Raw genomic sequence first — 54,843 nt, 5'->3', positions numbered from 1 at the left:
GGGGCAGCCACCTGTCGTCACGTTCGATGACGGTTCGATGACAATTGGGCGCCTCACGGAGCTTGTCTCGGCCGTCTCGCGGTGGCAATCGTCCCGAACCCGAGTGACGCTGAAAGGATCCGCGGTGCTTCCTGAATGGATCAGCCTTGATTGTGCGGCCCCGTCCGAACTCCACCGGCAGGCGGCGCTGGAACGCCAGGCGCAGTTGACCAAGCCGTTTGGCGCCCTTGGGCGATTGGAGCAGGTGGCGGTCGAACTGGCGGCGCTGCAGGCCCTGGAACGGCCGGGGGCCGACAGGGTCCCGGTGGTGCTGTTCGCAGGGGATCACGGCATCGCGGCGCAGGGCGTGTCGGCCTATCCGCCGGAAGTGACGGTGCAGATGCTGCACAACTTCGCGGCCGGTGGTGCGGCGATCTCGGTGCTGGCGCGCAGTCTGGGCTGCCCGCTTGAGGTGGTCGACGTCGGGACGCTGGCGCATGAGCCGGTGCCCGGCGTCGTCGTCGACAAGCCGCGGCGCGGCACCCGCGATTTCAGCACCGAGGCGGCGCTGACGCCGGAGGAGGTTGCGTTCGCGGCCGAAGCCGGACGGCGGGCGGTGGTGCGGCAGGCCGATCACGCGCCGCAACTCGTGATCTTCGGCGAGATGGGGATCGGTAATACAACGTCGGCGGCGGCGATCGCCGCCGCGCTGCTATCCTGCGCGTCCGCCGATATCGTCGGCAGCGGCACCGGGCTCGATGCCGACGGGCGGGCCAGGAAGGCGGCGGTGATCGACGATGCGCTGCGGCGACACGGGCTCACGGCTGGGACGGCGGTCGCGGACGTCCTGGCCGCGGTCGGCGGCTTCGAGATCATCGCGATGGCCGGGGCGATCGTCGCCGCCGCGCAGCGGCGCTGGCCGGTGCTGGTCGACGGCTTCATCGTCTCGGTCGCGGCGCTGGTTGCCGTCCGCCTCAATCCGTCCTGCCGTGCGTGGCTGCTGTTCTCGCATCGCTCGGCCGAACGCGGCCACGCCATTGTGCTCGACGCGCTCGGCGCGCGTCCTCTGATCGACCTCGATCTGCGGCTCGGCGAGGCCTCGGGCGCCGCCACTGCGCTGCCGATCATCAGGCTGGCCTGCGCGCTCCACGGGGGCATGGCGACCTTCGCGGAGGCCGCCGTCTCGGGAGCCAAGCCCTGATGCGGATCGATCTGCTGCGGCACGGGACGACGGGGCGGGACGGCCATCTCGACGGCCGTACCGACCCGCCGCTCAGCGACCTCGGCTGGGATCAATTCCGGCGGCAGACGCAGAGCCGGATCTGGCGCAGCGTTGTCAGCTCGCCGTTGGCGCGCGCACGTGCGGCGGCGGAGGACTATGCGCGACAGGCCGGCTGCGCGCTGGACATCGATGCGGACTGGAGCGAGCTCGATTTCGGGCACTGGGACGGGCGAAGCCGCCGTGACCTCGCCGCCGAGCCCGGGGGGAAAGGTTTGCTCGACGCCTTTCATGCTGATCCCACAGTCCGGGCACCGGGCGGTGAGAGCTGGGTCGATCTGCGAGCGCGTGTCACGCGCGCGACTGATCGCATTCTGGCAAAGTCCGGGCCTGCGCCGGTTCTGGTGGTGACGCATGGCGGCGCCGTGCGTGCCGCGCTGTCGCATCTGCTCGGCTGGCCGCTGCGCCAGCTATGGAGCCTGCGTATCTGTCCCGGCACGCGGATCACACTCGAAGCCGGGCAGGGCGATGATGGTGTAGCTTGGGGCGAAATCGTCGAGATCATTCAGCCATGACGCTTCGTGAATTCTGGATTGCATTGCAGTTCCTGACGCGGCTGCCGACCCCACGCGTCGCGGAGTCGCGACCGGACGATCTTGCGCGGGCGTCGGTCTGGTTTCCGGCCGCGGGACTGGTGATTGGCGCCTGTCTGGCGCTGATCGCCCGCCTTTTTCATGAGGCCGATCCGTGGATCGTCGCGCTGGCCGTGCTGGTCGCCTGGATCTGGATCACCGGCGCGCTGCATCTCGATGGGCTCGGCGACGTCGCTGATGCGTTCGGCGCCGCGCATGGCAAGCCTGAACGCTTCATCGCCGTGCTCGGCGATCCCCATGCCGGCAGCTTCGCCGTCGTCGCGATATCGCTTCAGATCGCCGCCAAGCTGGTGCTGATCGCCGAGCTGGCCACGGGCCCGACGGCCTGGGTGCTGCTGCTGATCCCGGCTTGGGCACGGCTGGGAACGCTGGTCTGCACCAAGACGCTGCTGTCGCTGAAGCCGGGGCTCGGCGCGAGCGTCGCGAACAGCGTCGGTTGGAATGTCATTATCGCGTGGGGCGGCGTGCTCGTGATCGCCGCGCTGGCCGGCGCGGTCCCGACGCTGCTCGCCATCGTGCTCCTGCCGGCGGTCGCATTCTATTGGCAATGGCGGCTCGGCGGCATCACTGGTGATTGCCATGGCGCCAGCATCGAGGTCACGGAAACGCTGCTGCTTGCCGCCTGCGTGCTCGGCTAGAAGGCGCCGCCGAGCGCCTGCGCCAGCCGCTGCCACTCGGACTCATCGCCCGGCAGGCCGAAGCGCAGCCAGTTCGGCTGAGCCGGAAAACGCCGGACGTGGATGCCGTGCCGGGCGAGCCGCTCGGCCAATGCGGCAGCATTCGCGTTCTCGACCAGCCTGAACAGGGGTGTTCCGCCAAGAGCCCTGGAACCGAGGCTGTGAATTTGGCAGCCGGACGCGGTCAGCATCGTATCGAGCCGTTGTCCGTCGGACACCAGCCTCACGCGTGCGTCCCGCAGCCATTGGTCGTCAGCCAGAGCAATCGAACCTATCGCAAGCGCAGGTCCAGACACGGCCCATGGACCCAGCGCACGGCGCAATTGATCGGCCAGGTCCTGGGAAGTTATGGCAAAGCCGAGCCTCAATCCTGCCAGGCCGTAAGCCTTTCCGAACGATCGCAACACCAGAGTGGCTGGTGGCAAGCTCGGAATCAGGCTCGCCTCCACGGGACAGAAATCAGCAAAAGCTTCGTCTACCACAAGCAGGCTGTTGCGACGCGCGAGCGTCACGCCGAGCAAGTGGAGCGTGGCGCGTGGCAGCAATCGTCCAGTGGGATTGTTCGGGTTGACCACAATGGCGACGTCTGCTTCCGCCAGCGCATCGACCTTGTCGACCAAACGCACTCGGTGACCGCAGCGGCGCCAGCAGAGCTCATGTTCTTCGTAGGTCGGCGCAAACACAGCGACCGAACTCGAAGCGCGCAGGCGCGGCAGAATCTGCAGCAGCGCTTGGGTGCCTGCGGCCGCAACAATCGATGCGGGTGTCTGCAGGCGGTACCGTGCAGCGGCAACGGACAGCAGCGCGTCCTCGTCGGGCTTGCTGGGCAACCGTGTCCAGCTCTCAGCCGGGACCGTCGGCACGGGGTAAGGGATCGGATTGATGCCGGTCGACAGATCGATCCACGGCAGCGGTGCGTCCGGGTAGAGACGGCTGACCGCAGCGAGATCGCCGCCGTGAAGGATCGCTTCCGGCTCATCCTTATGCGTGCTAGTCGCTCTGTCGTCCATCTCGTTCCTTTACATGCCTTTCCTTCAGCGGAGATCGATGTTCGTCTCTCTCGCGCTCACGGCGCTCCTCGTCGAGGCGGCCGTGGGCTATCCCCAGGTCCTGGTGCAGCGGATCGGTCATCCCGTGATGTGGGTGGGCGCGCTGATAGCATGGGGCGACCGCCGCTGGAACAGGGCAGCAGACGGCTTTGCCGCACGACGCGCGCGTGGCATTGGGCTCGTGTGCCTGCTCGTCGTGGGGCTGATGGCCACCGGCCTCGTTGCAACATGGGTCGTGCAGGCGCTGGTCGGCGAGCCGGTTGCCACCATCATCCTTGGTGTGGCGGCAAGCAGCCTGCTGGCCCAGCGCAGTCTCGATACGCATGTCGCCGCCGTCGCCGAAGGATTGGAGCAGCAGGGACTCGACGGCGGCCGCCGGGCCGTGGCGATGATCGTCGGCCGCGATCCCGAGCGGCTGGATGAAGCCGGCGTCGCGCGGGCTGCGGTCGAGAGCCTGGCTGAGAACTTCTCCGACGGTGTCGTGGCTCCGTTGTTCTGGCTCGTCATCGGCGGTCTTCCAGGCATCCTGATCTACAAGGCTCTCAACACCGCCGACAGCATGATCGGTCATCTCTCGGACCGTCACCGCGCGTTCGGCTGGGCGGCGGCGCGGCTCGATGATCTCGTCAACCTGCCGGCCTCGCGCCTGTCCGCGCTGTGGATCGCAGCCGCTGCGGTCTGCATCCCCAACGCTTCGGCTTCGGCCGCACTGCGAAACGTTGCACGCGATGCATCGAAGCATCGTTCGCCCAATGCCGGCTGGCCGGAAGCGGCGATGGCCGGTGCGCTTGGATTGCGCTTGGCAGGGCCGCGCGTCTATCACGGTCATCTCGTCACCGATGCCTGGATGGGAGACGGGCGCGCCGATCTCGACGCGTCCGACATCCGGCGTGCCCTGCGGCTGTATCGGCTGGCGTGTCTGGTTCAGGCGGCGGTCGTCGCAGGCCTCGTCCTGGTCAGGATCCTGTAGTCGCCACGGGGGGCGCGGGTTTGCTCGCCAATGCCAGGATACGGTCAACGTCGACGTAGCGCTCGAGATGCGCCGCGAATGCATCCAACGTCGTGTCCACATCGGTCTCATAGACGAGGCCGCTCGTCGTCGAGCCGAGGCCGCGCAGCCAGTGGCTACGCAGGCCGTCGTCGGCGAACAGGCCATGTACGTAGCAGCCGGCAACCAGGCCATCGGCCGTGATGGCACCATCGCGCCGGCCATCGGAGAAGGTCAGGAAGGGGCGCTGTGTCGCCAGTCCCTCGGTGCGGCCGATATGCATCTCGTAGCCGTGAAACGACAATTGACCGTCCATCAGCGTGCCCTGGACCTCGCGCAACGCCTTGTCGTCGGTCAGGGTCGTTTCGACGTCAAGCAGCCCAAGTCCCGTGACGGAACCAGATGCCCCCTCGTGTCCGTCGGGATCGCTGATCATGCGTCCGAGCATCTGATAGCCGCCGCAGATGCCGAGCACGCGGCCGCCGCGGCGCAGATGCGCGATGAGATCGATGTCCCAGCCGGCGTCACGCAGGGCGCTGAGATCGGCGATCGTCGCCTTCGAGCCCGGCAGGATCACGATGGATGCGTCGCCGGGAATCGGCGTGCCCGGCCGCAGGAACTGCAGATCGATTCCGTCCTCCAGCCGCAACGGATCGAACTCGTCGAAATTGGAGATGCGCGGATAGGCGAGGATGACGACCTTCGGCCTGCGTCCTTCCGATGATCCGCGTTCAGCCAGTCCGAGCGCATCCTCGGCGGGCAGGCGGCGCGCATCGGAAAAATGCGGAATGAGCCCGAGCGACGTCCAGCCCGTCCGCTGCGCGATCTCGTTGATGCCCGACGCGAATAACGCCGGATCGCCGCGGAACTTGTTGACGAGGAAACCCGCGATGCGTGCGGCATCCGCGGGCGCGATCACCGCCTGGGTGCCGACCAGGCTCGCAATGACGCCGCCGCGGTCGATGTCGCCGATCAGCACCACCGGAATCTGCACCGCCTGGGCAAAACCCATGTTGGCGATATCGCCGGCGCGCAGGTTGATCTCGGAGGCGGAGCCGGCGCCTTCGACCAGCACGATGTCGGCATCAGCAGCCAGATGGTGAAAGCTCTCGAGCACCGTATTCATCAATTGCGGCTTCATCGCCTGATAGGCCGATGCCTTGGCGTTGCCGATCACGCGGCCCTGCACCACGACCTGCGACCCGATCTCGCTCTGCGGCTTCAGCAGCACCGGGTTCATGTGCACCGTCATCGGCCGCCGCGCCGCGCGCGCCTGCAGCGCCTGGGCGCGGCCGATCTCGCCGCCATCCGTGGTGACGGCGGCGTTGTTCGACATGTTCTGCGGCTTGAACGGCGCCACTTTCAGGCCGCGCAAGGTCAGCGCACGCGCGAGCCCAGCGACGATCAGCGATTTGCCGACGTCGGAGCCGGTGCCCTGGAACATGATGGCGCGCGCGCTCATGAGCCTAGTACTCGATGCCTTCCTGCGCCTTCACGCCGGCCGCGAAATGATGCTTCACGAGGTTCATCTCGGTGACGAGATCGGCGGCCTCGATCAGCTCCGGCTTGGCGTTGCGGCCGGTGACGACGACGTGCAGATCGGGACGGCGCCCTGCGAGCGTGGCGACGACGTCGGCGATATCAAGATGATCGTAGCGCAGCGCGATGTTGAGCTCATCGAGAACGAGCAGCCGGATCGACGGATCCGCCATCAGCTCCTTTGCCTTGGCCCAGGCGCGCTCGGCCGCGGCGACGTCGCGCGCACGATCCTGGGTCTCCCACGTGAAGCCTTCCCCGAGCGTGTGCCACGACACCTGGTCGCCGAACGTCTCGATCGCCTTGCGCTCGCCGGTTTCCCACGCGCCCTTGCCGAACTGCACGATGCCGATGCGAAAGCCGCGGCCGATCGCGCGCAGCATCAGGCCCCACGCCGCCGTCGATTTGCCCTTGCCCTTGCCGGTGTGAACGATGAGCAGGCCCTTCTCCACGGTCTTGGAGGCGACCTCGGCATCCTGCACCGCCTTGCGGTTCTCCATCTTCGCCTTGTGGCGGGAATTGTCGGCGCTTTCGGTCACGGGCATGTTCTCCTTGTCACTTCAAAGTCAGCGGCAGTCCTGCCGCCATCAGGATCACGCGATCGGCCACGGCCGCGACGTCCTGGTTCAGTCGACCCTGGGCGTCGCGAAAGGCGCGGGCCAGCGCATTGTCCGGCACGATGCCCAGCCCGACTTCGTTGGACACGGCCACGATGGGGCCATTCGCGCTCCTGAGCGCATCGATCAGCTCGGCACATCTGGCCGGTACGTCCATGTCGGCGAGCATCACATTGCTGAGCCAGAGCGTCAGGCAATCGATCAGCATCGGCGTGCCCGAATCTCCATGTGCCCGGATGAGGCCGGCGAGATCATGTGTCGTTTCCAGCGTCTGCCATCCCTCAATGCGGCGCGCCTTGTGCTGGGCGATCCGGTCGGTCATTTCGGCGTCGAACGCCTGCGCGGTCGCAACATAGGTCCAAGGCGGCGGGTAGGCGGTGACGAGGGTCTCGGCATGGCGACTCTTGCCCGAGCGCGCGCCGCCGAGCACCAGCGTCAGGCGCGGCAGGACGGGGTGCGGCGGGGCAGGGACCATGGGGACGATTCCGATTGACGGGCTTTGACGCGACCCGTATCTAACAGATGACGGTTCTCCGAAAGGAGAGATTTAGGGAACACGGTGCGGGTTCTTGACCCAAGGCCGTGGCTGCCCCCGCAACTGTAATCGGCGAGTGTGAGGCCAAGACACCACTGGGAAACCGGGAAGGTGGCCTGATGCAGCGACCCGAGAGCCAGGAGACCTGCCGTCGACATTGCTGTTGGCCGACCCGTCGCGCGGGGAGTCGCGATGCTGGTTCTGATCCCGCCGGGATGGGCGGGATGCCGTCGGATGCAGCGCATCGTCCGGTCCTCTGGGGAGCCGGCAAGCGACGGAGACGGCCATGAAGTTGACCCGTACCACGACCTTTGCAGCCGCGAGCCTGTTGCTGCTCGCCGCCGATCCCGCCTTCGCGCATCACATGATGGGCGGCAAGCTGCCGCAGACGTTTGCGCAGGGGATGCTGTCCGGCCTCGGCCATCCCATCATCGGAATCGACCATCTGGCGGCGATCGTGGGCGCAGGCATCGTTGCAGCTCTTCTGGGCCGCGGCTTCGCGCCGGTGCTCGCCTTCACCACCGCGATGATCGCGGGCGTCGGCCTGCATGTGGCCAAGGCCAACATCCCCGCTGCCGAGCTGCTGGTCGGCCTGACCACCGCCGTGGTCGGGCTGGTGGTGGTGATGCGTGGGCGTTTCGGCGTGTTGCCGGTTGCCGGCCTGTTCGCCGTGACCGGCCTCGTCCACGGATATGCGCTGGGTGAATCGATCGTCGGCGCCGAGAACTCTCCGCTTGGAGCCTATCTCGCCGGGCTGCTCGTGATCCAGACCGTCATCGCGGCCGGTGCGTTCCTCGGCACTAGGCTGCTGTCGGCGAAGGCCAAGGCGGCTGCGCCGCTGGCGCTGCGGCTCGCGGGCGCTGCCATCGTGCTGGTGGGCGGCGTTGCCGCCGCAACGGCCGCCGGCGTGATCGGTTGATTGATGATCGCATCGGAGACTGGAGAGACGACGCTGTTCGTCTGCGTCACCTGCCGCACGCAGGCGCCTGAAGCTGCGCCGCCGGACGAGCCGCGGGCCGGTGCCCGTTTGCTCGCAGCCATCGAGACGGTGCCGGCCGCGCAGCGCGCCGGCGTCACCGTTGTCGGTGTCGAGTGCCTGTCGAACTGCAATCGTGCGTGCACGGTTGCGGTGACGGCGCCGGGCAAATGGACCTATGTGCTCGGCGCGCTCGATCCGGATCTGCATGCGCGGGATGTGCTGGCATTCGCGCAGCTGCATCAGCGCCATGATGCGGGCCTGCCGGCCTGGCGCGAGCGCCCGGAATACATCCGCAAGAACACCGTCGCGCGCGTGCCTGCGCTGTCGGCGCCACGCTGAAACCGAGAGATCGCATCGCCATGACGAAGTCGTTCGCCAAGACGCCTTGCACCATCGTCACCGGTTTTCTCGGCGCCGGCAAGACGACGCTGGTGCGCAATCTGATCGAGACCGCGAACGGCCGCCGGCTCGCCATCATCGTCAACGAGTTCGGCGACGTCGGCATCGACGGCGACATCCTGAAGGGCTGCGGCGTGCCGGACTGTCCGGAGGATCGCATCGTCGAGCTGTCGAACGGCTGTCTGTGCTGCACCGTCGCCGACGATTTCGTGCCCGCGCTCAGGAGCCTGCTGGATCAGAAGGAGCCGCCGGAGCATATCGTGATCGAGACCTCGGGGCTGGCGCTGCCGAAGCCGCTGGTGCAGGCCTTCAACTGGCCCGAGATCGCGACGCGTGTCACGGTCGACGGCGTCGTGGCGGTCGTCGACGGCCCGGCGGTGGTTGCGGGCCGCTTCGCCGACGATCCGGAAGCGCTCGCGGCGCAGCGCGCCACCGATGCCTCGCTCGATCACGACAACCCGCTGGAGGAGGTCTACGAGGACCAGCTGCTGTGCGCCGATCTCGTCGTGATGAACAAGAGCGATCTGATGAGCGAGGAGCAGCGCAAGGATGTCGCCGCCGAGATTGCCGCCAAGGTGCAGCGCGCCGTCAAGGTGATCGCGACCGAGCATGGCAGGCTGTCGGCGTCGGTGCTGCTCGGGCTCGGCGCCGCGGCGGAGGATGATCTCGCCGCCCGGCCGTCGCATCACGACAACGAGGCCGAGCATGATCACGACGATTTTGAGAGCTTCGTGCTCGACGTCCCGGCGCAGGCCTCGCCCGATGCGCTCGTCGACCGCATCGCGGCCGCCGTCGATGCGCATGATGTCTTGCGGGTGAAAGGGTTCGTGGAGGTTGCCGGCAAGCCGCTGCGCCTCCTCGTGCAGGCCGTGGGCAGCCGCATCCAGCATCAGTTCGAGCGCCCGTGGCGCTCGGGCGAATCGCGGCAGGGGCGGTTGGTGATCATCGGCGAGCGCGGCCTCGATGCCGCCGCCATCCAGAGCCTGATCACAGGGTAGGCGCCACCGATGCACCTGCTGGCGACAACGGGCGGGGATCTCGACGACCTCGAACAGGCCGTGGATCTTGCGCAGTCGCCGGCCGAGATCGTCGTGCTGTCGTTCTCGGACACCGACCTGTCGGCGTTGGCCGAAGCCTGGACCGCGACGTCGACCGAGCTGCCGAGCCTGCGCCTCGCCAGCCTGAAGCGGCTGAAGCATCCGATGTCGGTCGATCTCTACGTCGACCGCGTCGTGCTCGGCGCGCGCGCCGTCGTCGTGCGCTGTCTCGGCGGGCTCGACTATTGGCGCTACGGGCTGGAGCGCATCGCGTCGGCCTGCCGCAGCCGCAACATTCTGTTCGCGGCACTGCCGGGCGATGATCGCGCCGACGACCGGCTCGATGAGCTCTCGACCTTGCCGCAAGACGCGACGTCGCGGCTCTACGGCTATCTGCACGAGGGCGGCGTCGGCAATGCGCGCGAGGCGCTGCACTATCTCGCGAGCCTGCTTGGCGGTGACGCGCCGTTTGGCGAGCCGCTCGCGCTCGGCTCCATCGTCGGCTTCGCGCGCGACCGCGGCACGGTCGGCATCGATGACCTCTGCAGCCACGATGATGCGCGGCCGAGCGCGCTGATCGTGTTCTACCGTGCGAGTCTGCTCGCCGCCGATACGGCCGGGATTGCCGCGCTGATGCAGGTGATCGAAGCCGAAGGGCTGGCGGCCGTCGCGGTCGCGGTAACCAGCCTGAAGGATCCCAGCATCGGGGACGCGCTGGCGCGACTGGTCCGGCACCGGCATCCTGCGGTCATCTTGAACGCGACCGCGTTCTCGGCGCAGCGCGAGGACGGAACAACGGCGCTCGACCTCGCGGACGCGCCGGTTCTGCAGATCATCCAGGCGCAGAGCACCGAGGAGGCCTGGACCTCCTCGGCGCGTGGATTGTCGCCGACGGACCTTGCGATGAATGTCGTGCTGCCTGAGCTTGACGGCCGGCTGCTGGCGCGCCCGATTGCGTTCAAGGGCGAAGCGCCGGCGGACGAGCGTCTGCAGTTCGGCGCGATGCGCTATGTGCCTCAACAGGACCGCATCGCTTACGTCGCCCGGCTGGCGGCGCGATGGGCGCGCCTGCGGGCGCTGTCGGCCGACGAGCGGCGCGTGGCGCTGATGCTGTCCGATTATCCGTCGCGCGACGGCCGACGCGGCTATGCGGTCGGGCTCGACACCAGCGCAAGCGGGGCCGCGATCGCGCAGTTGCTGGCGGAGAGCGGGTACGACATCGGCCGCGCAGCGCCGATCGCCGACGACATCGAAGCGCTGCTGCGGGACGAGGCAGATGAGCTCGTCGTGCCGCTCGAAATCTATCGGTGCGCACTGGCGCTGCTGCCGGATGATCTGCAGCGCGTCTTGCACGACACCTGGGGAGAGGCGGACCTCGATCCGGCGTTCCGGGGCGGCGCGTTCCGTTTTCCGGTGCTGCGTGCGGGAAAACTCCTGATCCTGCTGCAGCCGGATCGTGGCAATCGCGCCGATCGCAAGTCCGGCTATCACGACACCAGCGTGCCGCCGCGGCACGCTTTCGTCGCGCTGTACGCGCATCTGCGAGAGGCCGAGCGGATCGATGCGCTGATTCATCTGGGCGCGCATGGCACGCTGGAATGGCTGCCTGGAAAGGCGCTGGCGCTGTCAAACGCGTGCTGGCCGGAGGCCGTACTGGGCCCGCTGCCGGTGATCTATCCCTTCATCGTCAACAACCCCGGCGAAGCGATGCAGGCCAAGCGGCGGTTGTCGGCGCTGACGCTCGGGCACTTGACGCCGCCGCTGTCGCAGGCCGGTCTGCACGGACCGTTGCTGGAGCTGGAGGGCCTTGTCGAGGAATATGCCGAGGCCGACGGTCTCGACAAGCGGCGCCTGAAGCTGCTCGAGGAGGAGATCGTCGCGCGGGCTTGGCAGAGCGGCCTGGCCGCCGATTGCGGGCTCGACCGTGCCATGGCCGGACGCGAGGCGATCGCGCAGCTCGATGCGCAGCTCTGCGACATCAAGGAGCTCGCGGTGCGCGACCGCCTGCATGTGTTCGGCGAGGCGCCCGACACGGCCGCGACCGGCCTGCTGGCCGATGCGATCATGGCGGCCGTGGGGCCGGCGGCCGCGGCGGTCGATCGCGTCGACATCGCGGCCCGGATCGCTGCGAGCGCTGCGGCCGAGCGCACCGCGTTGCTCGCTGCGCTCGATGGCCGGCGCGTCGCCGCCGGTCCGGCCGGCGCGCCGAGCCGCGGCCGTCTCGACGTGCTGCCGACCGGCCGCAATCTGACCGCGATCGACCCGCGCGCGATTCCGACCCGCACTGCGGCTCTGGTCGGCCAACGTGCCGCCGACGAGGTGATCCGGCGCTATCTGCAGGACCATGGCGACTACCCGCGCGCGCTCATGCTCGATCTCTGGGCGTCCGCATCGCTGCGCACGGGCGGAGACGACCTGGCACAGGCCTTGGCTTATCTCGGCGTGCGGCCGCGCTGGGATCTCAATTCCAATCGCGTCACGGGTGTCGACGTGCTGCCGTTGGCGATGCTCGACCGCCCGCGCATCGACGCGACGCTGCGGATCTCGGGGCTGTTTCGCGACCTGTTCGAAGCGCAGATCGCGCTGTTCGATCTCGCCGTGCAGAAGGTGGCAGCGCTCGACGAGGGCGATACCGACAATCCGCTGGCCGCGGCCCGGCGGCGCGGCGAGAGCCTGACACGCGTGTTCGGCGGAGCGCCCGGCAGCTACGGCGCCGTTGCCGCCGATCTCGCGCTCGGGATGGACTGGACGAGCCGGTCGCAGCTCGGCGAGGCGTATCTCGAGAGCACCGCTTACAGTTTCGGCGGAGCGCATGACGGCGTGTCGGCCTCCGACACGTTTCGCGCCCGCGTCCGCAGCGCCGATGCCCTCGTGCATCCGCAGGACGATCGTGAGCGCGACCTGCTCGATGGCGAGGAGGTCGCCGATTTCGCCGGTGGATTTGCTGCCGCCGCAGCGTCGCTCGGCGCGTCGCCCGCGCTGCTGCATCTCGACACCAGCCGTCCAGAGGCGCCGACGGCGCGGAGCTTCAGTGAGGAGATTGCCCGCGTGGTCCGCGGCCGTCTCGCCAATCCGCGGTGGATCAACGGAATGCTCGCTCACGGCTATCGCGGCGTGGCCGAGATCGCGCAGGGCGTCGACGCGCTCTATGCCTTTGCGGCCACCTCCGATGCCGTCGCCGAGCACCTGTTCGATCTGGCGCATGGCGCGCTGCTGCGCGACGAGGCCGTGCTGGACGGCATGGTCGCGCGCAATCCTGCGGCTGTCGCTGCGATCGTCTCGCGGTTCGAGGATGCGCTGCGCCGGCAGCTCTGGGTGCCGCGCCGCAATGCGGTCGCTGACGAGATCGTGCAGGCTCGCGCGCGCCTCACGCAAAAGGAGAGCGTGTCGTGAGCGCCGCGGTCGAGATCAAGGGCTGGTGTCCGGGCGCGCGGCGTCCGATGCCGAGCGGCGACGGGTTGATCGTTCGCGTCCGGCCGCATGGCGGCGCGCTGCCGGTGTCGACGCTGCGCGAGCTTGCCGAGGCCGCGCGGCGTTACGGCAACGGCGAGATCGACCTCACGCGCCGCGCCAATCTGCAGATACGTGGCGTATCGTCCGAGACGCTCGTGCCGCTGTGGGAGCTGATGGCATCGCTCGGGCTGCTCGATGACAGCGCCGAGCGCGAAGCCATCCGCAACATCGTCGTCAATCCGCTGGCGGGACACGACCCGGCCGAACGGGCCGACATGCGACCCGTCGCGGCCGAGCTGGAGACGTTGCTGGCCTCGGATCAGACGCTCCATGCGCTGCCGCCCAAGTTCGGCTTTGCGCTGGACGGCGGCGGCCGGCTGCCGCTGACGGAGCTCGCCGCGGATGTTCGTCTCGTCGCCTGTGGCGGCACTCGGGGGAGGCGTGTCGCCGTCGGCATTGCGGGTTCCGATGATCCCGTGTGGCTCGGAACGACAGCCGTGATCGACGCGGCATCGACGGCCGTTCACCTCGCGCGGCTGGTGCTGCAACTTAGCCCCACGCGCCGCTCCGCGACGTTGCCGCCGTCCGCGATCGCCGCGGTCAGCGCAGAGCTGAACCTTGACGTTTCCGACATCGCGCCACCGTCAGCCGCCATGGGGCAGCGACATTGCGGCGTCATTGCTCTCACGGATCAAACCTGCGCCGTCGGTCTCGGCGTGCCGTTCGGCCGCATCGATAGCGACGCGCTGGCGCGGCTTACGGCCGTGCTCGCGGCACATGATGTCGCCGAGGTCCGCCTGTCACCATGGCGCGCGCTATATGTCGTCGCGGGCGCCGTGAGTGCAGGGCAATTGGTGGCGGACGCAGCCCGGCTCGGCCTGGTCGTCGACGACGCCGATCCACTGATGCGCATCGACGCCTGCTCGGGCGCCGGCTGCTGTCCGTCCACGGAATTGGCGACGCGGCAGCATGCCCGCATGATCGCCGATGCGATGGCCCGGACGGGATTCAACGGCACGCTGCACGTCTCCGGCTGCGCCAAGGGCTGTGCACGGTCGGCGGCTGCCGACATCGTGCTGGTCGGCGAGGCCAAAGGTTATCACATCGTCCGCCACGGCACGGTGAAGAGCGAGCCCTGCGGCATGCTCGATCCCGCCGAGATCGACGTCGACGGGTTGTTCGAAACGAAAGAAAAGGCCGATGTCTGAGCTCCGCGACTACATCAAGGACGGCGCGGAGATCTACCGCCGCTCGTTCGCGACCATCCGCGCCGAGGCCGACCTGTCGCGCTTCCAGGGACTGGAAGAGAAGATCGCCGTGCGCATCGTCCATGCCTGCGGCATGGTCGAGATCACCTCCGACATCGCGATGTCCGAACATTTCGCCGCGGAGGCGCGGGCGGCGCTCGATGGCGGCGCGCCGATCCTGTGCGATGCCAAGATGGTGGCGCAGGGGATCACGCGGGCGAGGCTGCCGGCGAGGAACGAGATCATCTGCACGCTCGAGGCGCCCGAGGTGCCGGCACTTGCCGCGCAGCTCGGCACCACCCGATCCGCCGCGGCGCTGGAGCTGTGGCGGCCGCATCTCGGCGGCGCACTGGTGGCGATCGGCAATGCGCCGACATCGCTGTTTCATCTGCTCGACATGCTCGATCAGGGCGCGCCGCGACCGGCCGCGGTGATCGGAACGGCGGTTGGGTTCGTTGGAGCGCGGGAGTCCAAGGAGGCGCTCGCGGCCGATGGCCGGGTGCCGTATCTGATCGTGAAGGGCCGCAAGGGCGGCAGCGCGATGGCGGTCGCCGCGGTGAATGCGATCGCGAGCGACGTCGAATGAGCCTGCTGGACACCATCGCGGGCTCGGCCAATGCGGGCACGCTGTACGGCATCGGCGTCGGTCCGGGCGACGTTCGTTATCTGACCTTGCGCGCCGCGGGCCTGGTCCGGTCCGTCGATGTGGTGGCGTTCTTTGCCAAGCGCGGCATGGAAGGCAACGCGCGGCGGATCGTGGCGCCCTTGATGGAAGCCGGCCGCCACGAGCTGCGGCTCGAATATCCGGTCACGGAGGAACTGCCCGTCGCCGACCCGTCCTATCAGTCAGAGATCGCCGATTTCTATCGGCGCGCGTCGGACAGCATCACCGCGCATCTGGCGGCGGGGCGATCGGTCGGTCTGCTGTCGGAAGGCGATCCGTTCTTCTACGGCTCGTTCATGCATATGTGGCGGCGACTGGAGCACGATCATCCGGTCGAGGTGGTGCCGGGCGTCACCGGCATGTCCGGCTGCTGGACAAAGGCCAATGTTCCGATCACCTGGGGCGACGACGTCCTCTCGGTGCTGCCGGGCACGTTGGGCGAGGACGTCCTGCATGATCGGCTGACGCGTTGCGAGGCTGCCGTGATCATGAAGGTCGGGCGCAACCTCGCCAAGGTGAAGCGCGCGATCATCAGCGCCGGATTGCTCGATCGCGCGCTCTATGTCGAGCGCGGCACGATGGAGGCGCAGCGCGTCGCGCCGCTGGCCGAGGTGGAGCTGGACCGCGGTCCCTATTTCTCGATGATCCTGATCCCCGGGCAGGGGCGACGGCTATGACGGGCACGCTGACCATCGTGGGCGTCGGCCCGGGGCGGGCCGAATTGATCACGCCCGCCGCCGCGGCCGCCATCGCAAGCGCGACCGATCTGATCGGCTATGGACCGTATCTCGACAGGGTGACCTCGACGAGTCCGGGCCAGATCCGGCATGCCAGCGACAATCGCGTCGAGCTCGACCGTGCGCGCCACGCACTGGCGCTCGCACGCGACGGCAAGCAGGTCGTGGTGGTGTCGGGCGGTGATCCCGGCGTGTTCGCGATGGCCGCGGCGGTGTTCGAGGCGGTCGAGGCGGGACCGCCGGCTTGGCGCGACCTCGACATCCGCGTCGAGCCTGGCGTCACCGCCATGCTGGCGGCCGCGGCTGAGGTCGGGGCGCCGCTCGGCGGCGACTTCTGCGCGATCTCGCTGTCCGACAATCTCAAGAGCTGGACGACCATTCGTCGTCGCCTCGAGGCGGCCGCCGCGGCCGATTTCGTCGTTGCGCTCTATAATCCGCTGTCCAAGGCGCGGCCTCATCAGCTGGGCGAGGCGTTCGCGCTGCTGCGCCAGATCAAGCCGGCTTCGACCGTCGTCGTCATGGTCAGGGCCGCGGGCAGTGGTGATGTCGGACGGATCATCACCACCTTGGGCGAGGTCGATCCCGACAAGGCGGACATGCGCACGCTTGTGCTGATCGGATCGAGCGCCACGCGCCTGATCGCGCGCGATGGAAAGTTGCCCTACGTCTATACGCTGCGCCGTGAGGTCGAGGGCGGCGCATGAGTCAATTGTGCTTCCAGCCACTGCAACGCGGCTCGCGCCCCTTCCAGCGCGACGCCGTGCGGCTTGTCGGGTCGAGCGATCATCACCACGGGAATTGCGAGCCGCCGCGCGGCTGCGATCTTCGGATAGGTCGCCGCGCCTCCGGAGTTCTTCGACACCACGATGGCGATGCGCTCTCGGGTCAGAAAGGCTTGCTCTGTCGGCTCGTCGAATGGCCCCCGATCGTGGACAAAGCGAATGTCGGGCGGCAGCGCGACGTCGCCAGGCGGGTCGATGGTCCGCGCGACATAATGATGCTGCGGGGCTGCTGCGAAGGCTGCGAGCTCCAGGCGGCCAAGACTGAGGAACACGCGCGCCGGATCCGTTCCGAGCGCGGAAGCCGCGTCGTCGGCACTGCCGACCTCGATCCAGCGGTCGCCGGCCTGGCGTTGCCAGGCCACGCGCCGGATCGACGCCAGCGGCACCGACAGCGCATGGCAGCCTGCAACCGCATGGCGCGAGATCTGGTCGGCGTAGGGATGCGTGGCATCGATGACGGCGTCGATCGCATGATCCCGCAGCCAGGCTTCCAGTCCGGCGATGCCGCCGAAGCCGCCGATGCGCGTCGGCAGCGGCTGCGGTCTGGGCGCGGCGGTGCGGCCGGCGAGCGACAGCGTCGCTGCGAACCGGTCGTCGCCGGCGAGCAGCCGCGCCAGCTCCGAAGCCTCGGTCGTCCCGCCAAGAATGAGAATACGCATGCGGGGCAGTGTCCATGGTGAACTCGGCCGCAACTTGCAACGCGCAGCGCTGGCTGTCCATCGTCGGTATTGGCGAGGATGGTGTTGGCGGTCTCTCGACGTCCGCACGACGTCTCATCGCGCAGGCGGCGCTCGTGGTCGGAGGCGCGCGCCATCTCGAGCTTGCCGCGCCGTTGATCGCGGGGGAACGGCTGGCTTGGCCCAGCCCGTTGAAGCTCGCGTTCGATCAGATCGCGGCGCGACGGGGAGAGCCCGTCGTCGTTCTCGCAAGCGGCGATCCTTTCAACTACGGCGTCGGCAAGCAGCTGATGCAGCGTTTCGCGCCCGCCGAGATGTTGTGCGTCCCGCAGCCCTCGGCCTTCAGCCTCGCGGCGGCACGGCTCGGCTGGCCGCTGCAGGACGTGGCGCAGGTGACGCTGCACGGCCGCCCGCTGGAAGGGATCATCCGCCATCTTGCGCCGGGGGCGCGCATTCTGGCGCTGGCCTGGGATGGATCCACTGCCGCAAGGCTCGCCGCGCTGCTGACCTCGCGCCGCATGGGACGTTCGCGCCTGACGGTGCTGGAAGCGATCGGCGGCCCACACGAGCGGGTGCGAGGCGCGCCAGCTGACGCGTTCGATCTCTCCGATATCCATCCGCTGACGACGATCGCGATCGAGGTCGACGCGGAGGTTGATGCGCCCGTGATCCCGCTGACCGCCGGTCTTGCCGATGACCTGTTCGAGCATGACGGCCAGTTGACCAAGCGTGACGTTCGCGCCGTGACGTTGTCGGCCTTGGCGCCGCGTCCAGGCGAACTGCTGTGGGACGTCGGGCTGGGCTCGGGCGCGGTGGCGATCGAGTGGCTGCTTCGTCATGGTTCGTTGCGCGCGATCGGCATCGAGGCGCGGCAGGACCGGGCCGACCGGGCGATGCGCAACGCGCTGGCGCTCGGCACTCCCGAGCTGAAGCTGGTGATCGGACGCGCGCCGGCGATGCTGGCGGATCTCGAAGCGCCCGATGCGGTCTTCATCGGCGGCGGCATTTCTGAAGCGGGTGTGTTCGAAGCGGTCTGGTCGCGGCTGAAGCGTGGCGGCCGCCTCGTCGCCAACGTGGTGTCGCTCGAAGGCGAGGCGCGGCTGAGCGCGTTGTTCGGCCAGCATGGCGGTGAACTGATCCGCATCGCGGTTTCGCGCATCGAGCCGGTCGGCCGCATGCATGGTTGGCGGCAGGCCATGCCGATCACGCAGTGGCGGGTGACGAAACCATGATCGCGCTCGGGATCGGTTGCCGCCGCGCCGCCAGCGTCGCAGACATCGAGGCGGTCATCGCACAGGCGCTCTCGTTGGCGCGCCTCGCCCCGGCAGACGTGGCGGTGCTCGCCACGGCGGCGGACAAGGTCAGCGAGCCTGGCGTGGTGTCCGCCGCGCAGCGGCTCGGCCGTCCGCTCGTCGGAGTCGATCTTGCTGACATGACGGCTGTCGCCGATCGCGCGATCACGCGAAGCGATCGCGTCAGGCGCCTGAAGGGTGTACCTTCGGTTGCCGAGACGGCGGCGCTCGCTGCCGCCGGCGCGAATGCCCGGCTGGTCCTGGCGCGCGTCGCAAACGCCGTAGCGACCTGCGCGCTGGCGGAGGGCGAGGCGGCCATCGATGCGGAGCGTGCGCCATGACGGTGCACTTCATCGGCGCCGGTCCCGGCGCCCCGGACCTGATCACCTTGCGCGGCCGTGACCTGATCGCGCGCTGTCCGGTATGTCTCTATGCGGGCTCGCTGGTCCCTCGAGCGCTGCTCGATCATTGCCCGCCCGGCGCACGTATCGTCGACACGGCACCGATGTCGCTCGACGAGATCGTGGCCGAGATCGAGCGCGCCACGCTCGCGGGCGACGACGTGGCGCGGCTGCATTCCGGCGATCTCTCGATCTGGAGCGCGCTCGGCGAGCAATTGCGGCGCCTGGATGCATTGCGGATTCCCTACACGATCACACCCGGTGTGCCGTCGTTCGCGGCGGCGGCGGCCGCGCTTGGTCGCGAATTGACCTTGCCGGGATTAGCCCAATCGGTGGTGCTCACGCGGACCTCCGGCCGCGCGTCGGCCATGCCGGACACGGAGCAGCTTTCGCTGTTCGCGCAGTCGCGCGCCACGCTCGCCATCCATCTCTCGATCCACGTTCTCGACAAGGTCGTCGAGGAGCTGCGGCCGCATTACGGTGACGACTGTCCGGTCGCGATCGTCTATCGCGCGAGCTGGCCGGACCAGCTGGTCCTGACCGGCACGCTGGCGACCATCGTCGGCCAGGCCGCGGCTTCCGCCGTGGAGCGGACCGCGCTGATCCTGGTGGGCCGCGCACTCGCAACCGAGGATTTTCGCAACAGCGCGCTGTACGATGCCGACTATCAGCGGCGCTTCCGCGGGAGAGGGGAGTGAGCCGGTCCATGACTTTGTCCGACCAGCCGGCCGTCGCGGTCGAACACGGCGATGTCGAGGGCCATGTCGTTGTCGCCCAGCGCACGCCGCGCCGTCGTCCAGGCGGCGAGCGCGACCACCTCTCCGGCAGGAAACCCGACCCGCTGGGACTCCTGCAGCACCTGCAGCGCGGTGTTGGCCGTGCGTGCGCTCGTGACCAGCGTGGCCGGCGCACCCGCGTCATGCAGCGTGTTCGCCAGCCAGCCGAGATCGACCTCGCCGGCGCGCGAATGCAGGTCGAGCAGGCCCTGGCCGAGCTTGGTCATCTTGGCGAAGCCGCCGGCCACGGTGACGCGAGCGACCGGATGCCGTCGCAGATATTTCAGCATGCCGCCGGCGAAATCGCCCATGTCGATCAGCGCCGTCTCCGGCAGGCCATGGAGCCGCTGCACGGCCTTCTCGGAGGTGCTTCCCGTCGCGCCGGCGATGTGCGGCAGGCCGGCCGCGCGCGCGACGTCGATGCCGCGATAGATGGAGTGGATCCAGGCTGCACAGCTGAACGGCACCACGATCCCCGTGGTGCCGAGGATCGACAGGCCGCCGACGATGCCAAGCCGCGGGTTGAGCGTCTTTCTGGCGAGCTCCTCGCCGCCGGGAATGGAGATCTCGACGGCCACGTCGCCTGTCGCACCGAGCTTTGCCGAGGCTTCGCCAATCGCCGCCGTGATCATCTCGCGCGGCACCGGATTGATCGCAGGCTCTCCCGGCGGCAGCGGCAATCCCGGTCGTGTCACGGTGCCGACGCCGGGGCCGGCGCGGAACGTTACGCCGGAATTGTCTGCACCGCGCCGCAAGGTTGCTCTGACCAGCGCACCATGCGTGACGTCAGGATCGTCGCCGGCGTCCTTGACCACGCCCGCGGTGGCCTTGATGCCGTCGGCCTCGTGCATCGCGATCGCAAAGCCGACGCGACGTCCGCCAGGCAGGACGATCTCGACCATGGCAGGACAGTTGCCCGTGATCAGCAGCTCGTAGGCGGCGCGCGCTGCGGCCGTGGCGCAGCTGCCGGTCGTCCAGCCACGCTTCAGCGGTCGGTTCGGCGGATCCGCGATGTCCATCATGTCGGTTCGCATAGCACATTTTGCCATGCCTCGGCGGCGTTACGGCCATGAGCACGGCGGCGCCCAGCGGAATCATCATCGCCGCGCCGCGTTCGGGCGCCGGCAAGACGACCGCCACGCTCGGGCTGTTGCGTGCGCTCAGCCGGCGCGGCACGCGCGTGCAACCCTTTAAATGCGGCCCCGACTATATCGATCTCGCCTATCACACGGCTGCGGCAAAGCGGACGAGCTACAATCTCGACAGCTGGGCGATGTCCGCGCCGCAGCTGCTCGGGCTTGCCTGCGGCGTCGCCGCCGACGCCGATATCGCCATCGTCGAGGGCGTCATGGGCCTGTTCGATGGCGCGTCGCATCCCGGGCGCGCGGGCAGGGGCTCGGCTGCGGATCTTGCAGCCCTGACCGGCTGGCCGGTCGTGCTCGTTCTCGATGTCAGCGGGCAGACCGAGACGGCCGCCGCCGTCGCGCTCGGCTGCGCGCGTTTTCGCGACGATGTCCACGTGGCCGGGGTGATCCTCAATCGGGTCGCGAGCGAGCGGCACCGGGCGCTCATCGAGCCGGCGTTTGCGACCGTCGGAATCGAGGTGCTCGGCGCGCTGGCGCGGGACGCGCAACTGACCTTGCCCGAACGCCATCTCGGGCTGGTCCAGGCCCAGGAGATCACGGCCATCGAGGCCCATCTCGAGCGTCTTGCGGCAAGCGTGTCCGGGTCGGTCGATCTCGACGCGGTGCTTGCTCTCGCAAATCCGATTCGGGCGCCTGGCCTCGCCGCGCAGAGCTCCAGCCTCGGCATCAAACCGCCCGGACAGCGCATCGCGCTCGCATCAGATGCGGCCTTCTCGTTCAGCTATCCGCATCTGCTGCGGCACTGGCGCGCTCAGGGCGCGGAGACCATCCCGTTCTCGCCGTTGAACGACGAGGCTCCTGATCCAGCAGCCGACGCGGTGTGGCTGCCAGGCGGCTATCCCGAATTGCATGCGGGACGGCTGGCCTCGGCGCGGTCGTTCCTCGACGCGTTGCGCGCGATGGCCTCGCGCGGCGTGCCAATCCACGGCGAGTGCGGCGGCTACATGACGCTAGGCGCGGGACTCGAAGATGCCCATGGTGTCCGGCATGCGATGGCTGGGCTGCTTTCACTGGAAACGTCGTTCGCGCGACGCCGCCTGCATCTCGGCTATCGTCAAGCGACGCTCTTGGTCGACTGCAGCCTCGGCCCGAGAGGGGCCGTCGTTCACGGCCACGAATTCCATTATGCAACCATCCTGAGCGAGGCAGACGATCCGCTGATCGCGTGCCGCGATGCCTCGGGCGGCGTCATCGCCGAGCGCGGCGCCCGGCGCGGGTCGATGACCGGATCGTTCCTGCACGTCCTGAGCGGGGAGGGCGCATGAGCGAGCCAGGCCGAAGCCCTCCGCAGTTCGACGCGACATTCCGGCAGCGCTTTGCCGAGCTGGTGCGCTGGCGTCGCGACGTCCGCCGTTTCCGCGCCGATCCGGTCTCCCTTGAGCTGATCGAGCAGTTGCTCGCTCTCGCGTCCTACGCGCCGTCCGTCGGCTTCTGCCAGCCTTGGCGGTTCGTGCTCGTCGAGAGCGCCGAACGCCGCGCGACGGTGATCGAGAACTTCCAGCATGCGAACCAGGCGGCGCTCGCCGGCTATGATGGTGAGCGGCGCGCGCTCTATGCAAGCCTCAAGCTGGAAGGCTTGACGCAGGCGCCGGTCCATCTCGCCGTCTGTGCCGACGAAGGCGCTGCCACCGGGCATCGTCTCGGCCGCGCCACGATGCCGGAAACGCTCCGCTACTCGGTGGTCGCAGCGATCCAGACGTTCTGGCTGGCGGCGCGCGCGGACGGTCTCGGCGTTGGCTGGGTGTCGATCCTGAACCCGGAGGCTGTCTGTCGCGCGCTCGAATTGCCGTCGGACTGGAGCCTGATTGCGTATCTCTGCGTCGGCTGGCCGCAGGAGGAGCATGACGATCCCGAGCTGGAACGTCACGGCTGGGAAACGCGGCTCGACCAGACCGTGATCAAGCCGCTCAAGCGTTAGGTCACGACGCGAGCGCCAACGCCGGCGCGTCAACCGTCATCGGCTCGCCGACGGCGGCCTCGGCGCGCATGAGCTGAAACCGTGTGCCGTGCAGGTTGACGGTCAGTGGAATGCCGCGGAAATCGTCGTGAAAGGCGTGGATGCGGCGCGCCATCTCGGATCGATCGATGTCGGCGGGCATGTCGCATAGGGCGGCGTACATCTGCCTCGTGCTCTTGGTGCCGCTCCAACCGGTGCCGAGCGCCGGCAGCGGGCCGGCCTGGCAGGCGAGGTCGCGCGACATCCGCCAGAACAGATAGGCGAGCCGCACGAACGCCATCTGCTCCAGGCCGCGGACATCCACGCCTTGGGGGATGTCGAACGGCTCGACACCGACGATCGCGCCGCAGTCGACCCGGGTCTCCATCGCGTGGGCCGTCGCGCCGAAGCGCTTCGTACCGTCGTACATTGCGAAATGGGCCGGCGCCCAGCCGGGATAATCCGGTGGGCCCGGATGAAAATTGTAGGCGCCGTAACCGAGCGCCTGAAGGATGGCGGCAGGCACGACGACGCCGGTCGTGAACGCAAGCAGGCGGGATCTGCCGAGCACGTCGCGTTCGATGGCTTCGAGGTCCTGCAGGCTGACCGCGCAGCGGAATGCGAGGGCAGCGTTGTGCGCCCGCAGGAGCTCGGACAACGCGAGCTGCTGGTCACGGCTGCCGGTGAGAAGAATGATGGTGTCGAACATGATTTGTCCTGGCTGGCGTCAGTGGCGATGGGCGTTGAAGCTGGCGGGCCGGCGCATGGCTTCCGAGGCAGCGGTGGCGGCGAACAGATCGGCCGGCAGCTCCTGACCGGGGACGATCTCGAGTACCATGTTGTCGGCCAGCAAAGCGGCCCGCCGCGCCATGCGAACCTCCGGCGCCCACGAGCACAGCGAAAGCTCGAGGCGGCCAAAGCCGCCGCAATCGGCGACGAAGGCGCTCGTCAGCCGCTCGATGCTGTCGGCCGTTGCGCGCGCGCTGCTACCTTCGACATCGCGCAGGATGACCGTGACGCCCCGGCCAGATTTTACTTTCGAGCGCACCACGAGCAGCGACTCCAGCGCGCCGACGCGCCCCGCCCGCCGCGGCGAGCGTGCCACTTCGGCGAAGTCCGGGTCGGGGCCGAGATCAGCGTTTGTCGGCTTCAGATTGTGGACGATCGTCGCGTTGCCGACTCCGGCTTCCCCTGCAACGGCATGGTAGCTGCGGGGAAGCCAGACCGTATCGAGTGCGATCTGGGACGTCACCGCACTCCAGGCCTGGTCGATCAGATAGCCGTCCCAGACATCGGGATATGACGAGGCAATCTCGCGCCAGGTCGTCAGCATGGTCTCGGCCGCCTTGGAGCGGCCGAAATAGAGAGTGCGCGGCGACATCTCCCAGCCGTTCCACTTATGGACGGCGAAGTCGCAGCCGGCCAGATGAGGAAGGCCCGGGGCGGCTTGAAACATCACGTCCGCCTCGACGTACAACAGCGGCTCGCGGTGCCGCTGCCACATCCGCGCGACGAAGTCGGCCTTGTCGGCAGCGCTCAGGCGTTCGCCGGGGCGGCAATCGATCGCCTCGATGTCGAATGGGAGCCCGAGCCGCTGCAGCGAGCGTCTGAGATGATAGACGTGCAAGTCGCCGACCGTCGTCGGATGGCAGGACACGACACGCATCGTAGTTGCGGGTGCCGTCTCCGGAGCAGGCCAGTCGCGGCCGCCCCACCACAATTCATGCGGACCGTCGGCCGAGGTGCCGACGGTGCCGAACGCCGTCAACTTGGATTTCAGGAAATCGAACGCGGGGTTTTCGCCGAAAGGGATCGCCACGGCATCGTGCGAGGTCAGCGTGCCGTACAGCAGCTCCGCACCCGCGCCGGTTGGCGGATCGAGCAGGACGATCGTGCGGCCGCGGCCAGGCGATGGACGTTCGTCGCAGTGAACCAGCGGCCCGAATGTCCGCGACAGCCACTGCAGACGAAGACCTTGCTGCTGACCGAGCCTGACGCCTCGAGCGCGCAAGGCTTGCGTCGGGTCGTCGTCGATGGCTTTCGGGTCTTGTCGCATCATGCCGGGTCCTCCTGCACAATCAAACGGACCACGTCGGCCAATCAGGCGCGTCGATCACGCATGCGCCGGCGTCGGTCACTTGCGATGATGCGAGCAGGACGAAGCTCTCGACACGGAAAACGCGAACTTCGTTTCGCAATGTTGCCGGCGCGCCGCGCGAAGCCCGCACAGATGAATCAACATCGTGGATGCGTAAGAAGACGTACGGGCATTCGCTTTCGATCTGATAGCGCTTGGTCGACGCCGAAGTACGAAATCGGGCATTAAAAAGCAGTCGCGGGCGCGGATCGCGCGCTTCGCGCTGAGATATCGAACGCGACGATACTCACGAAAGTCGACGTCGATCGAAACATTGAGCAACATTCGGTGACGCTACAGAAATCGATTGACACCTACGCGTGCGTCGTCGGCGCGCGACGCATCACGTCGATCGCTTCATTTGTCGTTCCATCAGCAACTACAACGTACGAGCACGACAGATCAGGCGCGCCTTGTCGCAAAAATCGTCACGAGATTCAAAAATCGCGTCTGCGGAAACTGACAGAGTCGAAAAATGCGATAATTTCGTCGAGGTGATTCGGAAAAAATTGCCGGGCGAGATGATCGTTTCGCAAGAACTCCGGATCTTGATCGACCGCAGATTTGGTGTGCGCGGTCCGCATCCAGGGATGCTGTTAGTAAGCGTTGCAGCCCGCGTTTTCTGCTGAACTCGTCTTCCGGAATGAACCCGCGCCATGCCGAACATCGGCCTCTCCTTCTCAATGATCGTCGAGCGCTCGATCCGCGTGCGGCAGAATTTGCCTGTCCCTAGGCAAAACATTCCATCTAACTACCTGAAAAATCACGAAGAATCTTCGCCTGCTTCTCTCGATCACAGCGTTCAACGATCGGAAGCCGTCTGCGAATACCGCATTCGGCATTGCGGGTTGGAGATGCGGAAATGAGCTACGCGCTGGACGTCTGGGCCCCGGCCGATGGCGTATCTTCGAAGGAGCCGGGGTCCCCGGACGTCGCGGTGGTGCTGCCGTCGAGCGAGTCGGTCAGCACCGTTCCAGACTCTGCGCCGCCGGGCGAGACCATGGTCTTCGACGAGGACAAGGATCTGCTCGACCGGCTGGCCACCGGAGAGGAGCTCGCATTTCGCCTTCTCGTCGAGCGCCACATCGACCGCGCCTATGCGATTGCGTTGCGCATCGTCGGCAATGCCGCCGACGCCGAGGACGTCGTTCAGGATACGATGCTGAAGGTCTGGACTCATCGCGGGCGGTGGCAGCACGGCCGTGCCAAATTCTCGACCTGGCTCTATCGCGTCGTCAGCAACCGCTGCATCGACATCCGCCGCAAGCCGCGGACCGAGAATGTCGATGTGGTGCCCGAGGTTGCGGACGGCAAGCCGGATGCCGTGAGCGTCATCGAGCGTGCGGAGCTCAGCGACCTCCTGGAAGGAGCGATGCAGCGGCTTCCGGAGCAGCAACGGATCGCCGTGATCCTGTCGTATCACGAGAACATGAGCAACGGCGAAATCGCCGAGGTGATGGACACGACAGTGGCCGCCGTGGAGTCGCTGTTGAAGCGGGGTCGCCAGCATCTGCGCGACATGCTGCGGCGTCACGAGCGCGACATTCGCGGCGCCTTCACCGATTGCTAACCATAAAATTCCCGGCGCGGGAGAATTCCCGCCTGATTCCCGCAGGCGCTTCCGTTTGATCGGTCAGACGGGGCCGATCCGCACCGTCAGTCCTTCCACGATGCGGCGTGCTTTGCCGATCACTCAGGAGTCCTCACCGTGCCCGCAATTTCCACCAACATCGCCGCCAACTCCGCCGTCCGCTACTTGAACATCAACTCCAACCAGGAGACGAGCTCGCTCTCCAAGCTGTCGAGCGGTTCGCGCATCACGTCGGCCTCGGACGACGCGGCCGGTCTCGCCATTTCCACGCGCATCTCCTCGGACATCACCACGCTGCAGCAGGCCGCGACCAACGCCGCCCAGGCGACGTCGATCCTGCAGACCGCGGATGGCGGCGCGTCGAACATCAGCGACATCCTGGCGCGCATGAAGTCGCTGGCCTCCGAGTCCGCATCGGGCACCACGGTCGGAACCAGCCGCACCTACATCCAGTCGGAATTCTCGCAGCTCATCAGCGAAATCTCGTCGATCGCGACCGGAACGCGCTACAGCGGTCAGAGCCTGCTCGACGGCACCAGCACGTTCTCGTCGGGCGTCTCGGTTCTGGTCGGATCGTCCGCGTCCGACACCATCAACATCACGCTGTCGGATCTCACCGCGAGCACGCTCGGCGTCTCGTCGCTCGACGTCAGCACCCAGACCGGCGCGACCGCAGCCTTGACCACTCTCGACACCGCGATCGACACCGTGTCGAAGGCGCGTGCCGACATCGGCGCGCAGGAGTCGCGCTTCAACTTCTCGGCCGATTCGATCTCGACGCAGACGCAGAACCTGCAATCGGCCAATTCCGCCATCAAGGACGTCGACATCGCCTCGGAGCAGGCGAAGCTGTCGTCGGCGCAGGTGAAGACCCAGGCCGCGGTATCGGCGGAAGCCGCCGCCAACCAGATCCCGCAGTACCTCCTGAAGCTGCTGGGCTGAGCCGTGATCTGCCGGGCCGGCGCCTCGCCGGTCCGGCTTTTTCCTCGGAGGACGACGACGGATGACGGTGAGCAGCGCAACCTCGAGCACGAGCAGCACGACATCGTCTTCTTCATCATCGACGAGTTCGAGCAGCTCGCTCACGACGTCGGGAACGAGCACCACGAGCACGATCGACTGGACCGCGCTGATCGAGTCCGCCGTCAATGCCAAGCTCACCCAGGCGACCCAGATCTCGACCAAGATCACCGCCAATGAAGCCAAGATCACGGCGTACCAGACGCTGCAGACCGCACTGAAGACACTGTCATCGGGATTGTCGTCGCTGGCGACATCGATGGTGAACTCGCTTGCGACCAACGCCTTCGCCACGCGGGCCGCTACCATCAGTGCGACCGGCGACGTCAGCGCCTCATCGGCGCTGTCGATGTCGGTGAGCAATGGAGCCGCGACCGGCAGCCACACGCTGACGATCGGCCAGGTCGCCACGGCGCACAAGGTGACGGGCACGACGCAGTCGAGCCAGACCGCGGCCCTCGGCTATTCCGGCACGTTCTCGCTCGGCCTGTCCGGAGGCAGCACGGCCGACATCACCATCACCAGCGGCATGTCGCTGCAGGATGTCGTCGACGCGATCAACGCGCAGACCTCCGCGACCGATGTCGAGGCGTCGATCGTCCAGGTATCGAGCGGGTCCTATCAACTGGTGCTGACGGGGACCCAGGATGCCGCCGACATCACCTATGCAAGCTCGTCCGGGGACGACATCCTCAACAAGCTCGGGGTGACCGACAGCTCGGGAGCCTTCGCGACGGTGCTGCAGACGGCCCAGGCCGCGGAGTTCACGCTCGATGGGATCAGCCTGACCCGCAACACAAACGACATCACCGACGTGCTCAGCGGCGTCACGTTCGATCTGCTGCAGGCGACACCCTCCGGAACGACGCTGACCGTCACCATCGGCGCCGATACGAGCCAGATCTCGTCGGCGCTGCAGACCTTCGTCACCGACTACAATGCGTTCCGCGATGCCGTGATTGCGCAGCAGACCACCAACTCCGACGGAACCGCCTCATCCAGCTCGGTGCTGTTCGGCGACGGCACCATGCGCGACATCATGAACTCGCTTCAGGCCGTGCTCGGAACGTCCGTCGGCGGGCTGACGATGGCGGACCTTGGTCTCTCGTTCAACGAAAAGAACGAACTCGAACTCGATACGGGCACGCTGTCGACGATCCTGAGCACCAATTTGAGCGGTGTGACGACGTTGTTGTCGGCGCAGACCAAGACCTCGTCGAGCCAGCTCAGCGTCGTCAATACCGGGTCGTCGCCGCAGTCGTTCACCCTGGATCTGACGGTGGATGCCTCGGGGAATCTCTCGGCCGCATCCGTCGGTGGCGACAGTTCGCTGTTCACGGTCAGCGGCAACACGATCGTGGGCAATTCCGGGACGATCTATGCCGGCATGGCTTTCACCTATACCGGCTCGACCTCGCAATCGATCACGGTGACCTCGACCCAGGGGCTTGCAACCCAGATCTACCAGATCGCCAAGACCGCATCGTCCAGCACCGGCTCGTTGCAGACTTTGATCGACAATCTGACGTCCCAGGACGAGACGATGCAGGCCAAGGTCAACGACATCAAGAGCTCGGCTGCGACGTTCCAGACCCAGCTCACGGCGCAATACGCCAAGTACCAGGCCGCGATCGAGAGCGCCAACAATACGCTGACCTATCTGAAAGCCCTCCTCAATTCGAGTTCGAGTAACTGATGACCCAGAGTTCGATGGCGCAATTTGCAAGTCAGGCCTACCGCGGCACGGCCGTCGCGGTTCCGCCGCTGCGGGCCGTGATCATGCTGCTCAACGGCGCGGTCACCTGCCTGCAGAAATCCGTGCAAGCGCAGGAGGTGCGTCGCTTCGAGGAGGGGCATGCCCACCTGACCCGGGCAACGGCGATCCTGCGCGGGTTGAGCTTGCACCTCGATTCCACGCGCGGCGGACCGGTCGCCGACCAGTTGTTCGGAACCTACAACGCCCTGATCGTGGCCGCGCTGCGGGCCTATGGTCGACCTCACATGCGCGAGAATTTCCAGCGGATCACCGAAAGCCTGCTGGAACTGCGGCAGGCGTGGGAGGCTGTCGATGTGGCGGCCCGGGGAAAGCGAGCGGCTGCTGATTCGGCCAACCGTCGGTAGATCTCGCCGAATCGGGCACTCGCCGCGCTGCGGAAATCTTGAGAAATCGATCAGAAATGGGCTGCATTGTCTCCCGTTTCGGTATCCAGTGCGGCCTCGCGTGCATACGACTCCCGAAAAGTACGGAGTTTCCAGAGCTTGGTTGCGGTCGATCGTCACAATTGCCGATATCAATTTCGTTCGCGGGCTGAATGCTTTATGACCAAGCTGGAAGCGCTGGATTGGGCGGACGATGGACGTCAGGGAATTCGAGGATCTGATCGGCAGGCTGGGTGAGGACCTCTCGCGCTGGCCGGCGGAGCAGCGTCAATCCGCTGCTGATCTGCTTGCGTCCTCCCCCGAAGCCGATCGATTGCTATCCGAGGCACGTCTCGTTCGTGAGGCGCTGTCGTCGCCGCCGGTTCGTGCACCCGCCGGCCTGACGTCGCGTATCCTTGCTGCGGCCCATCGCCTGGCCCAAGAGGAAGCGGCAACCCCGCCGGCTGACGCCCATCAGCCCGGCTGAGCCTTAGCCAGGACCGCGCTTGCGCGGCTGCGCTTCGGCCGGTCGGACCTCGCCGCTGGAACCGCAACACCATCGCAACTGTCATCTCGCTCAGTTTCTTGAGCTCGCTTGCGCGCGAATCGAGGGCGCCCGAGTGCGACGACGGCGAGCCGTGGCGCCGATGCAGATCGGGGCCTCGCACCAGGCGATTTTTGCCGCCTCTGCGCAACAGCGCGGCGGCAAATTCTGCCGTCGGATCAACTAATTCGATCGACTAATTGTGCGCCTGGAATCGGCGCTCTGGCCGTTTGATCAGCAAACGCCTTCACGACCGCGTGGTCGTGCTGTGTCCCGCCGCCGCTCGCGGCGCGAGCCGGAGTTCTGCCATGACCGTCACCGCCGCGAGTTCGTCGACCGCGACCACCTCATCGACATCATCGTCCAGCGACACATCGCGTACGACGCTCAGCTCGACCGACTTTCTTCAGCTGCTGGTGAGCGAACTGCAGAACCAGGATCCGCTCAACGCGACCAGCGTGACCGACTTCATCAACCAGATGACGTCCTACGCCAATTTCACCTCGCAGCAGTCGCTCAACAGCAGCATGACCTCGCTGGCCGGCTCGTTCTCGAGCCTGGTGACGCTGAATTCGGTGAACTACATCGGCCACACCGTCGAGGCCAAGAGTGACACTGCCGTCCTCTCGAACGGCTCGGCGACGTTCGGCTATTCGCTGTCGTCAGCAGCGTCAAACGTTTCGATCTCGATCAAGGATTCCTCCGGAAGCACGGTCTGGACAGGCACCGGGACCGGCAACAAGGGCGCCAATTCGATCACCTGGGACGGCACCGATTCCAGCGGCAATCAGCTCAGCAATGGCGGCCAGTACACGATCTCCGTGACGGCGACGGACTCCGCGGGCACCTCGGTCCTCAACTACACGACGGTCATCGGGACCGTAACCGGCATCGACACCTCGACCAGCACGCCGTCGCTCACCGTCGGCGGCGTTCCTGTCAGCGCCAGCAACATCATCGGCGTCACCTCCTGACCGCATTACCCGGAGTACAATCATGAGTCTTTCTGGAGCCCTGTCATCGGCGATCTCGGCGCTCAACGCGCAGAGCTCGTCGCTCGCCATGATCAGCGACAACATCTCCAACGCCGATACGACCGGATACAAGACCACGTCCGGCCTGTTCGAGCAGCTGGTGACGGCATCGAGCAGCTCGAAAGCCTATTCCTCGGGGGGCGTCTCGGTCTCCGGCCGTGCCAACATCACGCAGCAGGGGCTGCTGGCCGCCACCACCAACGCGACCGACGTCGCCATCCAGGGCTCGGGCTTCTTCGTCGCGACCAACTCGACTTCGGCCGGAGGCGAGACCTTCTACACGCGCAACGGCGCGTTCACGACCGACAATGCCGGCTATCTCGAGAACGACGGCTACTATCTCGAAGGCTGGCGCACAGATGCGAGCGGCAACGTGGTCGGCAACGGCCTCGAGCCGGTCAATACCAAGGTGGCGCTGACGAATGGTGGGGCGACGACCAAGACGTCGCTTGCGGCCAACCTGCCGGCCGATGCTGCGAGCGGAGACACCTTCAGCAGCTCGATGACGGTGTACGATTCGCTTGGCCAGTCGCATACGCTCAATGTGACCTGGACCAAGTCGGCGACGGCGAACGAATGGACTGCCGATGTCGCGCCTGCCACGGCGTCGGACGGCACCGTGACGAGCGGCACCTATACGATCGATTTCAACTCTGACGGCTCGCTGAGCACGGTCTCCTCGACCAATCTCGGCATCACCTGGAACAACGGCGCCGCGGCGAGCTCGATCACGCTCAGCTTCGGCACCACCGGCGGCGGCACCGACGGTCTGACCCAATTGTCGTCCGGCAGCACGACGCCGAGCGTCTCCAATTTCAGCGCCAATTCCGACGGCATCTCGTTCGGAACGCTGAGCAGCATTTCGGTCGGCAAGAACGGTCTTGTCGAGGCGACCTATTCCAACGGCCAGACGGTTCCGATCTACAAGATCGCGGTGGCGACCTTCGCCGATCCCAATGGCCTCGTGGCGCATAGCAGCGGCATGTACACGTCGACGGCGACATCGGGCAACGCGACCCTGCAGGCATCCGGCGAGAATGGTGCAGGGACCATTTACGGTAGCGAGCTGGAGTCGAGCACGACCGATACCACGGGCCAGTTCAGCAGCATGATCTCGGCTCAGCAGGCCTATTCGGCGGCGTCGCAGGTGATCTCGGCCGTCAACAAGATGTACGACACCCTGATCTCGTCGATGAGGTGATCATGGTCGACCTCAAGAGGGAGCGGCTCGGCGAGGGCGAGGTTCTGCTGAAGAAGCTGCGGCGGCTGAGACTGCGCGCCGCGACCGCCGGCAAGGACGACCGCGTGCAACTGTTGGCCTTGATCGACGATATCGAAACGGTCCGACGAAAGCTGCTTCGCGAATGTGCGCTGCTCGACGAGGAACTCAAGGTCGCCACCGTGAGGGTGACGGCGCTGAATACCTATGCCCGCGTCGCGCAGATCAGTCGCCGACCGCAGCGTGAACAGTAAGAGGGGAGCGACAGGATGAAACACGCAATTCAGGCCGATCGACGGCCCGCAAGCGAGGACGAGGTGCGGACCTTGATCGCGCTGATCGACGAACTCATCGCGGTGGTGTCGGAGGAGAATGTGGAGCTCGCCAAGGGATTGCCGGCCTCGCGCTCGAAGCAGCTCGACGACAAGAACCGGTTGGCCGGGTTGTTCGAGCAGCGGGTGGCCGAATGCGCCAGGCAGACGGCAAGCCTCGACGTCCGCGACCGCGTCCTGCGCGAGCAGCTCATGGAGCACATCCTCAACCTGCGTGGCGCGATGGATGAGAACCTCGTGCGGCTGCGGGCCGCGATCGAAGCCAGCAATCGTCGCATCGAGGCGGTCATGCAGGCGATCCGCGAGCAAATCGCAAATGCCTCCCCCTATGGAGCCGGTGGACGTCGTACCGCGCGTGCGACATCGTGCGGAACCAATGTGAGGGCGTGATGGCCAGCCAGCAGCGGGAGTAGGGCAATGTCGCTCGACATAGCACGGTTGGTCGCCTTCAGCGGCATCTCGGCCACGGAGCTGCAGATCAGCGTGGCGTCGTCGAACATCTCGAACGCCGACACGAAGGGGTATACGCAGAAGACGGCCAACCAGGTCACGAACGTGACCGGGGGAGTTGGAACCGGCGTTTCCATTACCGGCATTTCAAGCAATGTCGACAAGCTGCTGCTGAAATCCCTGATCGGAGCCAACTCCGAGCTCGGCGCGGCCGACACCACGAACAATTACCTGACGCAACTCCAGCAGTTGTTCGGCAGCGCGTCCACGTCCGGCACCTCGACGACGGGAACGTCGCTGGCAAACTCGCTGGCCTCGCTGGAGTCCGCTTTGTCGTCGCTGGCGAGCTCGCCCAGCAGCGTGTCGCTGCAATCGGCCGTGGTCAGCGCGCTGGACGATTTCGCCAGCCAGCTGCGCAGCACGTCGAGCGGCGTGCAGACGCTGCGCGCCAATGCCGACAAGGACATCGCGTCGTCGGTCCAGAGCGTCAACGACGACCTGCAGCAGGTCGCCGATCTCAACGTCGAGATCCGGAAGATGGCGGCGTCCGGCCAATCGACCGCGGATCTCGAGGACGAGCGCAACGCGGCGCTGCAGGACCTGTCGTCCTACATGAACGTCAGCTACTACACGGCGTCGAACGGCGATCTTCAGGTCTATACCTCGTCGGGGCGGGCTCTGGTCGACAGCTCGGCGCACACACTGAGCTATACGGCCTCGGCGAATGTCTCGGCGGCGTCGAGCTATGCGTCCGGCGACTTCAGCGGCATCACGGTCGACGGCGTCGACGTCACGTCCCAGATCACGTCGGGCAAGATCGGCTCGCTGGTCACGTTGCGGGACGAAACCCTGCCGGCCGCGCAGACCCAGCTCGATCAACTGGCCTCGCAGCTGAAATCGGCGCTGAATTCGATCACTGATAGCGCGTCGGCCGTTCCACCTCCGACTACCCTGACCGGATCGGCGAGCGTCAGCAGCACGACGGCCCTGGCGGCATCCGGAACGGTCCGCATCGCCGTGGCTGACCAGAGCGGCAATCTCGTTTCGTATCAGGATCTCGACCTGTCGTCCTATGCGACGGTGGGCGATCTGGTCACGGCGCTCAACGGCATCTCCGGCGTCTCCGCCTCGATCGATTCCAGCGGGCACCTGTCGATCAGCGCCACGTCGTCGTCGAACGGCATCGCGATCAACGACATGACCAGCGCGATCGGCGGCAGCGGCTTCGCCGGCTATTTCGGCATGAATGACCTCGTCACCGGCACGAGCGCGGCCAATTTTGCCGTCAACAGTAGCATCCTGAGCGGCGCTGCCGGTCTTCCGACCGGCACGCTCGACGGCTCCGCGACCCTGACGACCGGCAGCCAGGTGCTGACGGCCGGCTCGGCGACGGTCATCAACGCGCTCATCGACAAACTGACCGGCTCGACCAGCTTCGCCTCGGCCGGCGGCCTGAGCGCAACGAGCGGTTCGTTTGCCGACTATGCCGCGGCGATCGTCGCCAATGTGGCCAGCAAGGCGTCGCAGGCCGCGACGGCCTACACCGCGAAATCGACGGCCCAGTCGAGCTATGCGAGCTCGCTGTCCTCGCAGTCGGGCGTCAACCTCGACGAGGAGACGGCGCGGCTGAGCTCGCTGCAGAACAAATACGCTGCCGCCTCGCAGCTGATCTCCGTGATCAACAGCATGTTCTCGTCATTGCTCACTGCCGTGCAGTCGACCTAGTCCGGAGCGCCTATCATGACGATGCGGATTGCGACATTCTCGAACTCCGACCAGATGATCGCGAGCGCGCTGCGGACGCAGGCGACCATGGCCAACCTCCAGGTGCAGGAGGCCTCGGGGCTGAAGACCGAGTATCTCGCCGGTTATGGCGCCGACACCCAGCACGTCGTCAATCTGCAGGTGTCGGTCACGCGGGCGCAGTCCTATATCGATGCCGCGACCCTGGCCGACAGCAAGGTGCAGGTGATGTATTCCGCCGTGGGACAGGTGTCGGACATCGTCAGTCAGCTGCGCACGGCGCTGAGTGCTGCGAGCTCCGGCAGCAGCACGGGAACCACGTCCGCGATCAGCAGCGCGCAGCAGTTGCTGCAGCAGATGGCGGGCATCCTGAACACCCAGTATGACGGGCAGTATCTGTTCGGCGGCGGACGAACCGCGACGGCGGCGGTCGACACGTCGAGCTTCGCCTCCGGCACGGGATCGCTGACAACGACGGATAGCAGCTACTATCGGGGCGACGGCGAGCTGGCCTCGGTCCGGGTTTCCGACGGGCAGTCGGTCACCTATGGCGTCACCGCCGACAACCCGGCGTTCGAGGAGGTCATGCGGGTCCTGAAGTTCGTCGCCAACAGCTCGACCCTCTCCGGAACCGACGTCACCTCCGCATTGACGCTTGCCGATCAGGCGGTGGACGACGTCGCGACGGTGCAGGCCAAGCTCTCCGACGCGGCGTCCCGGATCGAGAGCGCGAAGTCGCAGCAGACCGATTACAAGAGCTATGCCGAGAGCCTGGCGACCGACCTGACCAGCGTCGACGTCGCTGCGGTCACCGCCCAGCTCTCGACATATCAGGCCCAGCTCACCGCGAGCTATACCGCCATCTCCAAGATCCAGAGCCTGAACCTCGCCAGTTACCTGCGCTGAGACAGCAGCACTGATTGCGGTCGGCGGGATGGGCATGGGCGGATCAAGGAAAACGCGAAAGCTCAGCAGCTCCATCTGCGGGAAGAGGATGATCAGGACGCCGAGCTGCCGAGGAATTTCGCACTGGAGTCGTCTGCGCCTTCGTCGCCACGGTCATGGGTCTCGCGCAGATCTGGTGGGTGATGGCGCTCGGCGCAATGAGGCGTTGGCAGCATTTGCCGTGGCGCGATCATGACGAGTCCGTCATCCGCGCGGCGGAGGTTGCGCATTGACGTGCCGGTGCGTCGGGCGAGCCCCACGCACCGGCGAACTCACGTCACCAGCGATGATGGGTGCGGATCACGCCATGGCCGTGGCGGTGTCCGAAATGACGGCCGCCGTGCCAGCCATGATGATGGCCCCAACCCGGACCGCGGTAATAGCCGTAGCTGTGCCGCCACGGCCGCGGGCCATAGGAATAGCCGTAGCTGCGATAGACCGGGCGCGGCGCGTAGCTGTAGCCATAGCCGCCGTAATAGGGGCGGTAGGCCGGGTAGTAGCCGCCATAGCCATAGGGGTAGGCGGCGTAGCGATACCCGCCGTAATAGGGATAGGGCGCGTAGCCGCCATAATAGGAGGGCGCGGCGATCGCTGATCCGATCACGGCCCCCGCCAGCAGCCCCGCGCCGATCGCGGCACCGCCGCCCCAGCCGCCATGCCAGCCGCCGTAGCGGACCTGGACGGCATGCGCGCTTTCGGCGCCCGGTTTGGCGGCTGCTGACAGCGACGTCAGCGGCGCAGCCGAGACCGAGTGCAGCGTGGACAGAGAAAGTGCGCCGGCGATGGCGAGCGTCGCGGCGGCTTTGAAGGTGACCATCCTGGTGTCTCCCGTTGATTCTGGGTCATGCTCAACCGGAACAGACGATCTTCGTTGCAGTCGTCGCGACGGACGTTTTGTCGCGCGCCATTGGTCCAGGTGGCGGTCGATGCCGGAGACCGGCATCGACCCTGGTGTCGTTACGGGCAGGAATGGCGCAGGCCGTCATTGCCGAGATAGGTGCCGGAGCCCGGGTCGTAGGACTGGAAGCGCTGGGCGCAATAGGCCTGGGCATTGGCGGCCTCGGCGCGGCTGTTGGCGATCGCGCCACCGATGATCGCGCCGGCCGCCAGACCGCCCAGGGCCGCGGCACCCGCACCGTAGCCGTGCCCGCCATAGCGATGGCCGTAATAGCCGTGGTGATGACCGTAGCCGCCGCGCCAGTGGCGATACTGCACCTGCTGCAGCTCGGTCGCGTTCTGCGTGGCGGCGGCCGGCGCCGGATGGTTCGGCAGCAACGGCGCGGCGGCGAGCGGCGATGCGGTCGCGAGCGTCATCGTTCCGATGGTGGCGACCGTGAAAAGTTTGCGCAGATCCATCTGCGTGCTCCTTTCTGTTCGTTATGCGGAGGGCAACGGCTCGCCGCCGTCCTCCGTTCCGCGCCGCGACGGAGCATGTCGGCGGCACGAGGTCGCATCCCAGAGGGGAACCGTGACCGCAAGCTACTCGATCAGCGCATCGAGCAGCGCATCCGGACATTCTGTCATCATCGTATGCCCCGCGCCGGGCAGCACGATGGTGCGCGATTGCGCGATCGCAGCCGCCAGCGCCTTGCCGGCTTTCAGCGGCGTCATCATGTCCTTCTCGCCGAGGATCAGCCGCGCCGGCACCTTGATCTTGGCCGCCGCCGCCAGCGCATCCTGATAGGCGTTGCAGGCGGAGAGATCGTTGAACAGCACGCCTGGCGCGCAGCGCTCCAGGGTCGCCTGCGCGCCGCCATGCATCCACAGCCCCGGCGCGCGGCTGCCGCCGAGCTCGGCGGCAAAACCGAGGCCCCAGATCGAGACCATGTCGATGGCGGCGTGATCATTGGCTTCGGCGGCGTTCAGGAGGTCAGGCCCGACTGTCATCGTGGCCGCGGTGCCGATCAGGCTCAGCGCCGACACGCGATCGGGATGGCGGGCCGCGGCATCGAGCGCGATCAGCGAGCCCATCGAGTGGCCGATCAGGTGCGCAGGCTTGGCGTGCACCGCCTGCAAGAGCGCGACGATCCAGTCGGCCATCGCAGCAATGGTCGGCAGCGCCGGGCCGGCCGAGCGGCCGTGGCCCGGCAGGTCGGGCGCCAGCACGGCAAAGCCGTGATGGGCGAACCAGCGGCTGTGCAGCGCCCAGACCGAATGATCGAAGCCGGCGCCATGGATGAAGACGACGGCGGGCAAGGACGAATCGAACTCGCGGCCGCCCGTGGCGGCGAAGACCTCATGATCTCCGATCGACAGCTGCATGGCTCACACCTTCTGCGAGGCGCGCAGCGCCTGTCCGAGATCGTCGATGATGTCGCCGGCCGCCTCGATGCCGACGGAGAGCCGGATCAGCTCCTCGCCGATCCCTGCCGCGGCGAGCTGGGCTGCGTCCATCTGCTGATGCGTGGTCGAGGCGGGATGGATCACCAGCGTCTTGGCGTCGCCGACATTGGCGAGATGGCTGATCAGCTTCAGGCTCTCGATGAACTTGCGTCCTGCGGGACGTCCGCCCTTGATGCCGAACGAGATGATCGAGCCGGCGCCGCGCGGCAACAGCGCCTTGGCGAGCGCATGGTCCGGATGCGTCTCCAGCGAGGGATGCAGCACCCAGTCGACGGCCTTGTTGGCCGTCAGCGCCGCCAGCACCGCGGCGGTGTTGGCAACATGCCGCTCCATGCGCAGATGCAAGGTCTCGACGCCCTGAAGCAGGTGGAACGCGTTGGTCGGCGACAGGCAGGCGCCGAAATCGCGCAGGCCCTCGGTGCGCGCGCGCATGATGAAGGCGGCTGCGCCGAACTGCTCGTCGAAGACGATGCCGTGATAGCCGGCATAGGGCTCGGTGAGCTGCGGGAACTTGGCCGAGGCGCGCCAGTCGAACCGGCCGCCATCGATGATCGCGCCGCCGATCGCGATGCCATGGCCGCCGAGCCATTTGGTGGCGGAGTGCATCACGATGTCGGCGCCTTGGGTGATCGGCTGGCTGAGAAAGGGCGTCGCGAAGGTGTTGTCGATCAGGAGCGGCACGCCGGACGCGTGCGCGATCGCCGAGACCTTGGGAATGTCCAGTACCTCGAGGCCGGGGTTGCCCAATGTCTCGCCGATCAGCAGCCGCGTGTTCGGCTTGATCGCGGCGCGGAAACCGTCGTGATCCCTGGGCTTGACGAAGCTCGTGGTGATGCCGAAGCGCGGCAGCGTGTGGGCGAGCAGATTGATGGTGCCGCCATAGAGCGAGGAGGAGGCGACGATGTGATCGCCCGCATTCAAGAGCGTGGCAATGGCGAGATGCAGCGCCGCCTGGCCGCTCGCGGTGCAGACGGCGCCGACGCCGCCCTCGAGCGCGGCAAGCCGCTCCTCGAGCACGGCCGTGGTCGGGTTGGAGATGCGGGTATAGATGTGGCCGGCGCGCTCGAGATTGAACAGCGCCGCGGCGTGCTCGGTGTCGTCGAACACGTAGGACGTGGTCTGGTAGATCGGCACTGCGCGGGCGCCGGTTGCGGGATCCGGGTGCTGGCCCGCGTGCAGGCTCAGGGTCTCGAAGGCGGGCGGTTTCGGCGGCGGCATGCGGATCAACTCTCCTCAAGCAGAACGCGTCTTCTGCCACAGATTTCGCCGTCCGTCAGGGGCGGCGCGGCACGCCGCCCCTGACGCATCGATCAGCCGGCGAAGCGCTGCGGGAAAAGGCCAGCCGAGGCGATCTCGGCGATGGAGAGACGTGCGCTCGGCTTCTCGCGCTCCTTGAGCATGGCCGGCAGCTTGTCGCCATCGCCCTTGCGGCCGACCGCGATCGCGATCTCCACGGCGAAACCGTCGGGGACGCCGAGCGCCGTCTGCGCGGCGGCGACGTCGAACCCGCTCATGCCGTGGGTGACCCAGCCGGACACCGCCGCCTGGTTGGCGAAATTGGCCCAGGCCGCGCCGGCATCGAAGGAATGCGTCCGCGTCGGTGCCGGCTCGGTCTTGCCCGCCGGGATGAAGGTCTTCTTCGACAGCACGTAGACGATCGCCGCGGCATGCTGCGCCCAGCCGCGATTGAACTCGACCAGCGGCGCCAGGAAGGTGTCGAACTCGGCCGAGCCGCGCAGCGCGTAGAGGAAGCGCCAGGGCTGCGAGTTGTAGGAGGAGGGGGCCCAGCGCGCCGCCTCGATGAAGGTCAGGAGCTCCGTTTCGGGCAGCGCCTCGTCGCTGAAGCCGCGCGGCGACCAGCGATCGACGAAGATGCGATGCGCCGGATGCTCGGTGATGCGATCGGTCGGCGGGGGAAGATGGGCAGTCACGGTGGTCTCCTTCGTTCAGGCCCGTCGTCGGGCCTCGTGCCGCGCCTCGCTGCGGAGCACAATCCTCGGCCCCTGTGTGGCTCACGGCGCCTTGGGAGTCCAGATCGCCAACGCAGATGTGTCCACCTTGACCGGCAGCACGCGCTCGGCAAGGAAAGCGTCCGCGATCTTCTGCTGCTCCGAGAGGCCGGCCGCGGTGACCGCGCCGACCTGGTAGGAGCGGTGGCTGTTGGCCTCCTCGACGGTGGCGGCATCGATGCCCCAGAGCGCCGCGAGCTGGCCGGCCGCGGCGGCCGGATTGGCCTTCACCCATTTGCCGGTCTCGACCAGCTTGCCATAGATGACGTCGAGCGCGTCGCCATGCTTGGCAGCGTAGTCGGCAGCGGCGAGATAATAGCGCTTGTAGCTGGCAAGCCCGTCGCTACCGTCGGCGAGCACGCGCGCCCCGGACTGGCGGATGGTGCTGGTCAGGAACGGATCCCACGCCACCCAGGCGTCCACATTGTTGCTGACGAAAGCGGTGCGGCCGTCGGCGGGTGGCAGATAGGCCGGGGTGATGTCCTTGAAGGTCAGACCAGCCTTGGCGAGCGCCGACAGCAGCAAATAGTGGCTCCCCGCGCCCTTGGTCACCGCGATCTTCTTGCCTTTCAGATCGGCCAGCGTCCTGGTCGGCGATGCCGTCGCCACGAGGATCGCCTGCGCCGACGGCGAGGCGGCTTCCTCCGCGACATAGGCGAGCTTCGCGCCCGCGGCCTGCGCAAACACCGGGACGGTGTCGGCAACATCGGCGCCGAAATCGATGCTGCCGATGTTGATCGCTTCCAGCAGCGGCAGGCCGCTGGAGAATTCGTGCCAGGACACCTTGATGCCGAGCGGCGCCAGCACCTTCTCCAGCTCGCCATTGCTCTTGAGGAGAGCAATCAGGGTCGAGGACTTCTGATAGCCGATGCGCAGCGTCTCGGCGGCGTCGGCTTGCGGCGTGGCGAACGCGCCGAGCACGGCGAGCGCCATCACCAGGACGCCGCGGCGGGCGAGATGCGAGGATCGCGCGCGGCGCAGTCCGCTGAAGGACGGGGTCATTCGGAAATCTCCCAAACAGGCGATGGCGTGCACTTGTCCCGGATCATTCGCAGGATCGGGAGTGTTGCGCAATTTTGCAGATCGGTTCGGATGGAGAGGAAAGTTCTTCATGTGGCCGCGTCGCGAGAAGTTTGTTTTCTTGGCGCGTGAGAGACCCGGTGGACAGCCGCTCGCATCCTCGCGGCGCGCATGGCGTCCGAGATGTGTCTGCCGTTCGTCCCTCTTTCGATGAGAGGGCACAGGGAAGGCCGGGCGTCGACTGACACCCATGGCCCGCGTGCAAAAAGGAAGCACGCGGCGGTTACCACAGGATCAGCCGGACATCCGGCCTTCCCTGCGCAATGGGCTTACGGCTTATACGCGATCTCCCCGGTGCGCCGGGCTTTCTGGCCACCGTCATCCGCTAGACACGCAAGCATCTTCGCGAACTTGATACTAGCGTCGGAGTATCAGGACCACGCGATTTCGCCGTCCGGCTCCCCTCGTTCGTCCGCGCGCTTGACGCACGCTGCGACGAGAACCGGCCATCGCATCCCGCACCAACGTTTCGTGACGTTCGCGAAGCGCCCCTCTCGATCGGGCGGGATGGCGCTATTCAATCATGAATTCTGAAAAAAAGAAACAAGAATATTTTTCGTCGCGGGACTGGACAGGGCAAATCAGCCTGAGAATGCGGGCGAATTCCACTTCGTCGCGCACGCGCGAGGAGAAGCCATCGGCTCGTCACGCAAGCCCTGGGGCTTCGGCATATCACAATCAGCTTGTGCCCCTCTGCCGCGACGTCATGGCAGGGCCTCGGCCCGGCCATGACGTCTTAGCGACTCTCCGCAGAGGTCTGGGCGGGCATGTCCGATCGAACTGCCTTGCATCTGCCGGCCGAAATGAAGCGCGGGGGCTCATGAGCGGATTTGGCCGAAGCCCGCATACTTGCGCGGTGCAGCAAGCCAGCAGCCATGGGGGGCAGGAGCCGCGGAGCGGGCACGTTCGGGAGGACAGCCCGTGACTAAGGCAGACCTCTGCGATCGAGTCGGCGGCGTCCGCATTCAGCGCGTCGCGGACATCCCAGGCGTAGACCGGAAGGTCGGAGATGGGCCAATGGATTAAACCGCTCGCGCGGTAGGGCACGCCGGCCGCCCGAATGTGCCGCGCCGTCAATCATGCGGCCGGCGTCCGAAACCCTTCACAGAAGCGGAAGTGCCGGCCATTGTAGTGCTTGTTAATTACGGTGCGCGCCGACGGCACCAATGATGCCAATAAACAGGCCGAAAAAAATGGAAACCACCACCATCAGAGCATTCACTAAGGCTGCTCCAAGTTCTGGCCCTGAAACACGAAGTAGCAGGACGACAAGAAGCCCCACACCTCCCACGCAGAGTACTGGCAAAACCGCGCGCCGCCGCGCGGCGAGCCGCTTGGATGGGCTCGCCAGCTCATAGTCCCGGAACAGGTTCCAGGCCCAACGAGATGATATCTGGGCACTAACGATTATAATGATTAGACAGACAATGAGTAAGTACATTGAACGTTGTCCTTGGCGCCAGCCGTTGCCAAGCGAAGGTCGGGGGACGGCCAGTAGCGTATATTGATTGCGTCGACCTTAAGGATACATTGAACATCAGCCGTATCAGAGCCATTCAAAGCCAGAATCTCACGCTGAGAAAAGCTGACTGATCACGCCCGGCGGTGAACTGGGAACAGTCCCATCATAGGTCCGCTCTGGGTCAAAGCGACCTCCGGCCCTCCGGCGGCTTACTTCCGGTTGAAACCAGAATGCGGACTTCACGACCACCGACCGTGAGATCCGCGACGGACTAACAGCAGACATCCAGTGCGCTGGTTTCACGTTGACTTAGTCGCCACAAACGCCACGGCAAACTTGCACCACAGCGGGACGTCGCTGGCGAACTTCGAAGAAGTCATCGAAATAGACGAGGCCCAGATCGATGAGCCTCCGCGTCAGAGTTGCGAGTGCCTCTGGACCGAAGCTTGGACCAAAAGAGAGTAGCTCCTCATCAGCACCGCGCGGCTTATCCGTCTCAAGGGCATTAAGTACGGCCTGATACGATACGCCCCTTTCGGTCAAGGCGCGCCGACGGATGACGATCCCGTATTCAGCAGTGACGGCAACGAAATTCATTCTCACTCCGTTGGTCGTGAGATATCTCCGAGCCTCACATTTACCGAACCATGCGACGTCTTCAATGGGTCAATTCGCGACTTGATTGGACGCCTCATCGTGTCCGGAATTCGCCCTTAACCGACAATCACGGACTCTGATGAGAGGTCCGTCGTTGGCTGCGGACCCCCGACCTGCGGCGCTGCATCAAGTCGGCGGCGATCTGGGATACGACGGCATCAAGTCAACGGAGCGTCGCGGCGCCCCGTGGCCGTGCAGAGGTTCCCAGTTTGCGTGGGAGAGGCGTGGATGCGCGGGACAAGCCCGCCCATGGCGGGAACACCCCGAGAGGCCGCTTGACCGGAGACACGCCGGCTCTAGGACTACCCGGCCTTACGCCTGTGAGGCTTGTTCGCGGTGGAGAGGTACGCACAGAACATGTCGGCCATCGCATCGGCATAGGCCGATATCTCGGCCCGGCTGCGCGGTGTCTCCGAGAAGCGCTTGCCGACCTGGCCGAGCGTCGTCTTGATCAGATCGGCGGCCCGCGCGCGCTCGGCCTCTCCGGCACCAGGCAGCACCTCGCGCATGAAGGCGAGCATGGCGCGGCGGCCACTGGCCCTGGCCTGGCGTGCCTCGGGCGCGTCGCGATAGAGCGGGGCGGCGTCGTAGAGTGCGCCGCGCACGGCGGCCTCGTCGCACTCCGATTGCAGGAACGCGTGAACGAGGGCGCGCAATCGCGTCAGAGGCGGACGGCGGGTGTCCTCCAGAATGCCGTGCAGCAGTTTCGTCGTCTGCTGCCACTCGTCGCTCTGCAGCCTGAACAGGATCGCCGCCTTGTTCGGGAAGTACTGATAGAGCGAGCCGACGCTGACGCCAGCCTTCTCGGCGACACGGGCCGTGGTGAAACGTTGCGCGCCTTCCTTGGTCAAAACCTGAACAGCCGCCTGCAGAATGGCCGCGACGAGGTCGGCCGAGCGTGCCTGTTGCGGCAGTTTTCGCGGGGAAATCGGGGCTTTTCGAGCCGGGGCCATGGAGCGTTCCGAAATGCGATTAGCGAATGCGAATGATTATTCGTATTCTGACTTCGACGCAAACGACACGCATCGAGAATACGGAGAATATCGATGATCACCCTGACCACCCAGCCGGTGGCGCCGCTGCTGGATCGCCTGCTTGCCGAGGCCACGTTGCTGCGGCCGGAGACGAGCCCGATCTTCGCCGGCATGGCCGAACGGGGCGCGCAGCTGATGCGCAGCAGGTCCGGCCATGTCGAGCTCTACACGCAGCTCAAGGACTTTCCGTTGCCCGTGTCGCGCGACACCGGCATGCTGCTCTACATGCTGGCGCGCGGCGTCGGTGCGCGATCGATCGTCGAATTCGGCACCTCGTTCGGCATCTCGACGCTGTTCCTCGCCGCGGCGCTGCGTGACAATGGCGGCGGCCGGCTGATCACCACGGAGTTCGAGCCGTCCAAGGTCGCCCGTGCCCGTGCCAACCTCGCGGAGGGCGGGCTGGCCGATCTGGTCGAGATCCGCCAGGGCGACGCTCTGCAGACGCTAAGCGGTGATCTCCCGGACGCGATCGACCTGGTTCTGCTCGACGGCGCCAAGCCGCTGTATGGCGATATCCTGGCGCTGCTCGAGAGCCGGCTCAGCGCCGGCGCGTTCATCGTCGCTGACAATGCCGACCACAGCCCCGACTACCTCGCCTACGTCCGTTCGCCTGATAACGGCTATCTGTCGGTGCCGTTCGGCGACGAAGTCGAATTGTCGATGCGGATCGGGTGAGCCGGCGGCGGCGAACGGCGATGCCCGCCACCCTCATAGGCGAATGGGGCTGGAGTTGACGTTTGGCCGACGATTGTTCACGAGGAGAGCTTCGTCATCTGAGCAACCGTCCTCATGCCCCGCATCCTCCTGATCAATCCCAACAGCTCGGCCACGACCACCGCGATGATGGTCTCGATCGCGGCCGCCTGCTGCGCCGGCCGGGCCGAGGTGGTCGGCGCGACCGCGACGCGGGCGCCGGCCATGATCGTGGATGCCGAGGCGCTGGCCGCATCGGCGGCGGAAGTGGTCGATATCGGCCGCGCGCATCGCGATGCTTGCGACGGCATCATCGTCGCGGCGTTCGGCGATCCCGGCGCCGCGGAGCTTGGCAGCCAGTGCTCGCTGCCGGTGGCGGGCATCGGCGAGGCGTCGATGCGCGAGGCCGCAGAGGGCGGGCGGCGCTTCGGCGTTGCCACGGTGACGCCTGCGCTGGTCGCGAGCATCGCGGGCCTTGCAGACAGGCTGAACCTGTCCGCGCAGTTCACCGGGACGCGTCTGACGCACGGCGACCCGGCCGCGCTCGCCGTCGATCCGGCGCGGCTTGCTGCCGCCCTGGCTGACGCCACGCGCGCCTGTATTGCCGAGGACGGCGCCGAGGCCGTGATCATCGGCGGCGGGCCGCTGGCGCAGGCCGCCGATCAGTTGCAGCGGCAATTCGCCGTGCCGATCATCAAGCCGATCGAGGCGGCGGTGGCCGTGTTGCTGTCGCGTCTGTCGGGCTGAGTGCCAGCAGCATTACGGCCGGTAGCCCGCCGCGGGATGCGGGGCCGCGAGCCGGGCACGGCCGAACAGCTTTTCGCGCAGCGTCCCCGGCTGGTAGGCCTTCTTGTAGCGGCCGCGTCTGGTCAGCTCCGGCACCAGCATGTCGGCGACATCGGCAAAACTCTCCGGTGATAACGCAAAGGCGAGGTTGAGGCCGTCGACCCCGGTCTGCTCGATCCAACTCTCGATGAGATCGGCGACCTTCGCAGGCCCGCCGACGAACACCGGGCCGATGCCGCCGATGCCGACATGCTCGGCAACCTCGCGCACGGTCCACACCCGGTCCGGATCGGCCCGCGTGACGTTGTCCATCGCGCTGCGGCCGGCATCGTTGAGCACGTGGCGGACCTGCTGGTCGAGGTCGTAGGTCGAGAAGTCGACGCCGGTCCAGCCCGACATCAGGGTCAGCGACGCCTCGTGGTCGATGTAGCGGCGATAGTCGGCGAACTTCGCCTCGGCCGCCGCATCGGTTTCGCCGAGCACGACGGTGGCGATGCTGAAGATGACAATGTCGCTGCCCGCGCGACCCGCGTCGGCGGCGGCCTGGCGGATCGCGGCGACGCGCGGCGCGATGATCTTGGCCGACGGGCCGGACATGAACACGCATTCGGCATGCCGGCCGGCGAACACGCGGCCGCGCGGCGAGGTGCCGGCCTGATACAGCACCGGCGTCCGCTGCGGCGACGGCTCACAGAGATGGATGGCGTCGAGCTGGTAGTTCTCGCCGTGATGGCTGACGCGGTGAACCTTCGTGGGATCGGTGAACACGCCGCTGGTCCGGTCGCGCTTGACGGCGTCGTCCTCCCAGCTGCCTTCCCACAGTCTGTAGACCACCTCCATGTACTCGTCGGCGACGTCGTAGCGGTCGTCATGCGCGGTCTGGCGGTCCTTGCCCATGCCACGCGCGGCACTGTCGAGATAGCCGGTGACGATGTTCCAGCCGATGCGGCCTTCGGTCAGATGATCGAGCGTCGACATCCGCCGCGCGAACGGGTAGGGCGGCTCATAGGACAGCGTGCAGGTGACGCCGAAGCCGAGATGCTCGGTCACGGCGGCCATGGCCGAGATCAGCATCATCGGATCGTTCACCGGCACCTGGATGGCGTGACGGAGCGCCGCGTCGGGGTTGCCGCCATAGACATCGTAGACGCCGAGCACATCGGCGAGAAACAGTCCGTCGAAGCGGCCGCGCTCCAAGGTCTTGGCGAGGTCGAGCCAATAGGGCAGGCGATTGTAGTCGGAGGACCGGTCGCGCGGATGCCGCCACAGGCCGGGCGACTGGTGCCCCACGCAGTTCATCGCAAACGCATTCAACCTGATGTCCGCAGCCATGATGTCCCTCGGCGCTTCCTCGACGCCCATCAGATGGCACGCTTCGGCCGACGTTTTCAATCGCACCCCTGCGCACGGCCGCTTGCGGCGGGCGCAGGCTTGGCTATGGTCGGAAGCGATCGAGCGCGCCGCGAAGCAACGACGATGCGTGACGGGCTTTGGCCCGCAGGTGTGGGGACGACTGTGAGGACGACCGTGATGACGATCCGTGTGACGGCGCTGACCGCGGTCTTGCTGACGACGTCCGCCATGGCGGCCGCGCAGGCGGAGGAGTTCAAGGCGAGCTGCGCCACGCTGGCGCAAGGCTTCTCCGGCAGCGGCCGCATCGTCACGGCGGAATTCGTCGCTGCAGGCGGTGTGCAACTGGCGCCGCCCGCGCCTGCGGGCGCGACCGCACCCGCGCCGGATCACTGCCTGATCCGGGGCAAGATCAACGAGCGTACCGGCATCGACGGCAAGCCCTATGCTGTTGGCTACGAGCTGCGATTGCCCGCGACGTGGAATGGCAAGTTCGTCTTTCAGGGCGGCGGCGGCGTCGACGGCGTGCTGCGCCCGGCACTCGGCCTGCTCACCGGCGCGACGCCGCCCAACGGACTCTCGAACGGCTATGCCGTCGCCTCGACCGACTCGGGCCATCTCGAGGAGCCGGGGCCGCTCGGGCCGTATCTGTTCGGCCTCGATCCGCAGGCGCGGCGGGACAAGGGCTACAGCTCGATCCCGCCGGTGGCCGCGGCGGCGAAGGCCGCGGCCGAGAAGCTGTACGGCAAGGCACCGCGCCGGTCCTACTTCGCTGGCTGCTCCAACGGCGGCCGGCAGGCGATGGCGGTGACCCAGCGCTTCCCCGAGCTGTTCGACGGCGTCATCGCCGGTGCGCCGGCCTATCGCGTGCCGCTGGCCGGCATCGACGTGATCGCGCAGGAGCAGGCGCTGCTGGCGATCGCGCCTCCGGGACCTGACGGCAAGGCCGATGTGGGCAGCGCGCTGACCGACGACGACCTGAAGCTCGTCGCCGATGCCGTGACCGCCTCTTGCGACGGCGCCGACGGTGCCAAGGACGGCATGGTGCAGGATGTCATGGCCTGCCGCTTCGATCCGGCCGTGCTCGCCTGCAAGGAGGGCGAGAGCGCGCAATGCCTGTCCGCTCCCAAGCTGAAGGCCGTCAGGCTGATGTTCGACGGCAGCCGCAATTCCATGGGCGGATTGATCTATGCGCGCTGGCCGTATGATCCCGGGCTCGCCGCGCCCGGCTGGCGCGCCTGGAAGCTCGGTACGCCCAAAGCGAGTCCGCCCAATGCGCGCAATCTCACGCTCATTCCCGGCGGCGTCGCCTATGATTTCATGAGCCCGCCGGAGACGCCGGAGGATCTCGTCGCCTGGGTGCGCAATTTCGATCTCGACCGCGATCCGCGGAAGGTGATGAAGGGCGCCGGCGGCTTCGACGCCGGCATGGAATATGAGGCCGCGACCTCGACCGATCTCGACGCCTTCAAGGCGAAGGGCGGCAAGATGCTGTTCTATCACGGCACGGCCGACCCGATCTTCTCGGCGCTCGACACGATCGACTATGTTGATCAGCTCAAGACCAGATACGGCCCTGATGCCGACGGCTTCGCGCGGCTGTTCCTGGTTCCCGGCATGAACCATTGCGGCGGCGGACCCGCCACCGATCAGTTCGACTTGCTGAGCGCGCTGGACCGATGGGTGGAGGGCACGGCCGCGGCGCCCGAGGCGATCCGGGCCACCGCGCGGCGCGCGCCCGATGTGCCATGGCCCGGGCGCACACGCGATCTCTGCGCGTTCCCGAAGGTGCTGACCTACAAGGGCAGCGGCAGCCTCGAGGATGCGGCGAATTTCGAGTGCCGCTGAACCGGTCGTGCATGTCGTCTGCGCGGTGCACGATCACTTGATGAGCGGTTGAATTGGGATGGGTACGAGCCGATCTATCCGCCAGCGCCGGCCTGTCTCCGCAGCGTTGCGGCTCCCATCAGCCCTCAGACCGTTCAATCATGGTTGCCGTCAAGACGCGAGCCTTCACCATTCTGTGCGAGTTCGAGCACGCCCAGACCGAGCTGATCGGGAAATGCGTGGCCTTGAGCGACGGCAAGGCGGGAACTGTCGAGCAGGTGTATCTCGACGAGCTGCATGGGTTGCGCATCACCCTCAGCGGTCATGACGGGCGCTGGCCGGTGTCGACCATCAAGTTCACGCAATCCTGAGCGGCGGCGTTGGTCTCGGATCTGGAGCGCTCAAGCGATCGAGCGGCTTGATCAACGCTGCTTGGCGTGCCCGCTGGCAAAGCTCTCGATGAGGCGCCGCAGCTTGGCCCGGTGCACGCGACGTGCGGCTTCCGCGGCGGGCAGCCAGGCCAGCTTCCGCTGCCCGCGTTCGGGATAGCGTCCATGCTGCTTGGTCACCTTCAGCGGGTAGAGCTTGACCTCGCACGGGATCTTCCGCTTGCCCTTGCGCTTGCTGTGCTTGAAACGGCCGAGCGGCTGGCGGCCGATCTTGCCGCGCAAGCCTGCCTCTTCATACGCCTCGATCGCCGCGACCCGATGCGGACCCTTGCGGAGGATCGGCGAGCCCTTCGGCACCGACCAGCGCTGCTTGCGCCGGGTGGTGATCAGCAGGATGCTGAGCTGCGCGGCCTCGATACGAAAGGGCAGGGCCGCAAATTGCTTGTGCTTCATGTGACCCCCTTTCGTCGAATGCCTTGAACCATACACCGGCTCGATTGGTTCCTGAGAGAGCTGCCGGAAAACCTGGGCCGCTGCATATCAAATGATCCGAGAGCGGGCCGGCGCCGCGGCTACCGTCGATGATCCCGGCGCGGCCGGCCGCTGCTGGTCTGCCGTCCGGACGACGTTGGTCACGGCCGATTCACCTATGTTGATGCGCGCGGCATCGCCTGATCTAGAGTTGTCGATGCGCATCAATGAAACTGGATGCAATCCCGCATGGAAGTAGAAGGTCAAAAGAAGCGGCGCCGGCGTGTCAAGCAGACGATGTCGCTGGGTGAGCGGTTGCTGGAGATGGCGCGCGAGGCGCGAGACAGGGCGAAACGTCTGCCCCCGGGCATCGAACAGGCCAGGCAGCTGCGGCGCGCCCGCGAGGCCGAAGCGATCGTCGAGCTCGATCGCTTCCTGACGGCCCCAGCACGCAGCACGCCGCCGCGGTCGCGTTGACGCCGTCTCGCGCCGGCCTCGGACGACGTGGCGCGACGCCGCGGAGGTCACCACGCAGCAGGTCACCAAGCAGCAATGTCGACCGAGCAACGAATGTTGACCGAGCAACAATGCCGCGGCTGCTTTTGCGGCATGCGGACCCGAATTGATGCAGGCATCGCTGCAGCGACGCGCTCGACAGGATCGACGTCCTGAGCGACCGCAACGACCATGCGTTGCGCAAGGCAGTCCAGAGACGCGAGCACGATCACACCATTTCCAAGGCCGCGCGGATTGAAGCATGTTTGGCTGGTGGCGAGGGCGCCCTCGGCTTCACGGCCGACGGGCGTTTTTTTGGGACGCGGGACGGACGACGTGTCGCGTTGGGGGTGCTCTCGACCGGCTCCGTCCGGCGTCGTCGCGCGCATCGCTGATCTGGCTGCGGCCGCGAAGGCGAGAGCGCCGGGCTGGTGGTATTTCCGGAGCTTGCGGCAATAGGGCTGACCGAATCCGGCCGAGACGGCGAGCCAATTCCCGGCCGCGTCACCGCCAGGCTTTGCGGATATCGCCGATCCGTATCACCGGCGTCACTTCGGTGTTCGCGGTGGCGAGAGCAATGCCAGTTCGCATTCGCGAATGTGTGCGACGCCGCGAATTTCGATCCCGGGCTCAGCGGCGTGTTCGGTGCGGAACCATTGGCGTTTCCGCGTCCGCGCCGCGATCGTCGCAGGCGGGGAGGGGATCGCGACCGTCGAAATCGACACCCGCAATCTCAGCGTCTGTTCGACCAACCTTGTCCGGCGGAAGGATGTCGTCCTGCATGCCCATGCCGCGCTCGTATCGTGCGCCGGTGCAACCGAAGGCGGGCAATTCCCGACGCTGCGCGCGCCCACCGTTCCAAAATGGAACGGAAACCGCGTGTGAGGGGTTCGAGCGTGGGGGCGACAGCGCTATCCACATTTCTGCACAGCCGTCGCAAAAAGTTCTTGCGCGGGATGCGGCATCGCACTATCTCACCACCACGCCAGCCGGACATCACTGATGACTGAGGCACCCGACTTTCGGGACCGACGTTGCTTTTCGTCTGACTGGCTCCTGAGTTTTTCTTCAAGAAATGCTCTTGACGGTCTCTGAAAATCGGCTATGTGAAGCGCCCCGGACATCGGGACTTCTTCGGCGAAACAGACGATCGAAGATGATGCACTAAGTAGTTCGAGCGAACTAACAAGTGCGGGCTGTTTGACAAGTAAAGATGAAGAAAGAGAAACGTGGACGGCGGAGTCCTTGCGGATCTCGGGGTTGAGAGCTTCGGCTTTTGGTTCTGAGATCGGACGAGAAGACTTCGGCGGACAATGTTTCAAAGGTAACACCATGGTTTTCGCGCTGTGAAGCGTGGAGATCGATTGGTGGGACCTCGTCAAACGTTGTGATCAGCCGGTTCAAAGCTTCAAGTTCAACTTGAGAGTTTGATCCTGGCTCAGAGCGAACGCTGGCGGCAGGCTTAACACATGCAAGTCGAGCGGGCGTAGCAATACGTCAGCGGCAGACGGGTGAGTAACGCGTGGGAACGTACCTTTTGGTTCGGAACAACACAGGGAAACTTGTGCTAATACCGGATAAGCCCTTACGGGGAAAGATTTATCGCCGAAAGATCGGCCCGCGTCTGATTAGCTAGTTGGTGGGGTAATGGCCCACCAAGGCGACGATCAGTAGCTGGTCTGAGAGGATGATCAGCCACATTGGGACTGAGACACGGCCCAAACTCCTACGGGAGGCAGCAGTGGGGAATATTGGACAATGGGGGCAACCCTGATCCAGCCATGCCGCGTGAGTGATGAAGGCCCTAGGGTTGTAAAGCTCTTTTGTGCGGGAAGATAATGACGGTACCGCAAGAATAAGCCCCGGCTAACTTCGTGCCAGCAGCCGCGGTAATACGAAGGGGGCTAGCGTTGCTCGGAATCACTGGGCGTAAAGGGTGCGTAGGCGGGTCTTTAAGTCAGGGGTGAAATCCTGGAGCTCAACTCCAGAACTGCCTTTGATACTGAAGATCTTGAGTTCGGGAGAGGTGAGTGGAACTGCGAGTGTAGAGGTGAAATTCGTAGATATTCGCAAGAACACCAGTGGCGAAGGCGGCTCACTGGCCCGATACTGACGCTGAGGCACGAAAGCGTGGGGAGCAAACAGGATTAGATACCCTGGTAGTCCACGCCGTAAACGATGAATGCCAGCCGTTAGTGGGTTTACTCACTAGTGGCGCAGCTAACGCTTTAAGCATTCCGCCTGGGGAGTACGGTCGCAAGATTAAAACTCAAAGGAATTGACGGGGGCCCGCACAAGCGGTGGAGCATGTGGTTTAATTCGACGCAACGCGCAGAACCTTACCAGCCCTTGACATGTTTGGGACCGGTCGCAGAGACGTGACCTTCTCTTCGGAGCCCGAAACACAGGTGCTGCATGGCTGTCGTCAGCTCGTGTCGTGAGATGTTGGGTTAAGTCCCGCAACGAGCGCAACCCCCGTCCTTAGTTGCTACCATTTAGTTGAGCACTCTAAGGAGACTGCCGGTGATAAGCCGCGAGGAAGGTGGGGATGACGTCAAGTCCTCATGGCCCTTACGGGCTGGGCTACACACGTGCTACAATGGCGGTGACAGTGGGAAGCTAAGGGGCAACCCTTCGCAAATCTCAAAAAGCCGTCTCAGTTCGGATTGGGCTCTGCAACTCGAGCCCATGAAGTTGGAATCGCTAGTAATCGTGGATCAGCACGCCACGGTGAATACGTTCCCGGGCCTTGTACACACCGCCCGTCACACCATGGGAGTTGGCTTTACCTGAAGGCGGTGCGCTAACCAGCAATGGAGGCAGCCGACCACGGTAGGGTCAGCGACTGGGGTGAAGTCGTAACAAGGTAGCCGTAGGGGAACCTGCGGCTGGATCACCTCCTTTCTAAGGATGGCTCTTCAGCATGATCTTCGGATCGACTGGTCTTCGGACCTGTCAGCTATCGAGCTGTTTTAGAAACATCAGGGGCCATCAAGATCGCCAGATCTTGCTTGAGCTCCATTGGCGGGATTTCGCCGTCTTCGTTTCTCTTTCTTCGCGGACGAACACGCTGCCTGGGGCTGCGCGGTTGCTGCATCGGCCCTCACGGGCAGGGCGGTGACGAGCTTCGAGCGTTAGGGCTTGTAGCTCAGTTGGTTAGAGCGCGCGCTTGATAAGCGTGAGGTCGGAAGTTCAAGTCTTCCCAGGCCCACCAGCCTTCGCGCCTCACGGCGCTTCGGCTCGGCAAGCCAGAAGATGCGCGAAGGCTGTCGCGCCGTAGCCCAGTTGGGCGAAGGCGGACTGGTCAACGCGAGCTTCGGCTAGTTATCGTCTCGACGATCGCGCTGCTGCATTCGTCTTTCCGAGTATGGGGCCTTAGCTCAGCTGGGAGAGCGCGTGCTTTGCAAGCATGAGGTCGTCGGTTCGATCCCGACAGGCTCCACCAGCCTTCGCAGGCTACGCCTGCTTCGGCTCGGCAAGCCAGAGTGCAGCGAAGGCTGCCGCGCCGGAGCCCACTTGGGCGTAGGCGGGCTTTTTGCCACCGTGTTCAAATTCGTCCGCGAGACAACATTTCGCATCTTCTGGTCCTCACCGGGACTACAGGAGACTGCGTGTTATCTGACATCGTGAAGAGGAGATCGATCCGAGTAGGGTCGTGCAATGAGCGCCACCGCGCAAGCGGTCCGCGTTCGACTTTGCACCGACGCCTTCACTATCTCCGGGTCATTTCGGCGCAGGCTGGAAGCTGTGAAGCATCCTGTCTGTTGTAAATGACTCTGTTCGCTGCGCTTGACCGCACGGCGATCGGTTCGATCTTAAGAAGCAAGCTGGTCTTTCTAATCAGTGTCCTCGCTGTCTCTAACGCCGGTCCTTCGGGGCAGGTGAGAGCAGTGAACATTCTGCCGAGTGTGTGGACATTGATAATGAGAGCAATCAAGTGCCTTAAGGGTGTTCGGTGGATGCCTTGGCGCTGAGAGGCGATGAAGGACGTGCTACGCTGCGATAAGCCGTGGGGAGCTGCGAAGAAGCTTTGATCCGCGGATTTCCGAATGGGGAAACCCACCTTCGATAGCCGGAACTCCAAGACCTCGAGTCTTGGTGTTCGATTGGGAGACCGAGAGAATTCAAGGCCGTGAGGTTTTGGATTTCCGGTTATCAAGAGAAGGTATGAGACTTCTGAATACATAGGAGGTTTCAAGCAAACCCAGGGAACTGAAACATCTAAGTACCTGGAGGAAAGGACATCAACCGAGACTCCGCTAGTAGTGGCGAGCGAACGCGGACCAGGCCAGTCATGAATGTAAGCCAACCAGAA

Annotated in this window: 55 protein-coding genes, 2 tRNA genes, 2 rRNA genes and 1 riboswitch (1 of these 60 running past the window's edge); of the genes, 39 read left to right on the top strand and 20 right to left on the bottom strand. The window is 66.1% G+C overall.

Features of this window, described 5'->3' with window-relative positions:
* Positions 1–124: 124 nt before the first annotated feature.
* Genes cobT through cobS form a run of 3 tightly spaced genes read left to right on the top strand, consistent with a single transcriptional unit; the run spans position 125 to position 2,489 of the window.
* The gene (cobT, locus tag ACQR10_RS29575; protein WP_316218492.1) at positions 125–1,180 is read left to right on the top strand and encodes a nicotinate-nucleotide--dimethylbenzimidazole phosphoribosyltransferase; all 1,056 of its coding nucleotides are present in this window, start codon (positions 125–127) and stop codon (positions 1,178–1,180) included.
* On the top strand, positions 1,180–1,773 hold the full coding sequence (locus tag ACQR10_RS29570) for a histidine phosphatase family protein (RefSeq protein ID WP_316218491.1): 594 nt from the start codon (positions 1,180–1,182) through the stop codon (positions 1,771–1,773). Before cobT ends, ACQR10_RS29570 begins: the two co-directional genes overlap by 1 nt.
* Positions 1,770–2,489, top strand: a complete 720-nt coding sequence (gene cobS, locus ACQR10_RS29565) for an adenosylcobinamide-GDP ribazoletransferase (RefSeq protein ID WP_316182763.1) — start codon at positions 1,770–1,772, stop codon at positions 2,487–2,489. The genes ACQR10_RS29570 and cobS overlap by 4 nt, the downstream gene beginning before the upstream one ends.
* Here cobS and cobD read toward each other — a convergent pair.
* Positions 2,486–3,538 carry a threonine-phosphate decarboxylase CobD gene (cobD, locus tag ACQR10_RS29560; RefSeq protein WP_316218490.1) on the bottom strand — a complete coding sequence of 351 codons (1,053 nt, stop codon included), beginning with the start codon at positions 3,536–3,538 and terminating at the stop codon, positions 2,486–2,488. The two genes, cobS and cobD, sit on opposite strands and share 4 nt — an antisense overlap.
* A gap of 37 nt (positions 3,539–3,575) precedes the next feature.
* On the opposite strand from cobD, the gene cbiB reads away from it, so the two are divergent.
* Positions 3,576–4,547, top strand: a complete 972-nt coding sequence (cbiB, locus tag ACQR10_RS29555; RefSeq protein ID WP_316218489.1) for an adenosylcobinamide-phosphate synthase CbiB — start codon at positions 3,576–3,578, stop codon at positions 4,545–4,547.
* Here cbiB and ACQR10_RS29550 read toward each other — a convergent pair.
* The 3 genes from ACQR10_RS29550 to cobU are packed head-to-tail and all read right to left on the bottom strand — an operon-like array spanning position 4,534 to position 7,193.
* Positions 4,534–6,027: a cobyric acid synthase gene (locus ACQR10_RS29550; protein WP_316218488.1), complete on the bottom strand. Its 1,494-nt coding sequence runs from the start codon at positions 6,025–6,027 to the stop codon at positions 4,534–4,536. The genes cbiB and ACQR10_RS29550 overlap by 14 nt on opposite strands.
* Before the next feature lie 4 nt (positions 6,028–6,031).
* Positions 6,032–6,640, bottom strand: a complete 609-nt coding sequence (gene cobO / locus ACQR10_RS29545) for a cob(I)yrinic acid a,c-diamide adenosyltransferase (RefSeq protein ID WP_434912164.1) — start codon at positions 6,638–6,640, stop codon at positions 6,032–6,034.
* A 16-nt stretch (positions 6,641–6,656) separates the two neighbouring features.
* Positions 6,657–7,193 (bottom strand): bifunctional adenosylcobinamide kinase/adenosylcobinamide-phosphate guanylyltransferase, encoded by a 537-nt coding sequence (gene cobU / locus ACQR10_RS29540; protein ID WP_316218486.1) that lies wholly within the window; start codon positions 7,191–7,193, stop codon positions 6,657–6,659.
* A gap of 34 nt (positions 7,194–7,227) precedes the next feature.
* Positions 7,228–7,420: riboswitch (cobalamin riboswitch) on the top strand.
* A gap of 119 nt (positions 7,421–7,539) precedes the next feature.
* Here cobU and ACQR10_RS29535 point away from each other — a divergent pair.
* Genes ACQR10_RS29535 through cobJ form a run of 8 tightly spaced genes read left to right on the top strand, consistent with a single transcriptional unit; the run spans position 7,540 to position 16,473 of the window.
* Complete coding sequence (locus ACQR10_RS29535; protein ID WP_316182768.1) at positions 7,540–8,172, top strand: HupE/UreJ family protein; 633 nt, start codon at positions 7,540–7,542, stop codon at positions 8,170–8,172.
* A 3-nt stretch (positions 8,173–8,175) separates the two neighbouring features.
* Positions 8,176–8,571: a DUF1636 domain-containing protein gene (locus ACQR10_RS29530; protein WP_315805170.1), complete on the top strand. Its 396-nt coding sequence runs from the start codon at positions 8,176–8,178 to the stop codon at positions 8,569–8,571.
* 20 nt (positions 8,572–8,591) lie between these two features.
* Positions 8,592–9,629 (top strand): cobalamin biosynthesis protein CobW, encoded by a 1,038-nt coding sequence (cobW, locus tag ACQR10_RS29525; RefSeq protein ID WP_315718434.1) that lies wholly within the window; start codon positions 8,592–8,594, stop codon positions 9,627–9,629.
* Positions 9,630–9,638: 9 nt separating this feature from the next.
* The gene (gene cobN, locus ACQR10_RS29520; RefSeq protein ID WP_434912163.1) at positions 9,639–13,061 is read left to right on the top strand and encodes a cobaltochelatase subunit CobN; all 3,423 of its coding nucleotides are present in this window, start codon (positions 9,639–9,641) and stop codon (positions 13,059–13,061) included.
* Positions 13,058–14,329, top strand: coding sequence for a precorrin-3B synthase (gene cobG / locus ACQR10_RS29515; RefSeq protein ID WP_316218484.1), 1,272 nt, complete (start codon positions 13,058–13,060; stop codon positions 14,327–14,329). Before cobN ends, cobG begins: the two co-directional genes overlap by 4 nt.
* Positions 14,322–14,954: a precorrin-8X methylmutase gene (locus ACQR10_RS29510; RefSeq protein WP_316218483.1), complete on the top strand. Its 633-nt coding sequence runs from the start codon at positions 14,322–14,324 to the stop codon at positions 14,952–14,954. The genes cobG and ACQR10_RS29510 overlap by 8 nt, the downstream gene beginning before the upstream one ends.
* Positions 14,951–15,709, top strand: a complete 759-nt coding sequence (locus ACQR10_RS29505) for a precorrin-2 C(20)-methyltransferase (RefSeq protein WP_316218482.1) — start codon at positions 14,951–14,953, stop codon at positions 15,707–15,709. Before ACQR10_RS29510 ends, ACQR10_RS29505 begins: the two co-directional genes overlap by 4 nt.
* Positions 15,706–16,473, top strand: coding sequence for a precorrin-3B C(17)-methyltransferase (cobJ, locus tag ACQR10_RS29500; protein WP_434912162.1), 768 nt, complete (start codon positions 15,706–15,708; stop codon positions 16,471–16,473). The genes ACQR10_RS29505 and cobJ overlap by 4 nt, the downstream gene beginning before the upstream one ends.
* On the opposite strand, the gene ACQR10_RS29495 is transcribed toward cobJ, so the two are convergent.
* The gene (locus ACQR10_RS29495; protein ID WP_316218480.1) at positions 16,437–17,210 is read right to left on the bottom strand and encodes a cobalt-precorrin-6A reductase; all 774 of its coding nucleotides are present in this window, start codon (positions 17,208–17,210) and stop codon (positions 16,437–16,439) included. The genes cobJ and ACQR10_RS29495 overlap by 37 nt on opposite strands.
* A gap of 14 nt (positions 17,211–17,224) precedes the next feature.
* Between ACQR10_RS29495 and cbiE the strand changes: the two genes are divergently transcribed.
* Genes cbiE through cobM form a run of 3 tightly spaced genes read left to right on the top strand, consistent with a single transcriptional unit; the run spans position 17,225 to position 19,619 of the window.
* Positions 17,225–18,460, top strand: coding sequence for a precorrin-6y C5,15-methyltransferase (decarboxylating) subunit CbiE (gene cbiE / locus ACQR10_RS29490; RefSeq protein ID WP_316218479.1), 1,236 nt, complete (start codon positions 17,225–17,227; stop codon positions 18,458–18,460).
* Positions 18,457–18,861 (top strand): cobalamin biosynthesis protein, encoded by a 405-nt coding sequence (locus ACQR10_RS29485; protein WP_316182776.1) that lies wholly within the window; start codon positions 18,457–18,459, stop codon positions 18,859–18,861. Before cbiE ends, ACQR10_RS29485 begins: the two co-directional genes overlap by 4 nt.
* Entirely contained in the window at positions 18,858–19,619 is a 762-nt protein-coding gene (cobM, locus tag ACQR10_RS29480; protein ID WP_316218478.1) for a precorrin-4 C(11)-methyltransferase, read from the top strand. Before ACQR10_RS29485 ends, cobM begins: the two co-directional genes overlap by 4 nt.
* On the opposite strand, the gene ACQR10_RS29475 is transcribed toward cobM, so the two are convergent.
* The gene (locus ACQR10_RS29475) at positions 19,589–20,719 is read right to left on the bottom strand and encodes a cobalt-precorrin-5B (C(1))-methyltransferase (protein WP_316218477.1); all 1,131 of its coding nucleotides are present in this window, start codon (positions 20,717–20,719) and stop codon (positions 19,589–19,591) included. The two genes, cobM and ACQR10_RS29475, sit on opposite strands and share 31 nt — an antisense overlap.
* A 47-nt stretch (positions 20,720–20,766) precedes the next feature.
* Between ACQR10_RS29475 and ACQR10_RS29470 the strand changes: the two genes are divergently transcribed.
* Both ACQR10_RS29470 and bluB read left to right on the top strand, forming a co-directional pair.
* Entirely contained in the window at positions 20,767–22,107 is a 1,341-nt protein-coding gene (locus tag ACQR10_RS29470) for a cobyrinate a,c-diamide synthase (RefSeq protein WP_434912161.1), read from the top strand.
* The gene (gene bluB, locus ACQR10_RS29465) at positions 22,104–22,760 is read left to right on the top strand and encodes a 5,6-dimethylbenzimidazole synthase (RefSeq protein WP_434912160.1); all 657 of its coding nucleotides are present in this window, start codon (positions 22,104–22,106) and stop codon (positions 22,758–22,760) included. Before ACQR10_RS29470 ends, bluB begins: the two co-directional genes overlap by 4 nt.
* 1 nt (position 22,761) lies before the next feature.
* Here bluB and ACQR10_RS29460 read toward each other — a convergent pair whose 3' ends face one another.
* Positions 22,762–23,487 (bottom strand): formyltransferase family protein, encoded by a 726-nt coding sequence (locus ACQR10_RS29460; protein ID WP_316238637.1) that lies wholly within the window; start codon positions 23,485–23,487, stop codon positions 22,762–22,764.
* 18 nt (positions 23,488–23,505) lie between these two features.
* Positions 23,506–24,837 carry a hypothetical protein gene (locus ACQR10_RS29455; protein WP_316218474.1) on the bottom strand — a complete coding sequence of 444 codons (1,332 nt, stop codon included), beginning with the start codon at positions 24,835–24,837 and terminating at the stop codon, positions 23,506–23,508.
* 734 nt (positions 24,838–25,571) lie between these two features.
* On the opposite strand from ACQR10_RS29455, the gene ACQR10_RS29450 reads away from it, so the two are divergent.
* The 12 genes from ACQR10_RS29450 to ACQR10_RS29395 all read left to right on the top strand — a co-directional run bounded on the left by ACQR10_RS29450 (position 25,572) and on the right by ACQR10_RS29395 (position 35,893).
* Positions 25,572–25,781: a hypothetical protein gene (locus tag ACQR10_RS29450; RefSeq protein ID WP_316182783.1), complete on the top strand. Its 210-nt coding sequence runs from the start codon at positions 25,572–25,574 to the stop codon at positions 25,779–25,781.
* Complete coding sequence (locus tag ACQR10_RS29445; RefSeq protein ID WP_315805142.1) at positions 25,778–26,485, top strand: RNA polymerase sigma factor; 708 nt, start codon at positions 25,778–25,780, stop codon at positions 26,483–26,485. Before ACQR10_RS29450 ends, ACQR10_RS29445 begins: the two co-directional genes overlap by 4 nt.
* Before the next feature lie 138 nt (positions 26,486–26,623).
* Positions 26,624–27,448, top strand: a complete 825-nt coding sequence (locus ACQR10_RS29440; RefSeq protein WP_315805143.1) for a flagellin — start codon at positions 26,624–26,626, stop codon at positions 27,446–27,448.
* A 61-nt stretch (positions 27,449–27,509) separates the two neighbouring features.
* A complete protein-coding gene (fliD, locus tag ACQR10_RS29435) occupies positions 27,510–29,222 on the top strand; it encodes a flagellar filament capping protein FliD (protein ID WP_434912159.1) in 1,713 nt (570 codons plus the stop codon).
* Positions 29,222–29,647, top strand: coding sequence for a flagellar export chaperone FliS (fliS, locus tag ACQR10_RS29430; protein WP_316182785.1), 426 nt, complete (start codon positions 29,222–29,224; stop codon positions 29,645–29,647). The genes fliD and fliS overlap by 1 nt, the downstream gene beginning before the upstream one ends.
* A 232-nt stretch (positions 29,648–29,879) precedes the next feature.
* On the top strand, positions 29,880–30,152 hold the full coding sequence (locus ACQR10_RS29425; RefSeq protein WP_315805146.1) for a hypothetical protein: 273 nt from the start codon (positions 29,880–29,882) through the stop codon (positions 30,150–30,152).
* Positions 30,153–30,517: 365 nt separating this feature from the next.
* Positions 30,518–31,183: a flagellar hook assembly protein FlgD gene (locus ACQR10_RS29420; RefSeq protein WP_316218472.1), complete on the top strand. Its 666-nt coding sequence runs from the start codon at positions 30,518–30,520 to the stop codon at positions 31,181–31,183.
* 22 nt (positions 31,184–31,205) lie between these two features.
* Entirely contained in the window at positions 31,206–32,444 is a 1,239-nt protein-coding gene (gene flgE / locus ACQR10_RS29415; protein ID WP_315805148.1) for a flagellar hook protein FlgE, read from the top strand.
* Positions 32,445–32,446: 2 nt separating this feature from the next.
* Entirely contained in the window at positions 32,447–32,716 is a 270-nt protein-coding gene (locus ACQR10_RS29410) for a hypothetical protein (RefSeq protein WP_316218470.1), read from the top strand.
* Between the two features lie 15 nt (positions 32,717–32,731).
* Complete coding sequence (locus tag ACQR10_RS29405; RefSeq protein ID WP_315805150.1) at positions 32,732–33,184, top strand: flagellar protein FlgN; 453 nt, start codon at positions 32,732–32,734, stop codon at positions 33,182–33,184.
* A gap of 27 nt (positions 33,185–33,211) precedes the next feature.
* Complete coding sequence (flgK, locus tag ACQR10_RS29400; protein WP_316218469.1) at positions 33,212–34,969, top strand: flagellar hook-associated protein FlgK; 1,758 nt, start codon at positions 33,212–33,214, stop codon at positions 34,967–34,969.
* A gap of 15 nt (positions 34,970–34,984) precedes the next feature.
* Positions 34,985–35,893 (top strand): flagellin, encoded by a 909-nt coding sequence (locus ACQR10_RS29395; RefSeq protein ID WP_315805152.1) that lies wholly within the window; start codon positions 34,985–34,987, stop codon positions 35,891–35,893.
* A gap of 316 nt (positions 35,894–36,209) precedes the next feature.
* On the opposite strand, the gene ACQR10_RS29390 is transcribed toward ACQR10_RS29395, so the two are convergent.
* The 8 genes from ACQR10_RS29390 to ACQR10_RS29355 form a co-directional block, all read right to left on the bottom strand.
* Positions 36,210–36,749 (bottom strand): hypothetical protein, encoded by a 540-nt coding sequence (locus ACQR10_RS29390; protein WP_316182788.1) that lies wholly within the window; start codon positions 36,747–36,749, stop codon positions 36,210–36,212.
* 140 nt (positions 36,750–36,889) lie between these two features.
* Positions 36,890–37,288, bottom strand: coding sequence for a BA14K family protein (locus ACQR10_RS29385; RefSeq protein WP_316218468.1), 399 nt, complete (start codon positions 37,286–37,288; stop codon positions 36,890–36,892).
* Positions 37,289–37,411: 123 nt separating this feature from the next.
* Positions 37,412–38,194, bottom strand: a complete 783-nt coding sequence (locus ACQR10_RS29380) for an alpha/beta fold hydrolase (RefSeq protein ID WP_315805155.1) — start codon at positions 38,192–38,194, stop codon at positions 37,412–37,414.
* Between the two features lie 3 nt (positions 38,195–38,197).
* A complete protein-coding gene (locus ACQR10_RS29375) occupies positions 38,198–39,493 on the bottom strand; it encodes an O-acetylhomoserine aminocarboxypropyltransferase (protein WP_315805156.1) in 1,296 nt (431 codons plus the stop codon).
* 92 nt (positions 39,494–39,585) lie between these two features.
* A complete protein-coding gene (locus tag ACQR10_RS29370) occupies positions 39,586–40,206 on the bottom strand; it encodes a nitroreductase family protein (protein WP_315805157.1) in 621 nt (206 codons plus the stop codon).
* A gap of 81 nt (positions 40,207–40,287) precedes the next feature.
* Positions 40,288–41,286 (bottom strand): aliphatic sulfonate ABC transporter substrate-binding protein, encoded by a 999-nt coding sequence (locus tag ACQR10_RS29365; RefSeq protein ID WP_434848868.1) that lies wholly within the window; start codon positions 41,284–41,286, stop codon positions 40,288–40,290.
* A 1,849-nt stretch (positions 41,287–43,135) separates the two neighbouring features.
* Complete coding sequence (locus ACQR10_RS29360; RefSeq protein ID WP_315805158.1) at positions 43,136–43,423, bottom strand: hypothetical protein; 288 nt, start codon at positions 43,421–43,423, stop codon at positions 43,136–43,138.
* Positions 43,424–43,785: 362 nt separating this feature from the next.
* On the bottom strand, positions 43,786–44,436 hold the full coding sequence (locus ACQR10_RS29355; protein ID WP_315805159.1) for a TetR family transcriptional regulator: 651 nt from the start codon (positions 44,434–44,436) through the stop codon (positions 43,786–43,788).
* 93 nt (positions 44,437–44,529) lie between these two features.
* Here ACQR10_RS29355 and ACQR10_RS29350 point away from each other — a divergent pair, with 93 nt between their 5' ends.
* The gene (locus ACQR10_RS29350; RefSeq protein WP_315805160.1) at positions 44,530–45,192 is read left to right on the top strand and encodes an O-methyltransferase; all 663 of its coding nucleotides are present in this window, start codon (positions 44,530–44,532) and stop codon (positions 45,190–45,192) included.
* A gap of 77 nt (positions 45,193–45,269) precedes the next feature.
* On the opposite strand, the gene ACQR10_RS29345 is transcribed toward ACQR10_RS29350, so the two are convergent.
* Positions 45,270–45,437: a hypothetical protein gene (locus ACQR10_RS29345; RefSeq protein ID WP_315805174.1), complete on the bottom strand. Its 168-nt coding sequence runs from the start codon at positions 45,435–45,437 to the stop codon at positions 45,270–45,272.
* On the opposite strand from ACQR10_RS29345, the gene ACQR10_RS29340 reads away from it, so the two are divergent.
* Complete coding sequence (locus ACQR10_RS29340) at positions 45,358–45,957, top strand: aspartate/glutamate racemase family protein (RefSeq protein ID WP_315805172.1); 600 nt, start codon at positions 45,358–45,360, stop codon at positions 45,955–45,957. The genes ACQR10_RS29345 and ACQR10_RS29340 overlap by 80 nt on opposite strands.
* Before the next feature lie 12 nt (positions 45,958–45,969).
* Here the strand turns inward: ACQR10_RS29340 and ACQR10_RS29335 are convergent, their stop codons facing one another.
* Entirely contained in the window at positions 45,970–47,328 is a 1,359-nt protein-coding gene (locus ACQR10_RS29335; RefSeq protein ID WP_315805161.1) for an LLM class flavin-dependent oxidoreductase, read from the bottom strand.
* A 198-nt stretch (positions 47,329–47,526) separates the two neighbouring features.
* On the opposite strand from ACQR10_RS29335, the gene ACQR10_RS29330 reads away from it, so the two are divergent.
* Together ACQR10_RS29330 and ACQR10_RS29325 are read left to right on the top strand one after the other, a co-directional pair.
* Positions 47,527–49,194, top strand: coding sequence for a tannase/feruloyl esterase family alpha/beta hydrolase (locus ACQR10_RS29330; protein WP_315805162.1), 1,668 nt, complete (start codon positions 47,527–47,529; stop codon positions 49,192–49,194).
* Positions 49,195–49,334: 140 nt separating this feature from the next.
* Positions 49,335–49,544: a PRC-barrel domain containing protein gene (locus ACQR10_RS29325; protein WP_315805163.1), complete on the top strand. Its 210-nt coding sequence runs from the start codon at positions 49,335–49,337 to the stop codon at positions 49,542–49,544.
* 51 nt (positions 49,545–49,595) lie between these two features.
* Here the strand turns inward: ACQR10_RS29325 and ACQR10_RS29320 are convergent, their stop codons facing one another.
* Positions 49,596–50,015: an NUDIX hydrolase gene (locus tag ACQR10_RS29320; protein ID WP_434840423.1), complete on the bottom strand. Its 420-nt coding sequence runs from the start codon at positions 50,013–50,015 to the stop codon at positions 49,596–49,598.
* A gap of 267 nt (positions 50,016–50,282) precedes the next feature.
* Between ACQR10_RS29320 and ACQR10_RS29315 the strand changes: the two genes are divergently transcribed.
* The gene (locus tag ACQR10_RS29315) at positions 50,283–50,510 is read left to right on the top strand and encodes a hypothetical protein (RefSeq protein ID WP_434840428.1); all 228 of its coding nucleotides are present in this window, start codon (positions 50,283–50,285) and stop codon (positions 50,508–50,510) included.
* A 62-nt stretch (positions 50,511–50,572) separates the two neighbouring features.
* Here ACQR10_RS29315 and ACQR10_RS29310 read toward each other — a convergent pair whose 3' ends face one another.
* On the bottom strand, positions 50,573–50,917 hold the full coding sequence (locus ACQR10_RS29310) for a hypothetical protein (protein ID WP_434840424.1): 345 nt from the start codon (positions 50,915–50,917) through the stop codon (positions 50,573–50,575).
* A gap of 208 nt (positions 50,918–51,125) precedes the next feature.
* On the opposite strand from ACQR10_RS29310, the gene ACQR10_RS29305 reads away from it, so the two are divergent.
* The 5 genes from ACQR10_RS29305 to ACQR10_RS29285 form a co-directional block, all read left to right on the top strand.
* Positions 51,126–51,413 carry a hypothetical protein gene (locus ACQR10_RS29305; RefSeq protein ID WP_434840425.1) on the top strand — a complete coding sequence of 96 codons (288 nt, stop codon included), beginning with the start codon at positions 51,126–51,128 and terminating at the stop codon, positions 51,411–51,413.
* Positions 51,414–51,943: 530 nt separating this feature from the next.
* Positions 51,944–53,432, top strand: a 16S ribosomal RNA gene (locus tag ACQR10_RS29300).
* 233 nt (positions 53,433–53,665) lie between these two features.
* A tRNA-Ile gene (locus ACQR10_RS29295) sits at positions 53,666–53,742 on the top strand.
* Positions 53,743–53,897: 155 nt separating this feature from the next.
* Positions 53,898–53,973: transfer RNA gene (locus tag ACQR10_RS29290), tRNA-Ala, on the top strand.
* 486 nt (positions 53,974–54,459) lie between these two features.
* Positions 54,460–54,843, top strand: a 23S ribosomal RNA gene (locus ACQR10_RS29285) (it continues 2,462 nt past the right edge of the window).
* Together the 16S and 23S rRNA genes with 2 tRNA genes alongside form the textbook arrangement of a ribosomal RNA operon.

Source organism: Bradyrhizobium sp. HKCCYLRH2060, from assembly GCF_051168135.1.
In the GTDB taxonomy this organism is placed as follows: Bacteria; Pseudomonadota; Alphaproteobacteria; order Rhizobiales; family Xanthobacteraceae; genus Bradyrhizobium.
The sequence above is the reverse complement of the archived record's forward strand: the minus strand, read 5'-3'. Positions and strand labels throughout refer to the sequence as shown.

Excerpts from the sequence above, each read along its gene's own strand:
- ACQR10_RS29570 (WP_316218491.1), top strand. The coding sequence starts at position 1,180 with ATGCGGATCGATCTGCTGCGGCACGGGACGACGGGGCGGGACGGCCAT.
- cobS (WP_316182763.1), top strand. The coding sequence starts at position 1,770 with ATGACGCTTCGTGAATTCTGGATTGCATTGCAGTTCCTGACGCGGCTG.
- cobD (WP_316218490.1), bottom strand. The coding sequence starts at position 3,538 with ATGGACGACAGAGCGACTAGCACGCATAAGGATGAGCCGGAAGCGATC.
- cbiB (WP_316218489.1), top strand. The coding sequence starts at position 3,576 with ATGTTCGTCTCTCTCGCGCTCACGGCGCTCCTCGTCGAGGCGGCCGTG.
- ACQR10_RS29550 (WP_316218488.1), bottom strand. The coding sequence starts at position 6,027 with ATGAGCGCGCGCGCCATCATGTTCCAGGGCACCGGCTCCGACGTCGGC.
- cobU (WP_316218486.1), bottom strand. The coding sequence starts at position 7,193 with ATGGTCCCTGCCCCGCCGCACCCCGTCCTGCCGCGCCTGACGCTGGTG.
- ACQR10_RS29535 (WP_316182768.1), top strand. The coding sequence starts at position 7,540 with ATGAAGTTGACCCGTACCACGACCTTTGCAGCCGCGAGCCTGTTGCTG.
- ACQR10_RS29530 (WP_315805170.1), top strand. The coding sequence starts at position 8,176 with ATGATCGCATCGGAGACTGGAGAGACGACGCTGTTCGTCTGCGTCACC.
- cobW (WP_315718434.1), top strand. The coding sequence starts at position 8,592 with ATGACGAAGTCGTTCGCCAAGACGCCTTGCACCATCGTCACCGGTTTT.
- cobN (WP_434912163.1), top strand. The coding sequence starts at position 9,639 with ATGCACCTGCTGGCGACAACGGGCGGGGATCTCGACGACCTCGAACAG.
- ACQR10_RS29510 (WP_316218483.1), top strand. The coding sequence starts at position 14,322 with ATGTCTGAGCTCCGCGACTACATCAAGGACGGCGCGGAGATCTACCGC.
- ACQR10_RS29505 (WP_316218482.1), top strand. The coding sequence starts at position 14,951 with ATGAGCCTGCTGGACACCATCGCGGGCTCGGCCAATGCGGGCACGCTG.
- cobJ (WP_434912162.1), top strand. The coding sequence starts at position 15,706 with ATGACGGGCACGCTGACCATCGTGGGCGTCGGCCCGGGGCGGGCCGAA.
- ACQR10_RS29495 (WP_316218480.1), bottom strand. The coding sequence starts at position 17,210 with ATGCGTATTCTCATTCTTGGCGGGACGACCGAGGCTTCGGAGCTGGCG.
- cbiE (WP_316218479.1), top strand. The coding sequence starts at position 17,225 with ATGGTGAACTCGGCCGCAACTTGCAACGCGCAGCGCTGGCTGTCCATC.
- ACQR10_RS29485 (WP_316182776.1), top strand. The coding sequence starts at position 18,457 with ATGATCGCGCTCGGGATCGGTTGCCGCCGCGCCGCCAGCGTCGCAGAC.
- cobM (WP_316218478.1), top strand. The coding sequence starts at position 18,858 with ATGACGGTGCACTTCATCGGCGCCGGTCCCGGCGCCCCGGACCTGATC.
- ACQR10_RS29475 (WP_316218477.1), bottom strand. The coding sequence starts at position 20,719 with ATGATGGACATCGCGGATCCGCCGAACCGACCGCTGAAGCGTGGCTGG.
- ACQR10_RS29470 (WP_434912161.1), top strand. The coding sequence starts at position 20,767 with ATGAGCACGGCGGCGCCCAGCGGAATCATCATCGCCGCGCCGCGTTCG.
- bluB (WP_434912160.1), top strand. The coding sequence starts at position 22,104 with ATGAGCGAGCCAGGCCGAAGCCCTCCGCAGTTCGACGCGACATTCCGG.
- ACQR10_RS29460 (WP_316238637.1), bottom strand. The coding sequence starts at position 23,487 with ATGTTCGACACCATCATTCTTCTCACCGGCAGCCGTGACCAGCAGCTC.
- ACQR10_RS29455 (WP_316218474.1), bottom strand. The coding sequence starts at position 24,837 with ATGATGCGACAAGACCCGAAAGCCATCGACGACGACCCGACGCAAGCC.
- ACQR10_RS29450 (WP_316182783.1), top strand. The coding sequence starts at position 25,572 with ATGCCGAACATCGGCCTCTCCTTCTCAATGATCGTCGAGCGCTCGATC.
- ACQR10_RS29445 (WP_315805142.1), top strand. The coding sequence starts at position 25,778 with ATGAGCTACGCGCTGGACGTCTGGGCCCCGGCCGATGGCGTATCTTCG.
- fliD (WP_434912159.1), top strand. The coding sequence starts at position 27,510 with ATGACGGTGAGCAGCGCAACCTCGAGCACGAGCAGCACGACATCGTCT.
- fliS (WP_316182785.1), top strand. The coding sequence starts at position 29,222 with ATGACCCAGAGTTCGATGGCGCAATTTGCAAGTCAGGCCTACCGCGGC.
- ACQR10_RS29425 (WP_315805146.1), top strand. The coding sequence starts at position 29,880 with ATGGACGTCAGGGAATTCGAGGATCTGATCGGCAGGCTGGGTGAGGAC.
- ACQR10_RS29420 (WP_316218472.1), top strand. The coding sequence starts at position 30,518 with ATGACCGTCACCGCCGCGAGTTCGTCGACCGCGACCACCTCATCGACA.
- flgE (WP_315805148.1), top strand. The coding sequence starts at position 31,206 with ATGAGTCTTTCTGGAGCCCTGTCATCGGCGATCTCGGCGCTCAACGCG.
- ACQR10_RS29410 (WP_316218470.1), top strand. The coding sequence starts at position 32,447 with ATGGTCGACCTCAAGAGGGAGCGGCTCGGCGAGGGCGAGGTTCTGCTG.
- ACQR10_RS29405 (WP_315805150.1), top strand. The coding sequence starts at position 32,732 with ATGAAACACGCAATTCAGGCCGATCGACGGCCCGCAAGCGAGGACGAG.
- flgK (WP_316218469.1), top strand. The coding sequence starts at position 33,212 with ATGTCGCTCGACATAGCACGGTTGGTCGCCTTCAGCGGCATCTCGGCC.
- ACQR10_RS29395 (WP_315805152.1), top strand. The coding sequence starts at position 34,985 with ATGACGATGCGGATTGCGACATTCTCGAACTCCGACCAGATGATCGCG.
- ACQR10_RS29390 (WP_316182788.1), bottom strand. The coding sequence starts at position 36,749 with ATGGTCACCTTCAAAGCCGCCGCGACGCTCGCCATCGCCGGCGCACTT.
- ACQR10_RS29385 (WP_316218468.1), bottom strand. The coding sequence starts at position 37,288 with ATGGATCTGCGCAAACTTTTCACGGTCGCCACCATCGGAACGATGACG.
- ACQR10_RS29380 (WP_315805155.1), bottom strand. The coding sequence starts at position 38,194 with ATGCAGCTGTCGATCGGAGATCATGAGGTCTTCGCCGCCACGGGCGGC.
- ACQR10_RS29375 (WP_315805156.1), bottom strand. The coding sequence starts at position 39,493 with ATGCCGCCGCCGAAACCGCCCGCCTTCGAGACCCTGAGCCTGCACGCG.
- ACQR10_RS29365 (WP_434848868.1), bottom strand. The coding sequence starts at position 41,286 with ATGACCCCGTCCTTCAGCGGACTGCGCCGCGCGCGATCCTCGCATCTC.
- ACQR10_RS29360 (WP_315805158.1), bottom strand. The coding sequence starts at position 43,423 with ATGAATTTCGTTGCCGTCACTGCTGAATACGGGATCGTCATCCGTCGG.
- ACQR10_RS29355 (WP_315805159.1), bottom strand. The coding sequence starts at position 44,436 with ATGGCCCCGGCTCGAAAAGCCCCGATTTCCCCGCGAAAACTGCCGCAA.
- ACQR10_RS29350 (WP_315805160.1), top strand. The coding sequence starts at position 44,530 with ATGATCACCCTGACCACCCAGCCGGTGGCGCCGCTGCTGGATCGCCTG.
- ACQR10_RS29340 (WP_315805172.1), top strand. The coding sequence starts at position 45,358 with ATGATGGTCTCGATCGCGGCCGCCTGCTGCGCCGGCCGGGCCGAGGTG.
- ACQR10_RS29345 (WP_315805174.1), bottom strand. The coding sequence starts at position 45,437 with ATGGCCGGCGCCCGCGTCGCGGTCGCGCCGACCACCTCGGCCCGGCCG.
- ACQR10_RS29335 (WP_315805161.1), bottom strand. The coding sequence starts at position 47,328 with ATGGCTGCGGACATCAGGTTGAATGCGTTTGCGATGAACTGCGTGGGG.
- ACQR10_RS29330 (WP_315805162.1), top strand. The coding sequence starts at position 47,527 with ATGACGATCCGTGTGACGGCGCTGACCGCGGTCTTGCTGACGACGTCC.
- ACQR10_RS29325 (WP_315805163.1), top strand. The coding sequence starts at position 49,335 with ATGGTTGCCGTCAAGACGCGAGCCTTCACCATTCTGTGCGAGTTCGAG.
- ACQR10_RS29320 (WP_434840423.1), bottom strand. The coding sequence starts at position 50,015 with ATGAAGCACAAGCAATTTGCGGCCCTGCCCTTTCGTATCGAGGCCGCG.
- ACQR10_RS29315 (WP_434840428.1), top strand. The coding sequence starts at position 50,283 with ATGGAAGTAGAAGGTCAAAAGAAGCGGCGCCGGCGTGTCAAGCAGACG.
- ACQR10_RS29310 (WP_434840424.1), bottom strand. The coding sequence starts at position 50,917 with ATGCGCGCGACGACGCCGGACGGAGCCGGTCGAGAGCACCCCCAACGC.
- ACQR10_RS29305 (WP_434840425.1), top strand. The coding sequence starts at position 51,126 with ATGTGTGCGACGCCGCGAATTTCGATCCCGGGCTCAGCGGCGTGTTCG.